Source organism: Propionispora sp. 2/2-37 (genome assembly GCF_001298735.1).
GTDB lineage: Bacteria > Bacillota > Negativicutes > Propionisporales > Propionisporaceae > Propionispora.
Genome location: NZ_CYSP01000003.1, coordinates 230,685 through 288,355, shown reverse-complemented (window position 1 = coordinate 288,355; position 57,671 = coordinate 230,685). Strand labels below are relative to the sequence as shown.

The following is a 57,671-nucleotide window of genomic DNA, read 5'->3' as shown; positions in this document are numbered from 1 at the left end:
CCGGTTTAAAGCCGTGTTTGGGAATAATGGCCGGCTTGTCTGGAATAGGGAGAATCTTTTTATTGCCAAAAACGCGAGTGCAGTAAAAAAGCTAAGCCATGAGGAAAGGTTTTGTCATGGCTTAGCCGGATGAATCTGACTGTCTAGAGCAGGAGGTTAGATTTTGAACTGGCGGATGACGTTTTGCAGATTTTCCGCCATGTTGGCCAGGTGTTGGCTGGAGGCTGCAATTTCTTCCATGGATGCCGATTGCTCCTCGGTGGCTGCTGATATGGTCTGAGTCTGTTCCGCAGTATTTTTAGCCGCATGATTGATTTCCTGTACGGCATTTACCATTTGTTCGCTGCCGCTGGAGATTTGCTGAATGGAAGAAGAAATTTCTGTCACCTGCTGCGATATGTTTTTAATCATTTGTAAGATTTCACGGAAGCTGGCGCCTGCACGGTCAACGGCCTGGGAACCGGCTTTTACTTCTTTGATACCGTCCTGCATATTGGTAACGGCGCTGCCGGTTTTCTGCTGGACTTCGGCAATCAGGTTAGCGATATTTTTGGCCGATTGCGCCGACTGTTCGGCTAATTTACGCACTTCATCAGCGACGACGGCAAATCCCCGGCCGGCTTCTCCGGCCCGGGCGGCTTCAATGGCCGCGTTCAGCGCGAGTAAGTTAGTCTGACCGGAAATAGCGGAGATAGTTTCAACAATTTGTTGTATTTCCGTGGATTTCTCCGCTAAATCAGTAATGACTGCGGCGGTTGCATTGGTTTTTTCCTCAATGACATTCATTTGTACGATTGCCTGATGGATAGCGTGGTCACCGTCGGTTGCTGTTTGCGAGGTTTTTTCTGCCGCTGCCGCGACATTGACTGCGTTATGTGCCGCTAGCTGCATTTCGTTGGCTATACCGTTGACAATACCGGTAGTGGAATTGACGGAATGAAGTTGCTGATTAGCGCCGGTGGCCACTTCGGTAATGGATTCAGCCACCTGGTTCGAGGCCTGCGCCGATTGTTCGGCACTGGCATTTAACTCTTCCGAAGAGGAGGCCAGTTGTTCGGAAGTATGGGAAATTTGTCTGATTAAAGCCCGGATATTTTGATTCATTTTATCAACCGCCTGCGACAAGGTGCCAAATTCGCTTTGGTCTTGTAAATTCTCTGCCTTGACGTTTTGAGAAAAATCGCCTGCAGCGATATCGCTTAAAAAGGTGACGGCATCATGCAGCCGTTTTAAAATCTGCTTAACGATTGTCCAGCTTAATAACAAGCCGATCGTGACGGAAAAAACAATAATGCCTGAGAAGAGGAAAACTGCCCTTAAAAATTCACTTTTGTTTTGAATATTCATCTGCTCGGCTGCGTTTTTTTCTAAATCGCCCATTTCAATCAAGGTTTTTTGAAAAGCTGCAGCCAGCGGTTCCGCCTGCTTTTCATATAGCATGTAAGCTTCGTCATTTTTTTGCTGCAAAGCGAGTTCCAGTACCGGTTTGCGTGCTTCGCGGTATTTGGTTAGTTGGTCACGCAGTTCTTTTATTTTATTTTGTTCTGTTGCATTTAGCGGCAGTTTTTCGTATTGACTAAGATTTTTGTCAAATAATTCTGCGCGTTTGTTAAGATCGGCTAAAAATTTTTCTTTTCCATTCTTTGCCAGTATCAGGGCCCGGATATCGGCTTCTATAGCCCGTGCATGAGCCCGGTTATCATTGATCCATTCGACCGCTAATAAACGTTCGGCATACATTGCATTCATGGCATTGCTGGTTTTTTGCAGATAATAATATCCTGTGCCGCCCACACTTAATAAAGCAAAAATAAACAGGGTAATTAATATTAATAATTTCTGTGCTACTTTTAAATGATTTAACCAGTTCATGATACTCCTCCTAGTAGTGATATATATGTTGCTGATTCTTGATTCAAATAGTAATGATGTTTATGAATTAAGCCAAGCAACCTATCTATAGATAATATTAATTAATAAATATTATCTATAGATAAATATTATACATAAAAATGGCGAATCCTGCAAGATTTTGTTATTTGTTTGATTTTTTTTTGTTTTTCAGAAAAGGTTCACTAAAACAATGCAGAGACTTATCCAGGGATAAGTCTCAAAATCTGCAAATGAATTATTTAGCGTTCACCTTACTGTTTTTTAGCTGTTAAAAGCAGTTCAATAAAAGATTTCAGTGGAAGGCAGAGGGGTGACTTATGCCGGAAAGTTTGCCCAATTATAAAGGGGAGAGAGGCGGGAAGACCTAAAGCCGGTCAAAATTTCACAATGGAAACTATGCCTAATAAAATGATAATGAGACCGGATATTCTGTTTATTGCCATGATGACGGTAACTGTTATTTTTGTGCGAAAATAACAGATAATACTTGTCAGGGTAATCCACCAAAGCAAGGAGCCTGCCCAAACCCCTAACGAAGCTAAAATAATTGGTGGCAAAGTGGTTATCAGCGTTGCGATGCCAAGTGAAGAAAATGCGGCAATAAAGGCAAAGACAGTGACGGGGTTTGCCAAAGTCAGGAGAAAAACTTCCGAGAAGAGTTTGGTTAAATTTTGTATGGACTGTTTTTCGTTAATGGAAATACAGGGAGCGGCATAAAGTGATCGAAAGCCAAGATAAATAATAAATATTCCTCCCAGCCAACGTAGAGCTGCATGGTTGTGCTGGATAAAATTGGTCAAAATACTTAGCCCTGCTGCTGCAGCATAGCCGTATAGCGCATCGGCCGCTGCCGCACCTGCGCCTGCGATTAAGCCGGACAGGCGTCCTTCAGTCAACGTGCGCCTGATGCATATCAGGTTGACCGGTCCAATTGGCACTGCCAGAAAAAAGCCGCTGAGGATGCATTTAAGGAGAAGAATACAATACATAAGCCGGCCTCCTGCGTGGTCTATTACCAGTGTCGGCTAAAAGCCTGCAAGATATACCGGAATGCATAAGGCCATATAACGAGGACGTAATGATAATAATGCCAAAAAAGATTAGTGCTTTGTAAGAGAATAGTATGATTGCCGAGGTTGTAGATAAGGGCGGCAAAAAACAGATTGCACGACTAAGACTTGCCGGTTAGGGCAAGTCTTTATTATTACGGCACCGGGTATTAAGTTATAAATGTTGCAATAAAACCTCCGGTTCTTGCTGCGCCAGAAGATCTTCGCCGATACATCCTTTGCCTACCGCTGTCACGGACCCGGTCATGTATACGTGACCGTCCGGTGCGATTTTAATGGCAATGGTTCCACCGGGCATATGGACATTTATATTTTCATCGGCTAAACCGAGCTTATAGGCGACGCTTGCCGCAGCACAGCTGCTGCTGCCGGAGGCTAACGTATACCCTGCTCCCCGTTCCCAAATTTCTATCCTTATATTATTCCGGTCAATTATTTTCATAAGTTGCACGTTGATTCGATTCGGGAAAAGTTTGTTATTTTCAATAACAGGGCCCAAGCGCTCTGCAAGTTCCCGGGAAATCTCATCTAAAAGGATGACACAATGCGGGTTGCCGATAGAAAGACAATTGATTTTTAATTGCTGTTCATGGATAATTAATTCTTCATTTCGTATTTCCCTTATCAGAAACTTTTCGTTAAGCACTTCACGAACCGGGCCGGCTACCGGTATTTCAGAGCTGCTAAAGGTAATCTTTCCCATATCCACTCTGATTAAACCGGCGTTAGTGTCAAGTAATTCAACCCCTACTTTCCCTCCGGCGGTAACTAAATCAAATGGGCTGGAGGTTATATAACCCGCGTCAAATAAATAGCGGGCAAAGATTCGGATACCGTTGCCGCTTTTTTCCGCTTCCCGGCCGTCCGGATTTAATATCCGCAAATGAATAGCGTTATCGCGAAAAAATGGGCCATATAAAATGCCGTCCGAACCAATGCCGAAATTCCGGTGGCAGAGCAGCCGGATATTTTTTTCGGACAGGTTCAGGTTAGTCTTATTGGGATCAATTACAATATAATCATTGCCCAATGCATGATATTTATAAAAATCAATATTCATTGTGAAGCCCTCCTTGGATAGGAAAAGCCAGTTGCTTTTGCCTATTGCTTTTAATGTCATTATATAGAGAAATAAACAGGCGGACATTGCTTAACCTGCTAAAAAAGGTGGTAAAAGATGCTATGGCGAATAATAAGGAAATAAATGATCTTTGGGAGTATGAGTATATGGAAACAGAGATGTGCCTTCCCCATAAAAAAAGAGGTTACCTTTCGCGAGATTTCAACTTTTTCAATTTATGTGATACTAAGCAACTGCAGATTGAAGCCCACTATCATGATTTTCATAAGGTTGTTATTTTCCTTTCCGGAAATGTAACGTACTGCATTGAAGGGGTTGCTTATCAACTAAAGCCATGGGATATTCTGCTGATTCATCATGCTGCCATTCATAAGCCGGTTATTGATATAACAGTTCCTTACAAGCGTATGATTTTATGGGTAAGTCCTTCTTTTCTCCGGAACTGCCATGCCGAAAGTGATAATCTATTGACTTGTTTTGAACTGGCCTATCAACAAAAGTCCAATTTACTTAGTATGTCACCGGACATGCTAAGAATTGTTAAAACCATTCTTGAGCAAATGGATGCAGCCTGCCGGAAGGAGAGTTTTGGTAATCAAATCCTGCTTAACTCGTTGCTTTTACAATTCATTGTATATTTAAACAGAATGGCTTTGAACAGGGAGACCGGGGTGTTGCCCGCCGGTATTATGCGGGATGAAACTATCTGTAATATATTGCAATATATAGACAGTCATCTTACACAGGATTTGTCCATTGAAAAATTAGCCGCAATTTTTTATCTCAGTAAATATCATCTGATGCGCAAATTCAAATATCATACCGGGTACAGCATCCATAATTATGTTTTGCAGAAAAGACTGATTAGGGCCAACCAAATGCTGCAAGCCGGTTATTCGGTCACTATGGCCTGGATGGAAAGCGGCTTTCATGACTATTCCAATTTTACCCGGTCTTTTAAAAAGATGTTTGGCGTTTCGCCGAAACAGCATCACAATCTAGGAAAAAGTGAATCAAGCCAATTATATAACGAGGTGCTACGGTAGCGGCAGGAAATTCCGTAACTCTTTATTGCAGGGAAAATTAAGGTTGTTATTATTGACAACCTGGCCGGGCTATTAAAAATCAATAAATAATATCCATTAGAACACTCTTAGGTTAGGTATGGGAAACCCTGTAAAACGTTAAGGGTGTTTTTTATTTTTACTGGAGCGGGTTGTTTCTGAAAGCAATAGCTGTTCATTTTTAAAGAATCATCTGTGGTACAGTTATATTGTTTGGACTGGAGCCAAAGCTTAAATAAGAGATTTTCAATTGAATTTTTTTATTATTGATAGACAGAAATGGAGGAAAGGAAATCATGAAACGACGCGTTGTGATAACGGGAATGGGAGCAGTTACGTCCCTGGGGTTAGGCGCAAAAAATCTTTGGCAGGCAGTCAAGAACGGCACATCCGGCATTAGCCGGATTGAACGGATTGATGTGGCCGATCTTCCTACCCAGGTTGCGGCTGAAATCAAGGATTTTGATCCCCACGCTTTTATGGGAGCGAAAGAGATAAAAAGAATGGACCGGTTTACGCAATATGCTATAGCGGCAACCCAGATGGCGCTGGAGGATTCGTGTATTTCCAGCGAACGGATAAAAGAAGGAAAGATAGGCATGATCATCGGTTCCGGTATCGGCGGACTGGAGACACTTGAAAGCCAGCATCACGTACTTCTGGAGAAGGGGGCAAACCGGGTCAGCCCGTTTCTGATACCCATGATGCTGCCTAACATGGCGGCCGGGATGGCGGCTATCCGCTATGGAATCAAGGGAATCGTAGAATGTGTGGTCACCGCTTGTGCCACATCGGCAAATGCTATCGGTGATGCTTATAAAATTATACAGAGAAATGCCGCTGATATTATGATTGCCGGTGGCACGGAAGCGCCCATTACCCGTCTGGCGATGGCCGGCTTTTGTGCCAATAAGGCGATGACGACCAATTCGGACCCGTCGACGGCCAGCAGGCCCTTCGATAAAGAACGGGATGGGTTTGTTATGGGAGAAGGAGCCGGCGTCCTGATTCTCGAAGAATTAAATCATGCGTTAAAACGGGGGGCAAACATTATCGCTGAAATTGTAGGTTATGGCTGTACAAATGATGCCTACCACATTACAGCGGTTACTCCTAATGGCGAAGGAGCGGCGGACTGTATAAGGCTGGCGCTGGCCGATGCCGGTTTACAGCCGAGTGATATTCAATATATCAATGCTCATGGGACGTCCACCGGGTTAAATGATAAAGCGGAAACTGCCGCGATCAAATCCGTATTTGGGGAACACGCCTATCAACTTGCCGTAAGTTCTACAAAATCTATGACGGGACATTTAATGGGGGCTGCAGGGGCCATTGAGTCCATTCTGACTGCTTATGCCATAAAAGACAGCTATTTGCCGCCTACTATTAATTATAGGACGGCCGATCCGGAATGTGATTTACAATATATTCCTAATTATGGCAAGCCTGGGGAAATTACGCACGCTTTAAGCAATTCCTTCGGATTCGGCGGGCATAATGCAGTTTTGATTTTTAAAGACTATCAATGAGACTGTCGACGCAGGGGGATTCCGGTGTCAGGTTCATGAGGAGTGAGTACATGATTGACGTAAAAGCGACAATTTCGGCATGCATCCATTATATAGAAGAGCATTTATATGCAAAAATTACGTTGGATCAGATTGCTGCGCACTGTGGCATCTCCAAATACCACCTGCACCGGATCTTTAAATCGTTAACCGGCGAACCCTTGATGGAGTATGTCCAATCGCGTAAACTATCCTCCAGCATCGGTGAATTGACAGGTACTAACATGCGGATTATTGATATCGCACTGGAATATGGTTTTGATTACGAGCAGTCCTATATCCGGGCGTTCCGGAAGAAATTCGGGTATACGCCCCTGAAGGTGCGTTCCGAGCAAATGTCGTTTGTTATTCAGGAGAAACTCAATATTGAGGATATTATGTCGGTAAATAACTCAATTATTTATAAACCTTTTTTTGTGTTTCGGCAGAAATTTAACCTTATGGGTGTCAAGCATAAAATTATGAGCAAATCGGGTGATAAAGTAGCCAACCATTTCGGCCGGGAATTTTTTTATAACCAACGGAATAAGATCGCCAATGCCGTCAATCCGCAGATATATTTCGGCTATACGGACTGGAGCGCTAACAATAACGGCTATATTTATTATATGCCTTCGGTGCAGGTGGACGATGTAGAGCCTGTTCCGGAGGGGATGGAGGTGGTTTCCATCCCGGCTCATAAATATGTAGTATTTCGTTTTGTCGGCTTTTTCCGGCCCGATGATCTTAATGGCCGCCAGGTTGGCCGGCTGCTGGTTCACATGTATTCCAAATGGATTTTTAACTCGGGCTTTACCTTTGCCGATACCTTCCGGTTTGAATATATTGACACGGCGTTGTCGAAAGACGACTATTGTGAATTAGATATTTATCAGCCTATTGTGGATGCGGATAAAGTATGAACCGTTCAACTTTTTTACGGTAATAACGGTTTTAACACAAAAGCGGCTTTCTTGCCTTAAGGCAAGAAAGCCGCTTTTGTGTTAAAACATCGGAAGCATTACCAAGAACTGTTGGCTATTAGTATATTAGTTTGATATTATGTTTTTTCAAAAAATTTATCCAGTTTATATCCGGTTTTTGATCGGTAACAATATAATCAACATCGGCAAAATCAAGCGTTTTTGTAAACGCGATTTTATCAAATTTTGAATGGTCTACCAAAAGAAGGGTTGACCTTGCCTGGTGGATCATTTGTTGTTTTATATCGCTTTCGGCTTCATTGGATTCCATAATCCCCTTTTCCCGGTCAATTCCCTTACAGCTAATGATGGCGAAATCGACGTAGTAACGACTGAGCGTCTTGCAGGCCGCTGTGCCGACCTGGGCGAAGGAATGGGCCCGTAAATCGCCGCCGCTGGAAATCATGGTGAAATTCGTATCGGCAAAATCGTTTAACAGCTTAATCGAATTGGTGATAATAGTAATATTTTTTTTGTTTGCCAAGAGGTGAATCAGCGCCAGGGCAGTTGTGCTGGAATCCACCATGATCGTATCGCCGTCATTGATTAACAGCCTGGCTTTATCGGCAATGATTTGTTTTGCAGGGGAATTTTCTACCGACCGTTTGGAAAAAGACAAATCTTCTATGATGGGTTCTTTTAATACGGCTCCGCCATGACTTCTATATAATAAGCCCTCATTTTCGAGTTTCTCTAAATCCCGCCTGATGGTTTCTTCGGTTACTTTAAACAACTTGCTTAACTCATTCACATAAACCTTGCTGTCTTGCTTTAAATACTCCATAATTTTTTGGCGTCTTTCTAGGCCTAAAATAAAAATCACCTCTGTCACTGTACTTTTGTAGCGAATGCAAGGGCGGTTCTTGTCCGGTGTATACGATTATTTGACTTTAGTATACAAGTTTTTAGCTTAAAAAACAACAAAGGCGACAAAAAAAGAAACAATAAATCATAAAGAAATAAATTAAACAAAGAAATTTCAACATAAACAAAGAAAATTACAGAATATTTATATTGTTTTTTATTTGTTTATGTGGTAATATACAAACGGAAAGATGATTTAAAAGATTCGGATAATTATTTCGGTTAGGATTTTATTAATGCAATGGAGGGGAAAGATGAAGAACTATTACTTGGCTGTTGACATCGGTGCATCCAGTGGGCGCCATGTGCTGGGCTGGATTGAGAATCAAAAAGTTTGTATTGAGGAAATTTATCGTTTCGAAAATAAACTCATTGAACAAAACGGCCATCTCTGTTGGGATGTAAAGCGTCTTTTTCAGGAAGTGGTGGAGGGGATTGCCTGTTGCAAACGTTATAACCGTATTCCCAAGAGCATTGGTATTGATACCTGGGGTGTAGATTTTGTCTTGCTTGATGACAATCATGAGGTGTTAGGTAATGCTGTAGCCTACCGTGACAGCCGGACTCATGGTATCGATAAAAAAGTCTATGAAATCATCAGTGAACCAGAATTGTATTACCGAAACGGAATTCAAAAATTGCCGTTTAATACGATTTATCAATTGTATGCTGTTAAGCTGCAGAATCCGAAAATATTGAAGCAGGCAAAAAACTTTTTAATGATACCCGAATATATAAATTTTTTATTGACAGGCGAAATAAAAAACGAGTATACAAATGCAACAACCACCCAGTTAGTCCATGCCGATACGCAGGAATGGGATTGGGAATTGCTGGAGAAGCTGGACCTGCCCAAGCAGATGTTTGGCATGATACATTTACCCAAAACGGTGGTGGGGTGTTTGACAGAAGAAGTACAGAAGCTGGTGGGATTTAATACGGAAGTGGTTCTGCCTGCGACGCATGACACCGGATCCGCCATTTTGGCCGTACCGGCCAATGATGATGACTATATCTACCTGAGTTCGGGAACCTGGTCGCTAATGGGAATTGAGCGCAGAATACCGGACTGCACGGAAGAAAGCAGGGTAAGAAATTTTACCAATGAGGGCGGATATCATTATCGTTACCGTTATCTGAAAAACATCATGGGACTTTGGCTGATACAATCCATCCGCCAAGAGTTTAAGCATCCTTATTCTTTTGATGAGCTGTGTACGTTGGCAAAATTGGGTAGTTATTTTTCTTCTGTTGTTGATGTCAATGATGCCTCCTTTTTGGCGCCTAAAAGCATGATTCGGGCTTTGCAGGACTACTGTGAACGAACAAATCAGGAAAAACCGGAAACCGAATGTGAGCTTTTAGCTTGTGCTTACCATAGCCTGGCCAAGAGTTATGCAGACACGGTGCGGGAAATTGAGGACATTACCGGTAAGAGCTATTCCCGAATCCACATTGTCGGCGGGGGCAGCAAGGATGACTATTTAAATAAGCTTACCGCCGACTATACAGGCAAGGAAATCTATGCGGGGCCTGTAGAGGCAACTGCTCTGGGGAATATCCTTGTCCAAATGCTAAAAACGAAAGACCTTAATGAGCTTAGAGAAGCCAGGGAGATCATTAAGAGGTCGTTCGAAATAAAAAAAGTGGGGAGTGAAGGCTGAATGACAAGATTTGAGGCTGCAAAGGATTTATACAAGAATGTGGGGGTAGATGTGGAGGCCGCCTTAAAAAAGCTGGAAAATGTAAAAATTTCTATGCACTGTTGGCAGGGGGATGATGTTTCCGGCTTTGAAAATGCTTCAGCATTATCCGGTGGTATTGCTGCTACGGGAAATTATCCCGGAAAAGCGAGAAATCCGGAAGAATTGATGGCTGATATGGATCAGGCGCTTAGCCTGGTACCGGGAAAACATAAGATTAATTTGCATGCTTCTTATGCTATTACCGGTGAGAAAGTAGAGCGTGACCAACTGGAGCCGAAGCATTTTGAAGCGTGGGTACAGTTCGCAAAAGAAAGGGGGTTAGGCTTAGATTTTAATCCCACTTTGTTTTCCCATCCTAAAGCCGCTGACGGCTTAACTTTATCCCATCCGGATAAGGAAATTCGCAGGTTTTGGATTGACCATTGCAAAGCTTCAAGGCGAATTGCGGAATATTTTGGGAAAGCGCTGGGAGGTGTCGCTTTAAACAACATTTGGATTCCGGACGGTTACAAAGATATTCCGGCAGACCGTTTGAGTCCAAGACAACGGCTGAAAGAATCCTTAGATGAAATTTTCGCTGAGAAGCTGGATTCCCGGTATCTTGCCGACAGTGTAGAGTCGAAAGTGTTTGGTATTGGCCTGGAGTCTTACACTGTTGGGTCACATGAATTTTATTTAAATTATGCCGCAAAAAATGATGTGCTGTGTTTGCTGGATAACGGCCATTATCATCCAACTGAAGTCGTTTCCGACAAAATACCTTCGATGCTCTTATTTTATGACCGGCTAGCACTGCATGTAACACGGGCTGTACGCTGGGATAGCGACCATGTAGTGTTATTTGATGATGAAACAAAAGAAATTGCGAAGGAAATTGTCCGTTGCGACGCGCTGGATAGGGTATTTATTGGTTTGGATTTTTTTGATGCGAGTATTAACCGCATCGCGGCCTGGGTGGTTGGTATGAGAAACATGCAAAAGGCCCTGCTGTACGCTTTATTGACACCGCATCAAAAACTGGCTGAATTGCAAAATACAGGGGAATTTTCCGAATTGATGGCGTTGCAGGAAGAATTGAAATTGTATCCGGTTGGCGATATTTGGGATTATTTTTGCGCAAAACACAATGTGCCGGTTAGGGAAAATTGGATAAAAGCCGTACAAGAGTATGAAAAAACGGTCTTGTCAAAAAGGGGATAAAAAATGAGGATTACAGAGATGGAATTTGTTGAGGGTTTTATCCGGGTTACGGAAGATGGTTTTAAGAAAGGCTGGCATGAACGGAACGGCGGAAATTTTAGTTATCGCATAAAACCGGAAGATGTCACTGCCATCCGGTCCGAATTGAAACCGTCTAGTCACTTTACGCCAATCGGTGTAAGCGTGCCCAATCTAGGCGGGGAGTATTTTCTGGTAACCGGCAGCGGTAAATTTATGCGTAATGTGAGTTTATGCCCCGAGGATAATATTGCAATAGTGTACATTGATGAAAAAGGAGAAAATTACAGTATTGTCTGGGGGCTAGAAAAGGGGGGGACCCCAACCAGCGAATTTCCGACCCATTTGATGAATCATAGTATTAAGAAAGAATTAACCAAGGGGAAATACCGGGTGATTTATCATTCGCATCCTGTCAACATCATTGCGCTTACTTTTGTACTCCCGCTGGAAGATAAAGTGTTTACGCGTGCCTTGTGGGAAATGATGACCGAATGTCCGGTTATTTTTCCGGATGGAGTGGGCGTTGTTCCCTGGATGGTTCCCGGTGGCAGGGATATTGCCATAGCAACAGGAAAGTTGATGAAAAAGTATGATGTGGCAATTTGGGCGCATCACGGCATTTTTTGCGCCGGCGAGGATTTTGACAACACCTTCGGTCTGATGGATACAGTGGAAAAATCGGCGGAGATTTGTGTAAAGGTACTGGCAATGGGCGGGAAACGACAAACCATTCCTGTACAGGGATTCAGGGATTTAGCAAAAGATTTTAATATTGACCTGGCAGAAGAATTTTTAGATTGAGAAAAATGGGAAGGAGATGAGGGGGTATCCCCTCTTTCCCGAACCTTTCTCTATGGCTGACATTGTAGCTTAAATTATCGGAACATACTGATTTTATTGGTAATTGAAATTATTCATAAAGAGAAAAGAGGTAAAGACAATGGTAAAACAAGAACCTTCGGCATGGAAAAAAACGATAATTGCCGCTATGACGAGTTATATTGATGCCGGCTCCATTGTAGCAGGGGCTGCGGGCTTAAGCTTGTGGCAATCCTATCTGGGGATGGACGGAGTCCAACTGGGGCTTTTGGGAGCTCTGAGCTCAAATGCCGGTTCTGCTGCTGTGGGGGCATTAATCGGTGGCCGCCTTTGTGATAAATATGGCCGCAAGTTTGTGTATACCTATGATCTGCTTGTGTATATTATCGGGATGCTCTTTATTGTTTTTGGTGTGAACTATCCGATGCTCTTATGCGGTTATATTATTGTAGGTTTGGGCGTAGGCGCTGATGTCGTGGCGTCGTGGACGATGATTGCGGAAGAGGCCCCGGCGGAAAACAGGGCCAGACATTGTGGCTCGGCGCAATTTGCCTGGGCGCTTGGACCGGCGGTTGTGCTGCTCTTATCTGTTTTTGTAAACAATTTGGGGTTATTAGGAAATAGGCTGGTATTCGGCCACTTGATCCTTATCGCAGGATGGGTTTGGTATCAACGGCTGCAGATGCCGGAATCTAAGGATTGGCAGGAAGCAAAGAAGAAGGAGAATGAATTGCTTGCCGAAGGGCGCATGCAGAAAATTTCCTATAGCGTGCTGTTTAGCGGAATTAATCTTAAAACCGTATTATTTCTTTGCGGAGTGTATGCTGTCTGGAATTTATGCGCAAGCACCTGGGGATTCTTTATGCCGTATATCTTTGAACATGTCGGCAATCTTTCCAATGCGATGAGTAATGCTTTGCAAGTCGGGTCTTTCGTAATATCCATTTTAGCGACATTTTTTATCTTTATGGGTTTGGGCGACCGTATAAACCGTAAGCTTTTGTATTTTGTCATCGGCGCTATTTACGTTGTAGGCTGGTCTATGTGGCTCTTGCCGCCGGAATCAATGACAATGGGGATGGTTTTTGCTTTTACGGCTTTTGCGGGGATTAATAATGGAGCAGGTCAGCAAGCCTTTTATCAGCTTTGGTGCAGTGAACTCTTTCCTTCTCGTTATCGTGCAACCGCACAAGGGTTTACTTTCTTTGTTACGCGCTTTGCCGCCGCGGTCTGGGCCTTTGCTTTTCCGATTATCATGGAAAGTTTAGGTTTCCGGTATGCTGTTGCGCTCATGGTTGCTTTTGCGGCCATCAGTTTGCTCATTGGGACAATCGGAGCACCGGATACGAGTGGCAAGACACTGGAGCAGATTGAGGAAGAACGTTATGGAACAAAATATTCGCAAGGATTGTCTGCCGATGTGAAATAAAAAGACTTCCTTTTAGCAGAAGTACAATCCAAGCAGGATGGAGAGTGTGCGCAGTATGGAAAGATATGCGTGGAAAGCCATGGTTCATGAGGGAAAGCTGGAAGAGTATAAGAAGCGGCACGATGAAATATGGCCGGAAATGAAAAGCGTCCTGAAAGAAGCAGGTATCTGCAATTACACAATTTGGAATGTGGGCAATGAATTGTTTGGGTATTACGAATGTGAGAAGGGGGCCGATTATGCGGCTGAAGTTCAGGGAAAAAGTCCGGTTGTTGCCAAATGGAATGAGTATATGAAAGACGTTATGACAATGGCCATGGATCCAAAGACCGGTGCCCAGCCCAAGTTGGAGCAGGTATTTTTCTTAGAATAATCATATACCGCAGACCGTTTAGGGGATAAATAAAATAAATACGGAGGGATTAGTAATGAGCAACAGAATCGTGTTGAACAACATTTCCCATCATGGCAAGGGAGCCGTCGCTGAAATTGCCAAAGAGGCCCAAGCCCGCGGTTTTAAGAAAGCGTTTTTGTGTTCCGATCCGGATTTGCTAAAGTTTGGCGTGACGAAAAGAGTCACCGCTGTGTTGGAGAAAAATAACCTAGCCTACGAAATTTTTTCTGATTTGAAAGCAAATCCAACCATTGCCAACGTCCAGAATGCAGTGGAAGCTTTCAAAAAATCCGGTGCCGATTACATTATCGCGGTAGGCGGCGGATCATCCATTGATACGTCCAAGGCCGTCAGCATTATTGCCAATAACCCTTCTTTTGCCGATGTGCGCAGCCTAGAAGGGCCGGTTCAAACTCCCCGTAAGTCCGTATTTACTATTGCTGTCCCTACCACTGCCGGTACCGCTGCCGAAACCACCATTAATTATGTGATTACCGATGTGGAAAAAAGCCGTAAATTTGTCTGTATGGACCCTAATGATATTCCGGATATCGCTATTATCGACCCGGACATGATGAGTAGCATGCCTAAAGGATTGACGGCGGCTACCGGCATGGACGCGCTGACCCATGCCATTGAAGGGTATATTACCAAGGGAGCCTGGAGATTGACTGACATGTTTCACCTGACAGCAATCGAGATTATCGCCAATAGCCTGCGCAAGGCGGTGGATAATATACCGGAAGGCAGGGAAGGAATGGCTTTGGGGCAATATATTGCAGGGATGGGTTACTCCAACGTCGGTCTCGGCATTGTGCACAGCATGTCCCATCCGCTGGGTGCTGTTTATGATACGCCGCATGGCATAGCCAACGCGATTATTCTGCCTACCGTTATGGAATATAATGCGGAAGCGACCGGTGATAAATATAAGTATATTGCCAAAGCGATGGGCGTAGAGGGAACGGAAAGCATGGCCGTTGCCGAGTACCGTAAAGCGGCAATTGAAGCAGTCAAGCAACTGGCAGTTGATGTTGGCATACCGGCCAATCTTAAGGGGATCGCAAAGCGTGAAGACCTGGACTTCTTAGCAGAATCCGCTTACGCCGATGCCTGTCGCCCCGGCAATCCCCGTGATACCAGCGTGGCTGATATTAAAGCCTTATTTGAATCCTTACTGTAAAAGGTGTTAGCGACTGATTTAGCGTTGATAGGAATGAACACCCTTGGCTGAAGTTCCGGGATAGCCGGCAGCATTAAGGGTGTTCTTATTATATAGGATATACGCGTCGATCACGGCGTTACTTTTTTTGTCTTCCGGCGTTATAATGTAGTGAGGATTGTTTTTGCGCAGAAAGTAGGTGGCAGTGGCAGTGGCCGGTGAAAAGGCATTAATAGAAAAAGCAAAAGACGGTGACCGCGAAGCGCTGAACAGTCTGATTTTGCAGTATTGGCAGCCTGTTTACAGGCTTATTTACAATAAGCTCGGTAATGAGGAGGACGCCAAGGAACTGACGCAGGATACCTTCATGAAAGCATTGCGGGCGCTGCCGCAGTATAAAGTCGGGGATACTGCTTTTAAAGCATATCTGGGGCGGGTCGCCTCGAATCTGGTTATTGATTTTTGGCGTAAACAGGGGCGGACTCCCGGAATTGCCGATATTGCCGATTATCAGGAAGTACTTTCTGATAGTGCCGAAAAGCCGGAAGATTATGCGCTGCGTTTTGAACGGCAGCAGGAAATCGCGGGTCTGGTTGACAGCTTGCCGGACGAGCAGCGGCAAACCATCCGGCTGCGGGTCATATTAGGTTTGTCGGTAAAAGATGCTGCGCTGATGATGGATAAAACGGAAGCGGCGGTCAAGATGCTGCAGCAGCGGGCGTTGAAAAACTTACGCAGGCTGTACCTGAATGTCAATTTAGCGGAATGAGGGGGTGGAGCGAGTGCTGCAGGACCAAGAAAGCCAACCGGCGGAGGAAGTGTCGCGAGGTATTGATATGTTGAATGCGGGGAAAGAAACTGCTTCTGATAATCAGGAAATTGCAGAAATGCTGGAAATGGCCGGTCTGGTGAAACAGTCATACAACCAGGGAGATATACCAAAAGCTTTAATTGCTGAAATGGCGGATACGCTGGCGGCGGAGTTGGCGGTCAGCAAGAAAAAACGGCGCCGCCAGTGGCTGTACGGCAGTCTTGCCGGTACGGCGGCGGCTTTGTTTATTGCAGTGTCTGCCCACATGTTCCTACCGGGGCCGTCAGGACAGCATTTGGTACAGCAGAATGATACGGAGCAACAAGAGCAGCAAATGGCGGTAAACTCCGGTCAATCCGGGACAACTGACGTTCCGGCAACCCGGAAAGAAGCGGTGCCGCAGCCGGAAGGTTCCGGCAGTCCTGTGCCGGAGAATGGCAAATCCGGCATTGCGGAAAGACAGAAAAAACTTGTTCCCGGGATTGTCCAGGACATAGTGGGGGAAAATGACGGGAAAACGCCGGATAAAGAAGCTGAATCTGGGCAGATGGCAATTTTACATGAAGAGCATTCCAAGGACATTCACAGCAGCAGTGCGCTGCTGGCCAAAAACAGACAAATTTCCGGCACAGAGGAAAAGAGTCTCCAGGATGCCTCTATGGAGGTTATGCTGGTATTGCCGGACCGGACAGCACAGTCTGTAACGGTGGACCACGAAAATAAAATAATCCGGCAGGTTTATATTCTGGAGGACAATGCTGAAATCGTTATTACCCAAAAAGCAACTGCGTCGTCCGGCGCAAGCCGTGCTGATGGAGAAACACGTGCTTTGAAACTGCCTGACGGCAGCAGCACCGGAAAATCTCCCGGTGAAGGTAAATTGAAAAATAGTCTAAAGATAAGCCGTGGTGCGTATGACATAACGATTGAAGGCGCAAAGACGGAGGAGGAGCTTCGGCTGTTAGGGGCATCACTGGTGGTTAAAAAAGTGAAAGAATAAATAAAAAACGCAATATGATCCGTTACTTTTGGGATCGTATTGCGTTTAACGTAGTGAGAGGCAAAATAAAAGGAGAACGTTGGAGGGTTATATAACAATGATGAAAAAAGTGATTTTGTTTTTAGTAATGAGTTTGCTGCTGACACTTCCTGCTTTTGCAAACGCGGCTTCCAAGACGGTGGTCCAGGTTACCGGCAGCAGTCAGAAAGAGGTGACTCCCGATATAGCAAGAATTAATCTGGGGATTAACGCCATTAACAGTGATTTAGAGAAAGCCAAGGCGGAAAACACCCGGACGGTGAACCGGGTATTGGCTGCGCTGCAAGCGGAAGGAATTACGGACGAACAGCTTAACACGGGTACATACCAGATTAGTCCGCTGTATAACTATGAAAATGACCGCCTTCCGGTGTTAAAGGGATACCGCGTAACAGAAGGACTGGATATTCGCACCTCGGTAGACAAAGTCGGTATTCTGGTTAATGCGTTAACCAAAGCAGGCGCTAATGAAATTAATTCTATCCGTTTTGAAACAGCGAATGAAACGGAAGTTAAAAATGAAGCGTTACAGGAAGCTGTCCGGGATGCTTTGCGAAAAGCGGAGGTGCTTGCCGCTGCGCTGAACAAAAGAGTGGCTAATGTGACCATGATCAATGAATCCGGTGTCTTTTATAATCCGGTTATGCTGGAAAGCAGGCTGCTGAAAAGCGCTTCCATGGACGGGGCCGCTCCGAATATTCCGGCAGGCAAGGTAACGGTCGGGGCTAATGTTCAAGTAACGGTTGAGCTGGAATAAACTTCAAATGAAAGCAAAGAACGCCAAACCTGTGGGAGTTTGGCGTTCTTTGCTTTCGCAAGATATATCTGAATGGTAGGAGGTTACGATTATTCTAAAAGGTCTTCCAACGAAGTGTATTCCATACCTAAAGCATCGGCTACTGCGCGGTAAGTCAGTTTTCCGTTAATTACATTGACACCTTTGGCCAAGCCGGGATTATCTTTTACTGCCTGTACATAGCCCTTGTCGGCAATCTGCAGTGCGTAATTCAGGGTAGCGTTGGTCAATGCCAGCGTGGAGGTGCGGGCAACGGCCCCCGGCATGTTGGCGACAGCGTAATGGACAACTCCATACTGGGTGTAGGTCGGATTGTCATGGGTGGTAATCCGGTCGCTGGTTTCCACGGAGCCGCCCTGGTCAATAGCAACGTCTACGATGACGGAACCGGGTTCCATAGTTTTTACCATGTCTTTGGTTACCAGTTTAGGAGTTTTAGCACCGGGCAGCAATACGGCACCTACCAGTAAATCGGCTTTGCGTACCCATTGCGCAATGTTGTAGCTGTTGGACATTACGGTGGTTACTCTGCCGCCAAAAATGTCGTCTAAATATACTAAACGTTCAGCGGAGCGGTCGATGACCGTGACTCTGGCACCCATTCCCGCCGCAACCTTTGCTGCATTAGTACCTACGATGCCGCCGCCGATAATCACCACCTGAGCCGGTTCTACACCAGGCACGCCGCCCAAAAGAACGCCCTTGCCGCCGTTGGGCTTTTCCAGAAACTGGGCGCCGATTTGCACTGCCATCCGGCCGGCAACCTCACTCATTGGCGATAGCAACGGTAAAGTACGGTTCGGGCCTTCGATGGTTTCATAAGCAATGCCGATTACTTTTTTGCTGAGCAGTGCCTTGGTTAATTCCGGCTCAGGAGCCAGATGCAAATAAGTAAATAAAATCTGGCCTTCGTGGAATAACTCATATTCAGGAGCTAAAGGTTCTTTGACTTTAATAATCATTTCGGATTTGTCAAATAAGCTTTTCTTATCGCTGACAATCACCCCGCCTGCTTTTTGATATTCTTCATCAGAAAAGCCGCTGCCTATTCCGGCATTTTTTTCGATCAGTACGGTGTGGCCGGCTTTATGAAGTGCTTCGGCTCCTGCGGGAGTCAAACCCACGCGGTTTTCATTATTTTTGATTTCTTTAACAACACCAATAATCATAAGTGATCTCCTCCATAAAATTAAGGTAGTGGAATATACATCTGTTTGATATGCAAAAACCGTGCCAAAATATAATGGGCATTAAAAAAATATGAAATATTTCATGCTATACATGTTAATCGGCTGCTGTCTATTAATTTTTCTTTTTTTGACAACAAATTTTGTATATAATGAGTTATGAGGGAAATTTGGAAACATTTTATTCCGGATGCCGGAACAGAAAGTTTCCATTCGGAAACATTTTATTCCAGAAGCGAATGAGAATAGGAGATAACCTGGAGGAAAGAAGATGCGCCTTAGAATCCCCAATGTCGACCGTGTCGGCTTAGTTTTGGATATTTCACGTATTTTAGCCGCACGTCAGATTAATATTATTTCCATGGAAGTGGAACTGAAAACCATTTATCTTGAAATTGAAGATGTCGCCGAACCAATTCGGACAGAAATTATCCGTGATTTTCAGCAGATTGCCGGGGTGCTGGGCGTGTTTGAAATTAATTTGATGCCGCATCAGGAAAAATCAGAACAACTGAAGGCCGTTCTGGCTTCTACCGGTGAAGGCATATTGGCTATCGACCTTCATTGCCGGATCACGCAATGTAATCCGGCGGCGGAGGCCATTCTGGGATTGACTGCCGGTGAAGCTATCGGCAAACCGGTTCAGGACATCCTCCCCAAGGCTACCGCGTTGCTGGATACATTACGGCTTGGTACGGCCTACGACAATAAGGAGACGGTCATTGGCAGAAATAACAGTCATTGTTTAAGCAGTGGACGACCGATAAAAGACCAGTCCGGATTGATTATCGGTGCCGTGGCTGTTTTAAAGGATATCCGCGATGTTCGTAAATTGATTCATAAAGTCACCGGTCAGTTGACTTTTACTTTCGAAGAAATTATATATACCAGCAAGATTATGCAACGTGTGGTAGATATGGCTAAAGTATACGCACGCGGAGATTCGACCGTGCTTATTCGCGGAGAAACAGGAACGGGGAAGGAACTGTTCGCACGGGCACTTCATGCCGCTTCACCGCGTAAGAATAATGTCTTTATTGCCTTAAATTGCGCCGCCATACCGGATACCCTGCTGGAAAGCGAATTGTTCGGCTATGAGGAGGGGGCTTTTACAGGGGCCGCCAAAGGCGGAAAGCAAGGACTGTTTGAACTGGCCAACGGCGGTACGATTTTTTTGGATGAAATCGGTGAAATATCGGCTTCCCTGCAAGCCAAGCTGTTGAGGGTATTGCAGGATAAGAAGGTGCGGCATATTGGCAACAGCCGCGAAATTACAATTGATGTCCGCATTTTAGCGGCAACCAACCGGAATCTGGAAGACATGATTGCCAAAGATCTTTTCCGGGAAGATTTGTATTACCGGTTAAATGTAATTCCGCTGTTTATTCCTTCCCTGCGTGAACGCAGTGAAGACATTCCGGTGCTTGCCCGTTTTTTTCTTGCCCGTTTTTCCAATAAGCTCAATAAGACGGTGGATGAAATTAGCGAGAAGGCTTTAAGAAAGCTGTGTTTCCATAACTGGCCGGGCAATATCCGGGAATTGGAAAATGTTATGGAGCGTGCCGTTACCATTGTCGAGGGAAACCGCATTTTATCGGAACATATCGTATTGCAATATGACAATGTCGGCAAATCCTATGATCACTTGGAAGAGCGCACTTTGGCGCAAATGATGGAGGAAGCGGAGTTCGAAATTTTGCAGGCGGCATTGCGTAAATACCACAGTTCGCGCCGGCTCGGAGCGGCGTTGGGCTTATCACATACCGCGATACTAAGGAAACTGCATAAACATGGTCTTGACGGCAGCCGGCGGAACGGAGAAAGGCGGTGATTTTACAGTAATTACTGATATACTGGAAGCATTGACAAAAAAAGAGAAATTATGTAAGATATAAATGTGATTATTGGGAATAGTCGGATAATTGAATAAAAGCAGGATAAACAGAAGAGAATCCTCTTTGTGGTCGTGTTAACGGGTGCAGAGAGGATTTTATATTTAGTAGAAACCTCCGCGGGAGTAGAGGAAATTGCTGCTAGTGCCACTGTAGTGGCAGATGCTTCGCAACAGGCGCTGGAGCAATGTCGAAAATCTTACCAAATAACGGTAAACAATCAGCAGGAAATCATAGAATCAGGCAGGGGGATGCTGGAAATTGCAGAGGTTTTTCATACTTCAATGGGGTCAATGGATGAACTGATTATTGCATCGAAAAAGATTGGTGAATTTGTCGGTAAGATTCAGGGGGTCGCCAGCCAAACGAATTTACTGGCATTAAATGCAGCTATTGAGGCTGCCCGTGCCGGTGATGCCGGGAAGGGGTTTGCGGTAGTAGCCGATGAAGTCAGGAAACTTTCGCATGAAAGTGAAGTGCTTAGCCGTGAGATAGAAGCTACGGTTAAAAACATTATGCAGAAAACCAAAAAGGCTACGGTAAGCATGCAAAACGGAAAAGATAAAATTCAAGTGATTAGCGAGATGGCTCAAAAGTCAGCGGAAGGTATGCAATTCATCGTAACCCGGATGCAGCAAATGGAACAGAATATTGATAAGTTATATCAACTGTCTGCTGACCAGCAAAGAACAACGGGGCAAATGGCTGTTGCCGTTGCGAGTATCGGCGGCGCTACTGCCGAAGTGGCCGGAGGAACACAACAAACCTTAAAGAGCATTGCTCAGCAGAAGAAAAGTATGGAAGACTTTTTAATCCATGCCAAGCACATGACAGCCGCAGTCGACAGGATACAGGAAGTCGCTGCGTATTTTAAAAAAACTGATGAAATTATTTTTGGCTTTAATCCCTTTACCAACCCGCAGCACATCAAAGAAAACTATACTCCTATATTAGAAGCAGTGGCAGAGAAAATAGGCGTTCAGCTTCGTGTTATTATTGTGTCTGATTATGATTCATTGGGAAAATCGCTGCTGAAAGGTACCATTGATTTGGGGTGGTTTTCGCCGTTCGCCTACGTTTCAACGCAAGACAAGGGGAATATTGTACCGCTGGTTACTCGGTAGTGAATGGTAATGCAGCTTATACAGGCTATATTATTGCCCGTAGCGACAGCGGTTTTCAGTCGTTAGAAGATTTGCGAGGGAAACGTTTTGCATTTGTAGACAGGCAGTCGGCTTCAGGCTATATATATCCCCGCGCCATATTGCTGCATGGAGGCAAAGACCCTGAGCATTTCTTTGGCGAAACGGCTTTTTTGGGTAACCATAACCGGGTAATTGAGGCTGTGGCAGACGGGAGCGTTGATGCCGGAGGAACCTATTCAGAGGCATTGGAGGACGCCAAAAGCCGCGGGTTACCAATAGAAAAGTTGAAGATTTTAGCTCAAAGCGAGCATATACCTAAAGATGTTATTGCGGCATGCAGTGATTTGGATCCTTGTTTGGCGGAAAACATAAAACGCGTATTTATGGAGATAACAACGGCGGACAGGAAGTTATATCCGGTAATGAGAAAGACCGGGCTGACCGGATTTATTGAAGCGCAGGATGAAGCGTATCATGTAATACGAAGGGTTGCCAATATAGTTAAAACCGGGGTGGTCAATACAAGGTCCAAAGCCGTTTCTCCCTAGAGAAATATATAGCGTATCTAAAAAACTCTTGAAGTTGCGGAATTAACTTCAGGAGTTTTTTATAGATGAAATACAGCTTCCTCCGTTACGATTCAATAAATGCAGACAATTCTTGGTTGAATTTATCGCGTTCATCATAAAACAAGCCGTGTCCACTATAGCAAAACGGTACAAGCCGGGAGTTTTTGATGCCTTTGTTCTGGGCTTCTGCCAAGGGGAAGTGGCACACCTGGTCATGAATGCCATGTAGAATCAGAGTTGGGACGGTTATTTTTCCCATATCGGAAAATAGACGTTCTTCATCCAGCCAGGAGTAGGCAATTTTAGCTGTTGCCCAGCCTGCGGCCTCCAATCCCAGTTGGAAGAACCAGTCGGAAAATGGCTGGGTTACATGCTGGAAGAAAAACATGTCGCCAAATCCCCGCAACATATGAGGGCGGTCCTTATATGTTTCCTCGATCAAATCGGTAACTGCTTTTTTGGTTAAGCCGTAAGGGAAATAGGGCCGTTGAATCAGACTGGGGGCGGCAGCGGCAAATAGTGCAAGTTTGGCAACTCCGCATTCTTTGTGGCGGGCCATGTAACGGATGGCAATGGCTCCGCCGGTGGAGTGGCCGCATAGGGTAATGTTTTGCAGGCCGAGTTCCTTTACAATACAGAAGATGTCATCCGCCAACCGGTCATAGGAATAGCCGTTAAACGGTTTATCTGAATCACCAAAGCCCCTCGTATCCACTCCGATGCAGCGATATCCCTGACAGGGCAGTTGATTGAACTGATACTCGAACAATTTATGGCTTCCCGGCCAGCCGTGAATAAACAGCAGGGTTTCCCGTCCCCCGGGGTTTATATCTTCCACGAATATTTTTACAGTTGGCTCTACTGTGATATAGTATCCCATGCAATATCCCCCCTTTAAATAATCCTTCATAATCAGATTATGCATTTTTTCACTAAATGTTACCTTTATATGTCAGCCGTTGCTGGTATGGAAAATGCAGCCGGCAATGCAGGTGTAAAATTTCTTCTTGTGAATTTTTTCTGCTATTTTTTTTAGCAAATGTAGTCGAATTTTGCTTTGGAATTATTGACATAAGAGGACTAGGACTGCTACAATAATCCACATGTGAAGATTCTCGTATAATTTTGGGGATAAGGCCCAGAAGTTTCTACCGGCAACCGTAAATTGCCTGTCTACGGGTGAAAGTGTACCTAGGGTTCCACACTATGAAATGTTTATAGTGGTTGTGACCGAGTGGTACAAGTGCTGTTAACACTACACCGAGGGGATAAAAGCCCTGACGGGGAAATTTCGCTCAGTCCGAAAAGCGAAGGTCCCCTGTCAGGGCTTTTTTGTTTTTCGCTGTACACCACAATACAGGAGGTTATGATGGAGTTATTGAAAACAAAAATTCAGACGGATGGACAGGTTTTGAATGATTCACTGCTTAAAGTGGATTCGTTTCTCAACCATCAACTTGACCCGCAGCTTATGTTTAAGATGGGGCAAGAGTTCGCCAAGCGGTTCCAGGGAGAAGCAATTACGAAAGTAGTAACGATTGAAGCTTCCGGTATCGCTGTGGCGGTAATGACCGGGCTGGCGCTCAACGTACCCGTTGTTTTTGCCCGGAAAAAGAAATCGGTAGTAACAACCGATGATTTGTATTGCACCAGAGTGTATTCCTTTACTAAAAAGGAAAGCAATGATATTATTGTTGACCGCCGTTTCCTTCATGCCAGTGACAAGGTACTTATTATTGATGATTTTTTGGCCAACGGAGAGGCCGCTTTAGGCTTGGCCAATATTGTTCACCAGGCCGGCGCCAGTGTAACGGGTATTGGCATTGTTATTGAAAAATCCTTTCAGCCGGGAGCCGGGAAATTAAAACAGGCCGGATACCGTGTTGAGTCTTTGGCAAAAATTGCGTCCTTTTCTAATGGCAAAGTTAACTTTTTATAAAAAAACACACAGGGGGTTATTATGGAAAGCTCTAAGGGAAAAACCTTGCTGCTTGGCGCTCAGCATGTGCTGGCAATGTATGCCGGCGCCATTATTGTGCCGCTTATTGTCGGCGGAGCGTTAAAGCTGAATGCTGCGCAAATGGGCTATATTATTGCAGCCGACTTATTGACATCCGGCATTGCCACATTATTGCAGGCATGGCGTAATCCTTTTTTCGGGATTGGCTTACCGGTTGTCCTTGGCTGTACGTTCACGGCCGTATTTCCGATGATCAGCATTGGTGGTCAATACGGTTTGCAGGCGATGTATGGCTCCATTATTTGTTCCGGCTTGTTTGTTGTTCTTATTGCTAATTATTTTTCTAAGCTTGTTAAATTTTTCCCGCCGGTAGTAACCGGTTCGGTAGTAACGATCATTGGCGTTACCTTGGTGCCGGTAGCCATTAATAATATGGCCGGCGGTATCGGCAGTCCTGATTTTGGCGCATTATCCAATTTCGGATTGGCTTTTGGGGTGTTATTATTTATTATTTTATTGAATCGCTTTACCCAGGGATTTATTCGTTCCATTTCCGTACTATTGGGATTAATTGCCGGGACACTGGCAGCCGGGCTGATGGGCACGGTTTCTTTGGAAAATGTTACGCAGGCTTCCTGGCTGCATCTAATTACTCCCCTGTATTTTGGAACGCCGGTTTTTGAACCAAGTGCCATTCTGACTATGATTATTGTTGCTATTGTCAGTATGATAGAGTCTGCCGGCGTATTTATGGCACTGGGGGAAATTTGTAAACAGGAAGTGGCGGAAGCCGATTTGACCCGTGGGTACCGGGCTGAAGGACTGGCTGTTATATTGGGCGGATTTTTTAATTCCTTTCCTTATACCACGTTTTCCCAGAATGTCGGACTGGTGCAGCTGTCCAATTCTAAAACGGCCAGGGTGACAATTGTTGCCGGTTTTATGCTGATTTTGCTTGGCTTTATCCCGAAGTTTGCTGCGTTGGCGATGATCATTCCCAATGCCGTTTTAGGCGGAGCCATGATTGCAATGTTTGGCATCGTGGTTGCCTCCGGCATTAAAATGCTCAGCAAGGTAGACTTTTCCAGTAATGAAAATTTGTTGGTTATCGCCTGTTCCGTTACGCTGGGGCTGGGGGTTACCGTTGTTCCCAATTTGTTTGCCCAGTTTCCGCCGTTGCTTAAGATGTTTTTTGAAAATGGCATTGTTACCGGTGCTTTGACTGCGGTAATTCTTAACGTCATTTTAAACATGACGGTTTCCGGAAGGCTAAAATCTAACAAGAATAGTTTCTGACGGCATCCTTAGTTGTATAAATTAAGCATTATAGACCGGTTATGATGGAGTTTTTTCACTCAACCGGTCTTTTTTTAGAAGCGACAGAACCGTCCCTGCGTGATAGGCATAAACGAATAGCTGCTCCGGTGCAGCCGAAAGTTATGTAGACATATTGACATCCGGATTTACTGCCGGTTGTTTGCTGGTTTTTGTTCTATATTCGCCCTGTGAAAAAGAGGATTTCTATTTTAGGACTAAAAAAAATCAAAAAAATTTATGTAAAACATAAAAATTATGGTTGACTGGGAAGGATTTTTGAAATTTGTGGCAGATATAAAAATAATTTATATTTTCTTTGATCTTTTTGTCCACCGGAGATTGCGACAGTTTTAGCTGCTGCGGGTAGCGGCGGAATTTTCGCGGCGGTGGCTGACAGCCGGGATTAAAAAGATTTGTACGGATTAATGCTGAAGTGGTGATGATATGAAAGATGCAGGTTTTTTGGTGCCCCAAAATGGTCGTTATGAAATTACCACCAATGACACGGGGGTTTATGTCAGTGTTTGGGGGCCGGCCAATGGCGGGATGCCGGTCAGTACGGCCAGTATTGTGCAGGATTTGCTGGGACGTAATTGTAAGGATTTTGACCGGGCTTTTATCGGCACGGTTATCCGGGAGGCCATTGGTAAACCGGTGCTAATTGTTAATTCACAAGATGCGGTGGATGGGCGTTATGAGATTACGGCCAACGATACCGGAATTTATGTCAGTGTATGGTCGCCAGCCAACGGAGGGGTACCGGTCCGTAAAAGCGATATTATTCAGAATTTGCTGGAGCGTCACTGCAGGGACTTTGACCGAGATTTTATTGGCAGGGTCATTCATGAAGCGATCGGTCAGCCGGTATTGGTCGCTTATTCGGTCCCGGAGGCCCCGGTGATGCCTCATATCCGGGTTAAGGTGCGTCCCGACCATATGGAGGCCAGGATTGATGTTGCCGTTCCCCCGGGGGCTTTGCCGGTGACACGGGAGATGCTTCTCAACCGCCTGAAAGAAGAAGGCGTTGTATATGGGATTGATGAATCAGTACTTGAGCATCTCGTGGTGACCGGTGCGGGGAAAAATATTCTTTGCGCCAGCGGCACATTTTCGGTCAGTGGTACGGATGCTTGCCTAGCGTATCATGTTGATCCCGACAGTCAGGGGAAACCGGTAGAACTGGAAGACGGCAGGGTTGATTTCAAGGATATTCACAGTTTTCTCTGCGTGGAGAGAGGGCAGGTGTTAGCTGAAAAAATTCCGGCTACTCCCGGCATACCGGGGACGGATGTGTTTGGTCTGCCGGTTCCGGCAAAACCGGGGCGTGACCTTCGCCTGCCCGCTGGTAAAAATGTAGTCGTTGCTGGAAACCGCCTGCTGGCGGCGATTGACGGCCATCTGCAGGCTCTCGCCGGCAGGCGGATGGAGGTGGTGCCGGTCATTAGGATCGACGGAGATGTTGACTATTCTACAGGTAATATTGATTTTAAAGGCAGCGTGATTATTAACGGTTCGATTCAGGAAGACTTCTCGGTAAAAGCAGGAGGGAATGTCGAAATATTCGGTTCCATTTGCGGCGGCATGGTGGAGGGACAGAGCATTTTAATCCATAAGGGGATTCAGGGGATGAAAAAGAGCATCATCAAAGCGCGGGAACGGCTGGTGGCTAACTTTATTGAGAATGCTACAGTATATGCCGACCGCGAGATATTCATCGGTGATGTGGTGCTAAATAGTTCGGTATTTGCCGGCAGCCGGGTTGTCATTGAGGGCAAACGCGGTCTTGTGCGCGGCGGGCGTATTTCTGCCGGTGAGGAAATCCGGGCTGTTACCGTTGGCAATCCATCGGGCGTTAATACCGAGGTGGAGGTGGCCCTTAACCCGTTTTTAAAGGATGAACTGCTTACACTGGAAATGGAGAGAAAAAAGACGGATGCGTTATATGAGACAATAAACTCTTCGCTTGCCTACATTCGTAATCAGGGTGCTCATACGGATGCAGGAAAAAAAGAGCGGTATGAAAAATACCAGAACGATTTTAATGATGTATCGGAACGTCTGGAAGCTATCAAGCAGCGGAAGGCCGGCATCGAACAATTACTTTATTCGCTTAAACCGGGAAGAGTACGCGTGTCCGGGTTTCTCCATCAAGGGACACGGGTGTCGATAGGGTCGGTCACTAAAAATGTTACTGATCCACAGCAGTTTGTTTCCCTTTATGTGCAGGACGGCGAAATCAAATTTGTTCCTTTACGATAGTGCAAGACCGGATAATTTGTAATATGTATGGTATCAGCTCCTGTAAACGTCCATTGGACTGTTGTCGGGAGTTTTTTATTGTATTCTTAAGGAGATCCGGTATAATTAAGACGGTAAGGGTTTGTGAGGTTTTTATAGGAGGAATTTTTCCATGGTTAATTCATTAAATCGCCGGGAAAGAAAAAAATTGAATTCCAAAAAAGCAATTATTGAAGCGGCTGTGACTTTGTTTATTCAAAAAGGGTATAGCGAAACTTCCATTGCCGAGATAATGAATGAAGCCGATCTGGGTCTGGGCACTTTTTATAATTATTTTCAATCAAAAGAAGATATTCTGGAGTTTTTTCTGGCCGAAATTACGTCAAAAATCAATCAGGAATATTTGAAGCTGGCACAGGAGCCAAAAAACGCATCGGAAATTTTGACGGAAGTATTTTTGCTTACCGGACGGATCCTCAGTGAACATCGTTTTGTATTGCCCCTGTTTTTAAGCGCCGGTCATAAAGGTGCCGGAAATAAAATGCCGGCAGCGCCGCACAGCCGGCTAACCTTCCGGAGCATCTTTTTAACGATTATCCGGAAGGGGCAGCGTAGCGGAGAATTTCGCCAGGATATCCCTGCGGAAATCGTTACCGAGATGTTTCACGCCATTTTTCAGACGGCTTCCTTCAGCAGCCTGCCAATGCCGTTTATGGAGAATGTGGAATATAAGCTGAAAATGGTATTAGCCGGGATTGTCGTTCAAAGCTCTTGACAGATACGGCGGGAGGCTGAAAGCTGGCAGAAGATTTTTAAAATTTACAGAATTATCGGGATGGATTGACCGGTCCGCATAAGCATGATACACTACAATTAATAATGAACGCGATTCACTTATGAATACGATTCTTAATTTTACATATGTTACGTGATAAGTGAAAACGATGTGTTAGTGGAGGATATAGAATGATAAGTGTAACCAAACTGCTTTTTGCGACTGATTATTTTGGTGATTCGCTGCGTTACAATCCGACTTCCCGGGGGACGCGTCATGGCGTTACCAGCGGTGCGGGGCCGGTTGTTGTATGGAATTCCACCAGAACCTGCAATCTTACCTGTCGCCACTGCTATATGGATTCGGATGCACAAAAATATCAGGGGGAATTGACTACCGGTGAAGCCAGGCAATTCATTGCGGATTTGGCTGAGTTTAAAGTGCCGGTCTTGCTGTTTTCCGGTGGAGAACCGCTGATCCGGCCGGATTTTTTTGAATTGGCGGCCTATGCGGCGGATAGAGGAATCCGGCCCACCCTGTCGACCAATGGCACCTTAATTACACCGGAAGTTGCCCGGCGTATCAAGGAGATTGGCGTGGGCTATGTTGGAATCTCGCTGGACGGTCTGCGGGAAGTGAACGATAAGTTTCGCGGCAAACCAGGCGCATTCGCCGCTGCCATGCAGGGAATACAAAACTGTGTTGCTGTCGGTCAGCGGGTGGGATTGCGGTTTACCATCAATCGTCATAACCTTCAGGAACTTGATCGGATTTTTGACTTTATTGAAGAAGAAAATATTGACCGTGTTTGTTTTTATCATTTGGTATACTCCGGACGGGGCAACCGGATGGTGGATGAGGATGTGACGCCTGCCGAGTCGCGTCAGGCAATGGATATCATTATCCGCCGGGCCCGCGATTTCGAAGCGCGCGGGCTGGTTAAGGAGATTTTGACGGTAGACAATCATTGTGACGGTATCTATTTGTATTTGAAAGCGCTTGAGGAAAAAAATTATGTCCTGGCCGAACGGATTAAAGGGCTGATTTCCTTAAACGGAGGCAATCGTTCGGGTATTGCTTTTGCCGAGGTTGATCCCTGGGGCTTTGTCCATCCGGACCAATTTACGCAGCATCATACTTTCGGCAATGTCCGGGAACGTAAATTCGGCGATATTTGGACGGATTTGAGTCATCCCGTTCTTGCCGGACTGAAAGACCGCAAACCGCTGTTGAAAGGGCGATGTTCTCTGTGCCGTTTTCTTCCAAATTGCAACGGTAATTTCCGTACCCGGGCTGAGGCCGTAACAGGCGACTTCTGGGAGTCTGATCCTGCCTGCTATTTTAGCGACGAGGAAATCGGCTTACTAAAGGAGAATGCCGGATGATTATTTCCTGGAATACGACAAATGCCTGCAATATGTATTGCGATCACTGTTATCGTGACGCCGGCTGCAGGGCAGATGAGGAGCTAAGCACCTCGGAAGCCAAAATTCTGCTGGGGCAGATTGCCCGGGCGGGTTTTAAAATCATGATTTTCAGTGGTGGCGAACCACTGACGCGTCCTGATATTGTCGAATTGGTCGCTCATGCGACTTCTTTAGGCTTACGCCCGGTGTTTGGCACTAACGGCACCCTGATCACGCCGGAAATGGCCAGAGCATTGAAACAGGCCGGGGCTATGGGGATGGGTATATCCCTTGATTCCCTTGATGTAAAAAAACATAACGAATTTCGCCGTTTCCCCGGAGCCTGGGAGGGGGCGGTGCAGGGCATGCGCAATTGCCGGGAAGCCGGTCTGGCTTTTCAAATTCATACTACGATTATGGATTGGAATGCCCATGAAATAGAAAGCATTACTGATTTTGCCGTCCAGGAAGGTGCGGTGGCCCATCATTTCTTTTTTTTAGTGCCGACGGGCAGGGCGGTTTCCATTGAGGCCGAGTCCTTACGGGCCCAGGCCTATGAGGATACACTGACCCGGATTTTGCAAAAACAGCAGCAGGTTGATATTGAGCTCAAACCCACCTGTGCGCCACAGTTTATGCGTATTGCCAGACAGATGGGCATGAAGCTGCGGTTTGGCCGCGGCTGTCTGGCCGGTACTTCCTACTGCATTATCAGCCCCAAGGGTAAAGTACAGCCTTGTGCTTACCTTAACATTCCCCTGGGAGATGTCAGAGAAACTCCTTTTGATGAGATCTGGCGCAACAACGAGGTATTTCAAAAACTTAGGACTTTAGAATATGAGGGCGGCTGTGGTTCCTGTGAGTATAAGCGGATTTGCGGCGGCTGCCGTGCACGGGCTGCTTATTATCATGAGGGGGATTATATGGCGGAAGAGCCGTGGTGTTTGTATCATGGCCGTATGGGGAAATAAGTTTTTTGCTGTAAACCATTGTATTTTGGAGTACAATGGTTTACATTTTTGTTGCATAATGGCATTCGAATGTTTTATACTATCAAAGAAGGGCGCGTTTTCAGTAAATCAAACTCATCGTTACCAGTAGTCACTGTACCGGCTGGCAAATACATATTGGCAAACTTATCGAAAGGTAAGGACGCAAAGCTATGGATCTAAAGATAAATTATCTATGATTGCCAGGTTGCTGTTATAATGAACTCATTCGTCAGAGTGGCAACACATACAATCTGGCGATTTTTTTGTGCTTTCTTGTCGCCGAAAAAGCCTTACTATACGCCCGGAGAAAGGGTAGAAATTTATGGATGCTAATTTTATCAATTCAGTGCTTTTAGCTTTTTCTAATGTTTTGCCGCAGATCGGCTTTCAGCAAATCCAGAAAGGAACTGTATCGCTTGCAGAGTCGATGGTCGTCAATAGTGGTGTTATGGTCAGCATTGGAATTGTAGGCGCAGTAAAGGGAACGGTTTTAGTCGGAATGGATGTTGATGGGGCTAAACGTTTTGCTTCCGCCATGATGATGGGTATGCCGGTAACCGAACTGGATGCTATGGCGCAAAGTACGATATCGGAAATGGGAAATATGGTTTGTGCCAATGCCTGTACCAGTTTTAGCCAGGCAGGGATGGCCGGCCTTGACATTTCACCGCCGGCTGTGCTGTTAGGCTCAGGTGGAGTAGTCAAACTGCCTGTTCCTCAAACTATTTTGGTGAAGTTTTCTGTTGACGATATTCCGGTGGATGTATATGTAGGGATGAATGAATAAGGGACTATAGCTTATGATACAAAATAACATGGAAAACCGCTATTTGCCAAGGAGCAGATAGCGGTTTTGGTTGATTTTCATATATAAAGCCAGTTGACCCAACTTGTCCGTTAGGTCTTTTACCAATACTTAAAAAGCTACCGTAAGCCGGATTCTGTTTTAGGAAACATTTATCTCGCAGTTTCATGCGCCCTAATCTGGTTTTATTCCCTTCCTAGGGTTCCTCTACCGTAATTTGAGTTTCAGGCTTGCGGGGTTTACCCTTGCATCGTTCCGTCGCCGGAACGTTTCGTTTCTGTGGCACTTTCAGGCTACCGCCAACTCAGACAGAGTCGGTTTTGCCGCCGTAAGGAATGAGCTTCCTTCCGTGACTTCTTAGGTCACGCGCAATCACTACGGGCATCGCAGCCCGTGCCTGTCCGGACTTTCCTCTGCACAATGTACAGCGTTCCCTCGTATACTCTTTAAGTTTGTTATCGGATATTTATTATAAACGATCACAGCTTATCTGGCAATGGTACTTATAGCCAACCATCCGATAGCTTGACGGACGGTTCATTGTACCGGATTTCTTTTAATCCCAAGGATATTTTCAATTTTTTGCGCGATAAATAAATGGCTGTCCTCCAAGGCCTGCGAATAGAGATAATATCCGGTTTCCTGCAGCATGAACCGAAGAAAATGGACCGCTTGATTTTCGTCAATTTCTTCGTTTTTTTCCTCTAAAAAGAATCTTTGAATCTTTTGCACTAATTCCGCCTGTTTTTCATTATCCAGTTTAATTTCCACAATATACCTCCGCAGATCATAATTCCTGAATCAGGATAATACACCGATCTTTGAACAAGCTTTGAAAATCGGGGACGGTTCGCCGTCTTCTTTTGGTGAAAAATGTTGGTGCCGCCATATCGTTACCTGAATTTTTGCAGGAGGTCCCGGCGTAAATCCAGAAATATAGCCAAAGCGAGTAGCACCCTGTTCGGACTTGTAAATAGTTCAGATTAGGTGTTGCTCGCTTTTACAGTATTTCTTATATGTTTGAAATCTGAGTAACGTTACTTAATTATATAAAATCAGAAACCTTGTGAAACTTTTGTGTACTATACAAAGCAAAATTTGTGGTTTTGGTATGCGCAGGATGTTTTTTTTGTTTAGTTGAAAAATGAATTTGTCTTGGATTTATCTGGTCCGGAGAAAGACAGGGAACAGAAAAATCATCATTTGGCATATAACTTGCTTTATGTAAGGGTGAGGGGAGAAGTTATGAAAGAAAAACTGCAAAAGTTGATCCGGAAAGAGGATAGCAGGAATCCGCTGACGGACACCGAAATTGCCGGAAGATTGGGTATCCGCCGGGAGGAAGCGACTATCCTGAGGAATCATCTGGGGATTGGTAATTCGCGGCAGCGGAGAAAGGAGGGGTTATTACAGGCAATTGTCAATTTGCTGAAAAAATATCCGAATGACAATATGATGGACTTGACCAGAAGAGTAAACCAAGCAGGCTATGAAGTTTCAAGGTGTACGGTAACAAAATATACTGAAGACATTCGAGCCGGTACAGTGAAAAGAGGTCTCTCTGAAGGCGTGGGGCAGCCCGGTGTGAATCCATGTGCTCCGCAGTCAGAGTACAGAGATGTTTTTTCGCGGCTAGTCGGTTACAACCGTAGTTTAAAAGCCATAATTCAATTGGCAAAGGCCGCCGTCCTTTATCCGCCGCATGGTTTACACACCATCATTACCGGGCCGACGGGAGTGGGAAAAAGTGAGTTGGCCGAATGTATGTATGAATTTGCCGTTGCTTCCGGTGTATTTGAGCAGGCATCTCCCTTCGTTGTCTTCAATGCGGCGGATTATGCGGAAAATCAGCAATTGTTGTTATCGCAGCTCTTTGGGCATATCAAAGGTGCATTTACTGGTGCCGATACGGACAAGGCAGGACTGGTGGAAAAAGCGAACGGTGGAATGCTCTTTATCGATGAAATACACAGGCTGCCGCACGAAGGACAGGAAATCTTATTTCAATTGATTGATAAGGGAAAAATCCGGCGGCTGGGGGAAACGAAACTGTCTACTCCTATCCGGGTGATGTTGATCAGTGCGACTTCAGAACCGTTGGACTCGTATCTGTTAACAACCTTTAAAAGGCGTGTGCCTATGGTGATTGAAATACCGGATTTGAATTCCCGGCCTTTGGTCGAAAGACATCATATCATTACTAATTTTTTAGTTGATGAGGCAAGGCGGATTGGGGCCCCCATTTATGTAAAAGCAGATGTGTATAAAGCGTTGTTGTTATATCAATGCCATGGCAATCTGGGACAATTACGCAGTGATATCCAAGTGGCTTGCGCCAGAGGTTTGTTAAACCGTCTGTCGAGTCAGAGCGAAAATGTGGTTATCAGCATGCTGGAAGTCCCGGACTATGTTATGCAAGGTCTGATTGATATCCGCAGTCACCGCGAAAAAATAGACAGATATGTGACCGGTGATGTGGAAGTATCACCGGATGCCAATGTCAATGAATTAAGAAGCAATGACAGTCTGTACCAATTTCCGGCGGGAATATACAAATATACGGAAGAAAGGTATGTAGCCCTGTTAGCCGAAGGAATTGAGGTTGAATCAATCAACCGGATTGTTGGCGGGGAAGTGGAAGTCAAAATACAGCAATATATCAGAACTGTGAAGAGCGGTGATATGGATATCCGGGAATTGCTTTCTGTTGTGGGCAAGCAAATTGTGTCATTAACAGAAGAAATACTGGCAATTGCTGCCCGGCGGTTAGGCGAGCTTGATGTTAACCTGAAATTCAGCCTGGCCATTCATCTAAAATCCACCCTTAGCCGCTTAAAAGACGGTAAAAAGATCCAGAACAATAACTTAGGTGAGATCATTAAGAACTATCCTCAGGAGTTCTCCGCAGCACGTGAAATTTCCGGTTATCTGGAGCAGTGCTATCATATCGCTTTACCGGAGGAGGAACTGGGCTTCATTGCCATCTACCTTAATTCCGGTTGGCGAAAAGACGTACATCATTTGCCTAAAGTCGGTGTTTTAATTATTGCCCATGGCAGAGTTGCCAGTGCGGTAGTGGAGGTTGTCAATAAACTATTGGGGATGATGAAGCATGTCAGGGCCCTGGATATGAATCTGGATAAAAGTCCGCAGGAAACCTTAAATGATGCTATAAAAACAGCAAAAGAAATCGATGAAGGGAAAGGTATTATCACTCTTGTTGATATGGGCTCGCTGGCTTATTTTGGTGAATTGATCACCAGAGAGACAGGAATTGAAACCAGGACTTATACACGGGTGGATACCGTATTGGCCATTGAAGTCATACGGCGCACCACTTTACCGGACATGAATATGGACAGCATCATGACGTCAATCCATAATGAGTTGTCTCCGGTTATTGAAAGCAGCCGGGCGGAGATGGATAAAACATATGACAATAAGCCGACGATACTGGCCATTTGCCTTACCGGGAGCGGCACGGCCCAAATGATAAAGGACAAAATAATCCGGGCCATACCTAATGTTGAAAGCCGGTTCCATATTGAAACCAAGGGGATCGTGGAATTTCCGCGCATTGATCTCGAAATCAACAGGATAAAAAGAAACAGAAAAATTATCGCCATTGTCGGAACCATTGACCCGGTGATTGCCGATATCCCTTTCTTTAATGCGCAAGAGCTTTTCCGGGGGAAAGGCATGAAACGGTTTCAAGGTTTTATCAGCTGTAAATCTATTAAAAAGCAAGAGCCTTTTAATCCGGTTATATCCCTTGAGAGATTGATTGACGAACAAAACATATATATCAATTTACCCTATAACAACAAGAAGGATGTTCTTACTTTTCTATGCAATGGCCTGATTCAGCATAAGGCGGTCACTGCGGAATATTTACTTGATGTATTCCAGAGAGAAGAGATTTTCACCACGGAATTAGACGGCGGAGTTGCCATACCCCATGCCGATGAGAGCCATGTTCTTGCATCTGCAATTTCCATAGCTACGTTAAAGGAACCAATACTCTGGGAATATAAACAGGTCAACATCGTTGTCATGCTGGCGGTAGATAAACATTGTTTTAGTGCATTAAGTTCCCTATTGGGATTTATTGTAAAGGCCGATTTTCAGAAGATCGTGCAATTACCATCAGGAAGAGCCATAAAGGAGGCCATTGTCAATGCCTGTCAGGAATACCTTTGACAAGAGATTGATTTTTCGGAATATTGAGATAGGTGGCAGGGATGAAATATTACAATATATTGCCGGTAAAATGTACGCACTGGGCTACGTTAAAGAAAGTTATGTCCAGGCTGTAATTGAACGGGAAAAAGTATTTCCAACCGGATTGCCGACAGAAGCCTTCGGCGTAGCCATACCTCATTCGGACGCAGTTCATGTCAATAAAGCTGTTATTGCCGTCTGTATCTTAAAAAATCCTGTTATGTTCCATGTGATGGGAGCGGCAGCAGAAGAAGTCCTGGTAAAGTTTATCTTTATGCTGGCCATTGATGATCCCGCAAAACATATCGAAATGCTGAACAAACTTTCCGTTATCTTTCAAGATAGATCGATCATGAACGAGATAGCGGGATTGGAACATGACACTGTTTATCAACGGCTTACTTACTATATGAATCAATAGGAGGAAGAAAATCATGATAAAAAAGAAAGCCCTGGTAGCTTGTGGCTGTGGGGTGGCATCATCGACTATTGTAGCCAAGAAAATTGAAGATTATTGTGCCGAACGTGATATAAAAGTGGAGTGGCGGATTTGTAAAGCGGCAGAAATTCCCTCGTTAGCCGATATGATGAAACCGGATGTGATCGTTTCCATAACCGCAGTTCCCGATTTAGGCAATGGAATTCCTGTTTTTGACGGGAAACCATTTTTAACAGGAATCGGGGTCGATAAACGTTTGGCGGAAATTTATCAGGTTATGCAAAAATAAATAAGGAGGGGAAGGGGAATGGAGTTTATTGCCAATATATTTGGGTTTTTCCTCAGTCTGGGGGCGGCTGTATTTTTACCGATTCTCATTAGTATTTTTGCCATTATTCTCGGGCAAAAGCCTGGCAGGGCCATACGCAGCGGCATTACTATCGGGATCGGGTTTATCGCCATCAATGCCATACTTGGGATATTTGTAGATAACCTGGGACCGGCGGCAGAGGCAATGGTAAAACGTTTCGGCGTGAATTTGACGGTATTGGATGCCGGCTGGCCCGCCACTGCCAGTATTGCTTTTGCTTCCAAAATCGGCGCCTTTATTATACCCTTGGGCATTACCATTAATGCCATTATGCTGGTAACCCAAATGACCAATGTGGTTGATGTTGATATTTTTAATTACTGGCATTTTACCTTTGTGGGGGCAATGGTTTACGGCAGTACCAATAGTCTGATGCTGGGGTATGCTGCGGCAGGAATCGCTTTGATTGTCGGATTAAAAAGCGGTGATTTTACAGCAAAGTATTTTCAAAAATATTATGGCTATGAAGGGGTGTCCATCCCTCATATTTTGTCCAATGGTTTTGCCATCATTGGCTGGCCGGTCAATAAGTTAATTGATATGATACCGGGTATCCGGGATATCAAGGCCGATCCGGGAACCATATCGACCAAGTTCGGTATTCTGGGAGAGCCAATGGTAATGGGAATTATTTTGGGATCGGGTATTGGTATTTTAGCCGGGTACGATATTGCTAAAATCCTGCATTTGGCGATTGTCATGTCGGCAGTCATGATGGTGCTGCCCAGAATGGTGGGGATTCTAATGGAGGGTTTACTTCCTGTCTCCGATGCCGCTAAAGAATTTTTCTCCAGAAAATATTCCGACAGGGAATTTACCATTGGCATGGATTCGGCGATTGCTGTCGGTGATCCTGCAGTAATTGCATCGTCACTCTTATTAGTTCCCATTTCTTTAGGTCTGGCGATTATCCTTCCCGGTAATAAGGTACTGCCCTTTGGCGATTTAGCGACTATTCCGTTTATGATCTGCATGGTGAATATTTTTACCAAAGGTAATGTTTTCCGGAATGTGCTGATTGGAGCTTTTCTTACGGTATTTGCCCTGTATAGTGGAACGCTTAATGCAGAAACGCATACCATTATGGCTGTTTCCTCAGGGTTTCAGATGCCGGAGGGAACGACAACCTTATCCAGTTTTGTCGGCTCTACTAATCCGATAACGTTTGTTATCTGGAAGTTATTTAGTTTATTTGGGTAATGGCTATCCGGACAGTGCGGTGGAGGGAACGAAAATGAAACTGCAACAGCATACCCCTTTAGGCATTTATGAAAAAGCCCTGCCGGAAGATATAAGCTGGCAGGAAAAGCTGAGCATAGTTGCGGAATGTGGCTATGACTTCCTGGAAATATCCATTGATGAAAGTGAAGAGCGGCTGGAGCGTCTATATTGGCCGCAAAGCAAGAAATATGAATTATTACAGGCTATTGCGGCAACCGGTATTCCCAGCCTGAGTATGTGCTTAAGCGGGCACCGGAAATATCCCATGGGCAGTGAATCGCCTGTCATCAGAAAAAAGAGTCTGGACATTATGGAAAGGGCTATTCAGTTTTCCGTGGATATAGGAGTCCGGGTTATTCAGCTTGCCGGCTACGATGTTTATTATGAGAACGGCAATCAAAAAACCCGGGAGCTGTACTGTAAAAGTATGAGTCAGGCAATTGAGATGGCCAGTAAAGCCAATGTTATGCTGGCAATTGAGACTATGGATCATCCATTTATGAACTCTGTTAGCAAAATCATGGATTTTATTGATGCCTATCCATCCCCATTGCTACAAATCTATCCTGATATTGGCAACCTGAGTGCGTGGGGGTTGAATGTGAAGGATGAATTGAAAAAAGGTTGTGGCAATATAGTCGGAATCCATGTTAAGGATACTGTAAGCCAAGTTTTCCGGCGCATAGATTTTGGTACGGGAACCGTGGACTTTTGTCAGGCCTTTAAGGATCTGTACGATTTTCACTATCAGGGACCTTTTGTAATAGAAATGTGGTCCGGTGACAAGCAGGATCACAAAGAAAAAATTACTTATGCCCGCAGGTGGATTCAAGCAAAGATGAAACAGGCAGGCTATTGCTTTGATCATTGAGGAGGCAGAAACTATGCTATTAGAAGGTTTACGCAAAGAAGTCCTGGAAGCATCCTGGGATTTACTAAAATATAGACTGGTTACACTAACCGGCGGAAATGTAAGTGGGCGCGATCCCAAGACCGGCTACATTGCGATTACGCCCAGCGGTATGGCCTATGAAAAACTGTCGCCGGAAGATATTGTGGTGATTGATATGGAAGGGAAGGCGGTGGAAGGAAAGTGGAAGCCGTCTGTTGATACACCGGATCATCTATACATTTATAAGAAGCGTGAGGATATATTCAGCATTATTCATACTCACTCTACCTTTGCCTGTTCCTTTGCCATGTTGCGTCAGGAAATTCCCTGTGCTACGACCACTTTGGCCAATGAAGTGGGCGGGACAGTTCCTGTCGCCGCTTATTCGCCGGTAGCCTCCGGGTTGATCGGTCCAAGTGTTATCGAGGCTATAGGTGATAAAAGCGCCTGCTTACTGGCCAATCATGGAGTGATGGCCGTTGGACCGTCGGTAAAGCATGCATTGACGGCGGCAGTTATGCTGGAAGATAATGCAAAATCCTATTTATTGGCCAAACATATTGGTGAACCGGTACTGCTGGAACAAACAGAAGTTAAAAAAGCAAGGGATGTTTTTACGTACTTGTATGGACAAAAATAGCCGGATGCCGGCTGGTCAACAATGATAAAGAACAAGATTGGCTTTCGGGCTGGAAAGTTGATCTTGTTCTTTTTTTGCGAAAACAACAGCGGCTGCAACCTGACTTTTGGCAGTATTTGGTGTAAGATTATGCCGTAAGCCGGAAAAAAAACTAAAGGTTTTATCATAGTTTTGTCGAATTTGTTTACATAAACTTTTAGCCGTTCGACGTTTTCTGCCGACTACTTTGAGAGGAATGAATGCTTGGTTATGGTGGGGAAAAAAGCCAATCCTAGGCTGGAAATTTTTACTTATTTTATTATATTTGTCATGGCAGTACTGATTGCAAGAATGGGTTATCTGCAAATCGCCCAGGGGGTGTATTTCCACCAGCAGGCGGAAGATAATCGTATCAGGCTGATGCCAATGATGGCGCCACGGGGCGTTATTTATGACCGGGACGGAACCCCGCTGGTTTCCAACCGCCCGGGATTTTCCGTATCGCTGGTTCCAATGACCGGACCGATTCCGGATACGGTACTGAATCGGCTGTCTACCATTGTCGGTATGAAGGTGGAGGATATCAAGGCTAAAATCAAACAGCAGGGCAGTCCCTTAGCGCCGGTTCGTATCAAGGATGATGTGGGTCAGGATATTGTCAGTAAAATTGAAGAACGGCGGGGTGAAATGCCGGGAGTCGTCATAGAAATTCAATCGGTCCGCAACTATGTGAATAAAGAGCTGGGAGTTCATTTGCTGGGCTATGTAGGAGAAATTAGTGAAAGCGAACTTGAGGATAGAAAAAATGATGGTTATCAAAGCGGTGATATTGTAGGCAAGTTTGGCCTGGAAAAAGTTTATGATAAAGAAATACGCGGTATTGACGGCGGAGCGCAGGTTGAGGTGGATGTGACCGGGCGGCCGGTAAGGATGATGGGAAAAAAAGAGCCGGTATTGGGGAATAGTCTGGTGTTGACGATTGACAGCAGGATTCAAAAAGCTGCGGAGCGGGCAATGGATAACCAGTTGAATTATTTGCAAAAAAGGCTTGGCAATGTAAATGCGAAAGCCGGTGCCGCGGTGGTTATGAATCCCCAAACAGGTGAAATATTGGCTATGGTCAGCCGTCCGGCTTTTAATCCGAACCTGTTTAATGGTGGAATATCCGTTAAAGACTGGCAGGCGATTAACGATAATCCGTTTAACCCGATGCAGAACAGAACCATCAATGCCGAATACCCGCCTGGTTCGGCTTTTAAAATAGTGACAGGAGCTGCGGCTCTGGAACTGGGGAAAGTTACTCCGGAAGAAAAGATTCTGGATACCGGCAGGCACTGGATTATTCCCAAGGGCAATTCTCATGGTGCGGCCCTTGGCTGGATTGACTTTAATGTTGCCCTGGCGAAATCGGATAATGTATATTTCTATGAAATGGGCAACCGGATAGGCATTGATAATCTCGAAAAATGGGCGCGTGCTTTTGGATTAGGTGCGCCTACCGGTATTAATTTGCCGCACGAAAGTGAAGGATTGGTTGCCAATCGCAAATACAAAGAAGAAGTGTATGGAGAAGACTGGTATTTATCAGAAACCTTTGATGCGGCTATCGGTCAGGGCTTTCAATTGGCAACACCGCTGCAAATGGCGTCTTTGATTAGTCAAGTGGCCAATGGAGGTCATCGTTACCGTCCTTATGTTGTAAGCAAAATCATTTCACCTAACGGAGATACAGTAAAGACCTTTGCTCCGGAGGTATTGGGAAATGTTAGAATTTCAGAGCGGAACCTCTCAGCCATTCGCAATGCGTTGAAGGATGTTACCTCTCCCTCCGGCACAGCGGGGTACATTTTTGAGGGATTTCCCGTTCCAATTGCCGGTAAGACAAGCACGGCGGAGAACCCTCATGGCGACGACCATGGCTGGTTTGTTGCTTACGGGCCGTTTGATAATCCGACAGTTGCCGTTGCCGTTGTTATTGAGCAGGGGGGCTACGGCTCCGATGCTGCGGCCCCTATTGCCAGAAAAATCATGGAAGCTGCTTTTAACCTTCCGCCTTTTAAGGATGCGGCAGACCGGCTGGCAGAAGAAGAGGCGGCAAAAAGCTTGCCTGCTGATCCGCAGAAACGGTAAATTTTATTAATAGAAACCGGGTTGTTTACTTGAGACTCTGTGTCCGGCTGGATGTCAATAAATAGGATGATAGCGGTACTGTATAATGATTTTATGGGAGATGACTTGATTGATTCCCGGCGACCAGGTTGAAAGCAGGCGCTCAAGGCCGGTAAAGCCCATGATTTGTCCAAGGGTATTAAAAACAGTGTTGCTGTTTTTTTTATAGAAGTGTTGCCACCAGTTCGGATAACTGATTTTTAACGCGTTAATTGCCGGTATGGAATTAAGGGCAGCCTGCCATCTTTGGACAATCACACTTTCCTTGCCGGTAATGCAATTTACTGTTGGTTGACCAGGTTGCAATGACCAGGCAATCGTGGGATCATGAACGGCCTGCAATAAATAGGAGGAATTTCCGATGGCAGTGGTTTTTCCTGTTATAGGGTTGACTGCCAGCCCGTGAATTTGATCCAATACTTGTTGGCCGTCATCAATCAAGGCCCAAAAATTGTGAGTGAAAGGTGTATAGCGGATATGGAAAGCACGAGCCTGGATACCGATTATTTTTTCTTTCGTTTCATTCATATGTCTCACCTTCATAATTTCCCCAAAAGTGCGATTTTTTTCAAACAGAAGTTCATTGGGGGATTAAAGAGCAACTAGGGGGAATAATAATGAAAAACTTAAGTGCAGGGGGAGTGACATGACTAAACTTGATGCGGCTGTGGAGAGGATAAAAATACTTGAATGTCCGACAGGAGAAGTCGAAGCGCGGGTGGCGGATATTCTTGTTGATTATGACGTCGCAAACAGACATGAAGTTACGGTTAGACGGGAGAATACCCTGGATAGGGATGGAGCACAAGGTTATAAGGCCAGACTATCTTCGGACAGCAGGGTCAGTTTGAGCCTGTGGGCAAAATCGGGTGCGGAGGATTATGTGGCAAAGGTAGTCGGTGTATCTATAGATAGTATATGATTTATTCACATATCGTACAGACCGAAAATGACAACGAAAAGTCAAAGATTGTTCCGGCACGGACAGTCTCTGGCTTTTCGTTGTTTTTAGCAATATGTCTTTTTTTAGTCACATTTTGGCTATATAGTAAATAAAGACTATGGAATGGGGTGACAGCGTGAAAAAAAAGGTGACCATCGTTATATTTATCTTACTAACTGTTTTCAGTACAAATGTATTGGCGGCAACATCATTACATAAGGAAATTGAAAATGATTTAAGGGGGTTCCAGGGGCGGGTCGGGGTATATGCAAAAAATTTAAAGACCGGAAAGACATTTCAATTTAATCAGAATACGGTCTTCCCCACGGCCTCAACCAGTAAGCTGGTTGTCGCTTTGGCGACGTATAAATATCTTTATCCTGCAGCCGGAGCGGATAAACGCGATCAATACGATCAGAAAATCCGTTTAATGATGACCATCAGTGATAACGATTCTTTTTATGACCTGTTAAACGAAATGGATAGCAGCCATCCGGATGTATTGGACAAAGTGGTTAAGGATTTCCGTTTGCGGCAGACCAGAATACATAATGAAGATGCCTATAACAAATATCAATATCATAGTGTAACTACTCCTTATGAAATGGGGAAGGTGTTTGAAAAGATATATCTAAACGCCTATCTAGATAAGGGGAAAAGCGAAAAACTTAAAGCTGAACTGGCTAATACTATTTTTCACGATGAGATTCCCCGTTATATGATGACCCCGGTTTATCACAAGGTTGGCGAGTTGGATCAAATCTTATGCGATGTGGGTGTAGTGCAGGATGGGCATGATCCGATTTTGATTAGTTTTTATACGGATACTCCGGATCATACTTATTCCAGTAATTTTATTGCTGCAGAGTCTGCAAAACTTTATAATGCGCTGAGAAGAAAATAAACCGTTGTATACATAAAATCTGCCGGATTTTTGATTACCGGCATTTATAAGGACGTTTGTTTTGAATTTACAATAACGGGATTAAGTCAAATCCGGCAGAGCCAGTAACAGCCAACAGGGCGGAAGGGAGCCGGGGGAATGCCTTCGGGAGGAAGTACGGCTGTCTACTTTGTAAATTTTTTATATAAAGGTAAAAATATTCTTTACATTTTCTGAATTTTAGCGTATCATTAAATAGCCCTTAAAAATAGGTTCAGTGAATTAGTCATTAGTCCTTCTCAGTGTTTATCCGAGAAAGCCAGATGAGGAATCATGTAAAACTATTAGGGTACAACACTTTGAGGAGGCTATTATATATGGCGCAAGACAAAACTTTAACTTGCCGTGATTGCGGGGCAGACTTCGTATTCTCGGCATCGGAACAGGAGTTCTTTGCAGAAAAGGGGTTTACCAATGAACCAGGCCGCTGTCCTGATTGCCGGGCAGCCCGAAAACAGCAAAATCGCGGCGGCTTCGGTGGTCGCCAGCAGCGTGAAATGCATGACGCAACTTGTGCTGCCTGTGGCGCTCAAACTCAAGTTCCTTTCCGTCCCAGCAATGACCGCCCTGTTTATTGCAGAGATTGCTTTACCCAACAGAACCCGCGTTACTAAAACACGAACTCTCCTGCGTAGCAGGAGAGTTTTTTTTATAGGAAAGGCTTATGTGTCAAAAAAGAGCTGATTTTGCCGGATTTTAGTCTTTTTGTATTTACATTTTTAAAAATTAATACTAAACTTTATTCAAGAAACCAATGGGGTCATCGTAGAGACGATGATTTCTTTTTGTGTCGGGTGGGCAGTACTGCATAAGGAGATAGAACCGTGAAATGGAGTATTGTTAAAAAATTACTGTTTTTTTCCATTATGATTATAACGATTCCGGTACTTGCCCTAGGTATACTATCTTATCAGGCATCAGAAAAAATGCTGATAGACCGGCTAAAAGATAATAGTCTGCAGACTATGGAATTTGCCGCCGACTACTTTATTCAAAAATATGTGAGTGAGACTGAGGCCACTGTGAATTTGTTGACGAATAGTCCGGAGTTTATGGCTTCGGTGAGAAGCGGGAAAATAGATTCACAGGTAATCAAAGAATGGGAAAATCAGCGGCGCTTCAATGATCATATTTATTATATCTATTTTGGCAGTGAAAACGGTCAGCTTGCTATCACGCCTGCTTGGAAGCCGTATTCAGGATATGACCTGCGCGAACGTCCTTGGTACAAGGCCGCCTGTAACAATCCGGGAGCTATTGTCTGGAGCAGCCCGTATGTTGAACCCGCGTCGTCACGGACAGTCATTTCAGCAGTGAAATGTATAGAGGAGCAGGACCGGCTGCTGGGTGTGTTCGCTATGGATACCTCTTTATACAGACTTTCGGAAATTGTCAGGAATATGAATCTGGGAACAGGCGCTTATGCCATGCTCGTGAACAGGGATGCCAACGTCATAGCGCATGACGATATTCGGCAACTGGGTAGAAATATTGCTCAGGAAGACTGGTTTACCGGTTTGTTTCAGCAGGACAAAAGGTCGATTTATTATCATGAGGCAGATCGAAATTTCATCGTCAGTGCCGTAAATATCCCCCGGACAGGCTGGACCCTTATAGGCTTTATTCCGGAAGAAGCCTTTACCAATGAGGTATTGCCAATCAGAAACCGGACGATTGAGGTTGGTCTGTGGAGCATTGTCAGTGCAATTATTGTTAGCATGCTGGCAGCAAGAAAGTTTGTAAGGAGAATCGAAAAGCTGATTCTCGATGTTAAACGGGTGGAAAAAGGTGATTTTAGTATTCCTTTTGCCGATCCTTCTTCTGACGAACTGGCCGAATTAAACCGGAGATTCCGTAATATGGTCAGTCGTCTCCAGTCCTTCCTGTTGCAGCGGGACCAAACAGAAGCCGAATTGCAGCGTCAAAAGGTTTACTTTTCACAGCTTTTTGAAAATTCGCCCGAGAGTATTGCTATATTGGATTCGCACAAAAAAATCATCGATTTAAATAAAGAGTTTGAAGTATTTTTTCAGTACCGGCTGGATGAGGTTCATGGAAAAGATATCGACGAGGTCATCGTTCCGGAAAGCCTATATGAAGAAGGTATAGCCGTTTCAAGAGCAATACTAAACATGGAAAAATGCCAGATTGATACGGTTCGCAAACGTAAAGACGGAAGCCTTGTTGAGGTCCAGGTTATTGCCTATCCGATTATGATAGATGAAAAAATTATGGGCATCTATTGCATTTACCGGGATATTTCGGAACGCAGGAAAGCCGAAAAACAACTGCAGTATATCAGCTTCTGCGATGTGCTGACAGAGGTTTACAACCGTAATTATTTTGAGCGGGAAGTACAGCGCCTGGAAAGTGAAAAACAAAGTACCGGTTATGGTGTTTTGGTGTGTGATGTCGATGGGCTAAAGCTGATTAATGACACACTAGGTCATGAAAAAGGCGATGAATTGTTAAAAATAACAGCCGGTATTTTAAAAGCCTCTTTGCCCCGGGAAGCTATTCTGGCCCGTACCGGCGGCGATGAATTCGCTGTATTGCTGGCAGCAACCGGCGGATTGGAAGCGGAGGCAATCTACCACCGGATTCATAACAAGCTGCAGGTATATAATAAAAACCGGACCGATTTTGCCGTGAGTCTGTCCCTGGGCTATGCCACGGTAACCGGAGGAGTCACTTTAAAGGAGGCTCTGAAAACTGCAGACAATAGAATGTACAAAGAAAAACTGCATCGCAGCCAAAGTGCCCGCAGTGCTCTGGTAAAAACACTTATCCGCGCACTGCATGCCCGTGATTTTATTACGGAAGGGCATGGGGAGCGTATGCAGGAACTGGTTGAACGTTTTGCCCGGTTGCTACGTATTCATGAATACAGCATTAGAGACATGCGTCTGCTGGCACAGTTTCACGATATCGGAAAAGTGGCAATTTCCGACACTATACTGTTTAAAACCGGATTACTTACTGCGGAAGAGAAGCTGGAAATGCGCCGTCATAGTGAAATTGGCTACCGTATTGCCATTGCTTCACCGGAGCTAAACCACATTGCTGATTGGATTTTAAAGCATCATGAATGGTGGGATGGGAACGGCTATCCCATCGGACTCAAAGGGAAGGAAATACCCCTGGAATGCCGGCTGTTAGCTATTGTAGATGCCTATGATGCCATGACCAGTGACCGGCCTTACCGTAAGAGACTGACACAGCAGCAAGCTTTGGCGGAGTTGCTGCGTTGTTCCGGGAGTATGTTCGATCCTGAATTAACTCCTAAATTTGTTGGACTCATAATGGGAAATATTGAAAACTGTTAGGTTGAAAAAGCTACCTTTTCTCTCCCTTGGGGAGTAAAAAGTAAGCTGTACCGATGATAAACAGGATAATGCCTCCGGCATATAAACCGGGAAGCTGGTCCGGGTACAGCGCGGCGGACAAAACTGTCAGCAGGATCATAAAAAAGCAAATCCAGGAAAGATAAGGATAAAAAGGGGCTTTATATGTTATCTTCTCCGGCGCAATGGACTGGATTTTTTTCCGGTAGAAATAATGAGTGGCGGAAACGCTCATCCAGTTGACTAGGGCTAAGAAGCCGCTGGCACTTACGGTATAAATAAAAATGGTTTCCGGGAGGACATAGGATAATAGTGCTGTGAATAAAAGAAAACTGCCACTTAACCAAACGGCTGATACAGGCACTCCTTTTTGGTTTTGATAGGCGGTAATTTTGGGTGCCTGACCATTTCTGGCGAGTGAAAAAAGCATGCGGGAAGAAGAGTAAACCTGAGAATTTAATGCCGATAGTGTAGCAGTTAACAAGATGAAATTAACCACATCACCTGAATAGGGAATGTTGGCCAGCCGGAATAAGGTCACAAAAGGGCTGGTGTTTACGTCCAGCGCACTGGAAGGCAGGAGAACAACAATAAAAAATGCCGACAGGGTATACAAGAAAACAATGGATATGGTAACAATCCGGGTTGCCGGCGGGACAACCTCTGCCGCCCGTTCGGTTTCCGTTGCCGCAATGCCGATAATACCGGTGCCGGTATAAGCAAACAAGATGAGCAGCATGGAAGCAAGCAGGCCGAATATTCCCTGGACGGGAGATTGTAAAGCTTCGGCAAAGGGGGTAAAATTATGTACTGTTTCACCAACCGGAAAACCAAGGGTGGCAATCATTCCGGCAATAACAAAGAACACCAGTGCAATCACTTTGGTTACAGCGAGCACCAGTTCAAATTTACTTAACCCTTTTAGGTCGTTAAGATTAATCAGGGTAATGACAAAGGCAAAAAACAGACTGAAGAGCCATAGGGGGATTTCCGGCAGCCATAGACGGGCAAAGATGGCGCAGGCGGTTACTTCACTGGCCATACCCAGGATGCCGCTCGTCCAGAACATCCAGCCGATGACAAAACCCCACCATTCACCAAACACTTCCTGGGCATGGACCTTAAAAGCGCCCGGGACAGGGTCGATAATGGACATTTCGATCAGAAAGGCTACTTCCATCATCATGATTAATCCGCCAAAAAGATAAGCCAGTGGCGCCCAGGCACCGGCAATGCTGATCACCATACCGCTGGCCAAAAAAATACCCGAGCCGATAATATTGCCCAGCGCCATAACGATATACTCGGATTTATTGAAAGTATGCAAAGAACACCATCCTTTATGACCTGTTATACAATAGGATGAGCAACTATGCTTCATATTATGCCGGGAATTGCCGGAAGCGAAAGAACCGTCCCTTATCGTGAGCGATTTTTTGCTTCTTGCCACGGCAGGGGAGTGACGTCTGGACGCTTCAGTGATCTAGACAGAAGCCATTGGTTTTATGAGCCGGTACTGTCAAATTCGAACTTCAAAATTACTTTTTATTTCTTTTTTCTGTTTAGCGGGAGCGATTGTCACATTAGTACCGTGTTCCCCGGCCACGGGGCGGGAACTGGAAGCGTCATCCGGCCGGGCTTGGGAAGAAGGGGCAATATGAGGCAACCGTTGCTCAATGTAACGAACGGCCAGTATAGCTACGATCACCAGCAGTACAGTGCAGGCAGGCCAAAAATAGGAAACGATTGCTACCGGAGCAGCCGGCTGATTTTTATCAGGGCTAAGCGTTTGAGCAGTGGTGGTGCCGGCGGGAAGGTCCGCTGTCGCCGCAACTGCAGGAGCGGAGGCTACGGCAGGTTTTTCTGCAACCGCTGATTGCGTTTTGGGTGGACTTGCCTTTCCCTGAAAGGCATTTTCCAGTTCGGTCGCTTTTTTTACCGTAGTGGGCAATTGGGGATTGGCGGGACTCGTGCCAGCCGGGGCAGCGGAATGAGAATCTGCCGCCGGGGATTTTACTGAAGGCAAAGCAGGGGCAGTCGGTGGTATAGGTTTGACCGGGCGTTCCGGCGCTGTTGCCATAAAAAGACTCCTTTCGTATCAGCTAATCATCATCAGCTATATTCACTGCAACGACTTACTCATCCTTTATTTAGTTCCCCGGCCATCAAGCTTTTCAATTCTTCAAAGCAGGCGAGCTGCGTTTGAACTGGAATACGATTAAGACCGCTGGGAGAGGAAACTACAAAATCCAGCATACCGGGGATCGCCGGTTCAGGTTGCAGGCCGCAGGCAATTTTACTTTTTCCGGTAAACTGCCGGTAGACGCCGATACCAACATAGCAGGCAATTTGCGGCTTGTAGGTTTGTAATTTTAATTTTAGCTCAGCCCGGCCGGTTGCATATTCCTGACGGGTTATTTCCGCCGCTGACCGGGTAGGGCGGGAGACAATATTGGTAATGCCATACCCCCAGGTAAGCAAAAGCCGGTCTTCTGCCGGAGCCAGTTTTCGCGGCGTTAGCCCGGAATCAGCCAGGAGCCGCCAGAAACGATTGGAAGGTCCGGCAAAGTGGCAGCCGGTTTCGCCTGATTTCAGTCCGGGATTGAAGCCGATAAATAGTATGGACAGGTTATAAGCAATAACATCTTTTACATACATCTACATTCGTCCTTTAAAAGTGTCAAGTATAAGATTATCTTAATCCGATTATAAACTTTTGGCAAGAAATGTTTAAAAAGCGGTAGAAGAAGAAAGAAGGCATGGTAAAGCCGCAGAGGATGAACGGCTGTCACGGCAATGCAAGGGAGGATTTGATAGCTTGGCGATAAAAGGATATACTATGACTCGTACGGTTTTTTTAGGCAGCTGGCGTTGGAACGGCTCAAAGAGGAGTGTCTATGGATAGAAAACAGCGGGAATATGAGCTCGCCAGATTACGGTATATTGTTGCGCAGATTGAAAGCCAACTGAATGTAAGCGGGACGAAATGCGGTGCATCGCAGCAACAATTGCACGGTACTTTACAGGACTACTGGGAAAATAAGGGCGGCAGTGCCGTGGATGAAGCCCAGATAATTGAAGAAGTGGGGCGGCAAAAACAACTGTCGACAATGATGCAGCAAGAATATAAGCGCTTGCAGCGAATGGCTGATTCACCGTATTTTGGCCGGATTGATTTTTTAGAGAGCGGGACAACTACGGACGAAGCGGACCGGATTTATATCGGGATAGCCACCTTGGCGGAAATGGCAACCGGGGAAATATTGATATACGACTGGCGGTCACCGGTTGCCGGTATGTTTTACGATTTTGAAAGAGGAAAAGCCTGGTACGAATGCCCAGCCGGAAAAATCCAGGGGATGATTTTACTTAAACGCCAGTTTAAAATAGTAAATGGAAAAATGAAGTATATGTTTGATGCGGATATTAAAATTGAAGACGAATTGTTGCAGCAGGTACTGAGTAAAAGCGCCGATAATAAAATGCATACCATTGTGACCAGTATTCAGCGGGAACAGAACCGGATTGTGCGTGACGAAGGGCACCGGGTGCTTGTTGTCCAGGGGCCGGCAGGCTGCGGTAAAACTTCAATTGCATTGCACCGGATCGCTTATCTGCTGTACCGGGAACGCGGAATCATTTCGGCGAAAAATGTGGTCATTTTTTCTCCCAGCCATATTTTTAGTGACTACATCTCTCAGGTATTGCCGGAGACCGGTGAAGAAAATGTTTTGCAAACGACCTTTCAGGACTATATGCGGACTTCGGCAGCTGAAGGCGGGTATGAGGTGGAAGAACGGTCCGAGCAGCTGGAATATCTTCTGCGTGGACCTAAAGATGAGGAATATCAAGCGAAAATTCAGGGTATCCAATATAAATCATCGGCAGAGTTTGTGAAACTTTTAGATCTGTACATAGAATATTTACAGCAAAGTCTGGTGGATGATTACCCCGCCATCCAATTCCGGGGGCGTACGATTTTTAGCCGGTACGACTGGAAAAGGCAATATTGTGACCAGTTAACTTATTTGCCGATGAGGCGCCGCCTGCAGAAGATACGGAAAATAATCCAAAAACGAATGAAGACGGTTGTTCAACAGCTGCGGGAGGAGAAAGTTAAGGAAATTACGGCGGCAGGAAATGAAGTCAATGCTCGGAATATTGAGGCGCTGGCACGTATTGCAGCCAGGAAGGAACTGGTTTCAATAACGGAAAAAATTGAAAAGCTGACGGAATGTAATGTGTTTCATCTGTACCAGCGGATTTTTACTGAGAATGATTTTTTTGCGCTGTATGGTAAGGGGCTTAACGAACCGGAAGGATGGGACCGCATACGACGGCAAACAAAACGATGGCTGGCAAAGGGCCGTATACCTTATGAGGATTCCTTTGGATTTTTATATCTTTTAGGTTTGGCCGAAGGCTTTAAGACCAACCCGGACATTAAACATGTAGTTGTTGACGAAGCCCAGGATTATACCGTGATACAATATAAAATTATGAAAGCTATTTTCCCAAATTGCTCATGGACGATTCTGGGTGATCCGGCGCAATGCGTTCATCCTTATTTACAGACGGCTACGTTTCAGGCCGCTGCTCAACTCCTGCGTTTTGAAGAAGAACCGGTGTTTTTTTCTTTGACACGCAGTTATCGTTCCACCTGCCAGATCCAAAAATTTTGTCAGGCTTTACTAGGCCTGGAAGAGGCGGAAACGGTCAACCGTGCCGGACCTAAACCGGTCGTAGTACACCTGCCGGCCGGACAGGACGATATGGAGGAAATGCTTGCGGCCGTTCGTTCTTATCAACGGGAAGGATGGCAGTCCATTGCGCTGATTTGCAAGACAGCAGAGCAAGCCGGGGCTTTGTACGAGAAAGTTAGCGGAAAATGCAAGGCCAGTGTTATTCTGACGGAGGAGGATAAGTTTTACCGAGGAGTCGTCATTATCCCTGCTTATTTAGCCAAGGGATTGGAATTTGACGCGGTAGTAGTGGTTGGCGCAATCCGGCAAAATTTTCATTTTACTGAGGAAAAAGGCTTGTTTTACACCATCTGTACGCGGGCGTTGCACCGTTTATGCCTGCTAGTGCAAGGGCAGATGACACCATATATCAAAGACCTGGATCATTCCTTATATACATATTTCCAACGGGCCGTGGCAGCAAAGGATTCCGGGCAAGCAAAAGGGAGGAAGTAGTTCATGATTAAACGGATTTTATTCGCATATTTGCTTATTGCCGGCCTGAGTATCCAGGCGGTTTTGGCGGACACACCGCCGGCAGTGTCCGCCGAAGCGGCGATACTTATGATCGCCGGCGATCATACAGTACTTTTCGATAAACAAGCCAATGCCATTATGTATCCGGCCAGCACTACCAAAATTACCACCTTGATTACAGCCTTGGAGAAGGGGGATTTAAACAGCGTTGTGACGGTAAGCCCGCAGGCGGCCCAATGCGAGGGCTCCAGCCTGGAGTTGCGGGCAGGCGACAAGTTAACGCTGAAGGAGGCATTATATGGCATGATGCTGGTTTCCGGCAACGATGCGGCTGAAGCGGTGGCGCAATCTGTGGGGGGATCAATTCCCGCTTTTGTGGCGATGATGAACGACAAGGCTGCTGAAATAGGCGCAACCCGCACACATTATACCAATCCGCACGGGTTGCCGGATCCAATTAATCATTATACGACAGCTTATGATTTGGCACTGATCACTTCTTATGCCATGAAAAACCCGATTTTTGCCGATATTGTTTCCCGGCGTGTTTATGATGTGCATTTTATCAACCGGGAAACCGTTTATGTGACAACTACCAATAAATTTCTTTCCCGTTACCCAGGGGCTAACGGTGTGAAAACGGGTTTTACCAATGATGCCGGTGATTGTTTGGTAGCTGCGGCCAAACGGGGTAATGTGGAACTAATTGCCGTTCTCCTTAATGACGATTACCGGTGGGACGATGCCGTCAAGCTGCTGGACTATGGCTTTGAACAGTTGAATGTGAGCAAATGATTATTTGGCAGGTTCGGGGGAATTTTCTTGAGCCTGTTTTTTCTTTTATGGTACAATAAGGTCAGGCAAGAGACTTGTGGCAGAGGTCTGGAGGGCATGATATGTTTAAAACTATGAGACGGCAGGACCGGCAGCTTTCCACTCAGGAGGCAGAACGGATACTGTCTGAGGGAGAATATGGCATCCTTTCCACGGTAGGCGCCAATGGTTATGCCTATGGTGTGCCGTTAAGCTATGCTTATCAAAACGGAGCCATCTATTTCCATGCGGCAACGGAAGGACAAAAGCTGGATAATTTGCGATACTGTAACAAAGTATCGTTCTGTGTTGTAGGGAAGACGCAAGTCCTTCCGGAAAAGTTCAGCACCCGTTTTGAAAGTGTAGTCGCATACGGGACTGCGGCAGAGATTGAGGAAAATGAGAAACAACAGGCACTTTTGGCACTGGTGGAAAAATATTCGCCGGAATATAGGCAAAAGGGACAGATGTATATTGACAGTGCTCAGCATGAGACCGTTGTGTGCAAAATCATAATCGAGCACATAACCGGTAAGGGCAGAAAATGAACTAAACAAAATAAAAAAATTTGTTAACAGGAATTTTAACATTGTTGACGAATATGCTTCTTAGAGACATAAGATATTAACTTGAAATGCTAATCCTATTTTTGTTAGAAAGAAATGAATACGGCGGTTACGGGGCAGAGTTAAGGTGAACCCCCTAAAGTAGAGACGGTTATTTGTTGACCGTTTATCTATTTTAGGGGGTTTTTGTTTTGAGAATGGGAGGTTCAGAAAAGCCATGAAACAGCAAAAAGTCACACGCAGAAGTTTTCTGAAAATGATGGGCAGCGCAGGTATTGTAGCTGCCGGTGCAACGATAGCCGGATGCGGCAGCGAAGCGGTAGGGGGAAAAGGGTGGCTGCCCACTCAGTATAATGTCCCGGCAAGCTGGCCGGTACAGGTCAAAGGGCGCGTGCCGCTGGATATGGCCAATTTGTCGATTGAGCGTGATGATACCAAATGTATTCTTTGCGGACAATGTTTGGAAGTGTGCCGTAATGTCATGGGTGTATACGGGTACTATGATTTGCCGGTAAAGCGGGAGATTGTCTGCGTTAACTGCGGGCAATGCACCATGTGGTGTCCAACGGGAGCGTTAACCGAAAGGTATGATATCGACAGGGTGCTGGCAGCGCTGGAAGACGGCAATACTCATGTAGTTGTACAGACGGCACCGGCGACCAAGGTTTCGCTGGGCGAGGAGTTTGGCTTGCCGCCGGGCAGCATGATTCAGGAACAACAAGTGGCGGCGCTTAAGGCTGTGGGGTTTGATGCCGTATTTGACACCAGTTTTGCCGCCGACCTGACTATTATGGAGGAGGCATCGGAATTGCTGGAAAGAATGCAGAACAAAGCAACCTTACCGCAATTTACCTCCTGTTGTCCGGGGTGGGTGAAATTCCTTGAGTATTTTTATCCTGATCTGATGCCCCACTTGTCGAGTTGTAAATCGCCGCAGCAAATGCTGGGGGCGGTAGTAAAAACCTACTATGCGCAAAAAAAACATATTGATCCGCAGCAGATTGTCTCTGTTGCAATTATGCCCTGCACTGCCAAAAAGTTTGAATGCCGGCGCCAGGAAATGAATACCGCCGGCAGGGTGACAGGTCAGCCGGTACTAAGTGACGTCGATATCGTGCTGACAACCCGTGAATTTAGTTATATTCTCAAGAAAAAGGGAATCGATATGACCCAGCTTGCCGGCAGCGGTTATGATTCTATTCTTGGTGAAAGCAGCGGAGCCGGTGTTATTTTCGGCGCAACCGGCGGAGTTACGGAAGCTGCCGTACGCACAGCCTATTATATGGCTACAGGGCAGGAACCACCGGCCAGCCTGCTAAACTGGAACGAAGTGCGGGGGCTTAAGGGGGGGAAAGAAGGCAGCGCTGATATTCCCGGCCTTGGCATGCTGCGGGTGGCAATTTGCCACGGCCTTAGCAATGCCAGGGAACTGTTGCCGGTTGTGCGGGAAAGAAAAGATTCCTGGCAGTTTATTGAATTTATGGCCTGTCCCGGTGGTTGTATCGGTGGCGGCGGTCAGCCACGTACATCGCTGCCGCCAAGCGATGATGTCCGCAGGGCGAGAATTTCCAGTCTTTACAAGCTGGATAGTGCAGTACCGGCGAAAAGGTGCAGCTATCAGAATCAGGAAATTCAGCAGCTATACAAAGCCTGGCTGGGAAAACCACTGAGTGGAGAAGCCGAGAAGGTACTGCACACCCGTTTTGTCGACCGCAGCAGTCAATTAACGGTGAAAACATGAACTGCAGTGAATTGGGGAGGTGAAAAAAATGTCCAAAGGCGTACTGACTGATATTACGAAATGCATTGGCTGCGGCAGTTGTGTGGTAGCCTGCAAAATGTGGAATCATCTGGAGTATGATCACAAGCAGCCGGCCTCCGGCCCGGCGGCAAAATTAAACGATAAAAACTGGACAGTCGTTAATACCTGTGAGGTGCAGGATACCCGGAGTGAACCGGTTTGGCGTTTTGCTAAGCGCCAATGTATGCACTGTGAAGAACCGGCCTGTGCTTCGGCCTGCTTTTCGCGGGCGTTACAAAAAAATGCCGACGGGCCGGTGGTATATTATCCTGAGCTATGCGTCGGCTGTCGCTACTGTATGATCGCCTGTCCCTTCGATATCCCGAAGTATGAATGGAGTAAAGCCGCTCCACAAATCGCTAAATGCCAGCTGTGTTCGTCACGTCTGGCAAAGGGGGAAGCCCCGGCCTGTGTTGTTGTTTGCCCTACCGGAGTAATGCAGTTCGGAACACGGTCAGAGCTCTTGCAGCGGGCGCGGAATATTATCCAGTCTGATCCGCAGTATATACCGAGTATCTATGGCCAAGATGAGGTCGGCGGTACGTGCTGGCTATATATATCAGATGTTCCGTTTGCGCAGCTTGGCTTCAGAACCAATCTGGGAACTGTTCCGCTACCCTGGTATACCCACCGTTTTTTGAAAAATACACCGTTTATTGCATTAGGGTGGGGCGCCTTGCTTACGGCTATGTCTTTTTATATCAGGCGCCGCAAGGAAATGGCGGAAAACAAGCAGGAGACGGAGAAAGAGCTGGGGGATAAGCATGAAGATTAACATACTTGGCTGGAATTTTACAGTGACACCGGCACGCATAATGCTTAGCGCAATTGCAGTTTGCAGTGTCATAGCCATGCTTGTCCGTTTCGTTACGGGTTTTGGCCTGTTAACCAATTTAAATGATGACTGGCCGTGGGGGTTATGGATCGCTTTTGACGTGTTAACCGGAGTGGCTTTAGCCGGCGGTGGCTATTCTACCGCTTTGATTGTTCACATTTTACATAAAGACAAGTACCATCCGATAGCCAGAGGGGCGCTCCTGACTTCACTATTGGGCTATGTGCTGGTTATGCTGGGATTGTTTTTGGATATCGGACAGTGGTTTAATTTCTGGCGCCCGTTTGTTTCCTGGGGCCATGCATCGGTATTGTTCGAGGTCTTCTGGTGTGTTTCTATGTATACAACGATTCAGGTTCTGGAGTTCGGCGAAATTGTTACCGAAAAAATCGGCGTCCGCCTGCACCGGGTTTTTAAGAAAATGCTTCCGGTTCTTATCATCATCGGTGTTATATTCCCCACGCTGCATCAATCCTCTTTAGGCGCGTTGTTTTTAATAGCCGCGCACAAAGTATATCCGTTATGGTGGACCGAGTTTTTGCCGATATTCTTTCTACTGTCTTCCTTTTTTATTGGTCCGGCTATGGTCTGTGTGGAATCGGCCCTGGCGGGAAAGATCTTCGGGCATAAAATACCACTGCCGGTACTTACCGGCCTGGCCCGGATCAGCGGGCGGGTCATGGTATTGTACCTGGTCCTTAAACTATACGATCTTGTTGCCCGCGATGTGACCGGGCTGATGCTTAGGGGAAATTTAGAGGGTAATATGTTTTTACTGGAACTGGTAGTAGGGGTGGTGTTGCCGGTTGTGATTGTTTTCAGCGATTGGGCAAAAACGCAGCGCGGTTTGCTCCTTTACGGTTTACTTACCACAGCGGGGGTAATCATGAACCGGATGAATACCGTATTTACTTCCATGGTGAGTTATTCGGGCGGCGCTTATTTCCCGTCGATTTGGGAGTTTATCATCAGTCTGGGCCTGGTTTCCATCGGCTGTTTAGTCTATTGCTTTATTGTGGAGAATTTTAATATTTTTCCCCATCCGCAGCGGGAGGAAGGGCAACAAACCGGAAAGTAAGTCGGAAAAGGCGAGCAGCATAGCGCTGCT

Annotated in this window: 51 protein-coding genes, 1 other RNA gene and 2 riboswitches (1 of these 54 only partly in view); of the genes, 40 read left to right on the top strand and 12 right to left on the bottom strand. The window is 45.5% G+C overall.

All coding sequences use genetic code 11. The annotated features are described in order from the left end of the window. Positions 1-9, top strand: the end of a protein-coding gene (locus P22_RS04705; protein WP_054259050.1) for an ATP-binding cassette domain-containing protein. Its footprint begins 1,026 nt before the window's first position; the window shows 9 of its 1,035 coding nt (coding positions 1,027-1,035); its start codon lies beyond the left edge, outside the window; the stop codon is at positions 7-9. A gap of 147 nt (positions 10-156) precedes the next feature. Here the strand turns inward: P22_RS04705 and P22_RS04700 are convergent, their stop codons facing one another. The 3 genes from P22_RS04700 to dapF all read right to left on the bottom strand — a co-directional run bounded on the left by P22_RS04700 (position 157) and on the right by dapF (position 4,023). Continuing rightward, the gene (locus tag P22_RS04700; RefSeq protein WP_054259049.1) at positions 157-1,872 is read right to left on the bottom strand and encodes a methyl-accepting chemotaxis protein; all 1,716 of its coding nucleotides are present in this window, start codon (positions 1,870-1,872) and stop codon (positions 157-159) included. A 395-nt stretch (positions 1,873-2,267) separates the two neighbouring features. After that, positions 2,268-2,882 (bottom strand): LysE family translocator, encoded by a 615-nt coding sequence (locus tag P22_RS04695; protein WP_054259048.1) that lies wholly within the window; start codon positions 2,880-2,882, stop codon positions 2,268-2,270. 235 nt (positions 2,883-3,117) lie between these two features. Next, positions 3,118-4,023, bottom strand: coding sequence for a diaminopimelate epimerase (gene dapF / locus P22_RS04690; protein WP_054259047.1), 906 nt, complete (start codon positions 4,021-4,023; stop codon positions 3,118-3,120). Between the two features lie 122 nt (positions 4,024-4,145). On the opposite strand from dapF, the gene P22_RS04685 reads away from it, so the two are divergent. The 3 genes from P22_RS04685 to P22_RS04675 all read left to right on the top strand — a co-directional run bounded on the left by P22_RS04685 (position 4,146) and on the right by P22_RS04675 (position 7,581). Beyond that, positions 4,146-5,090 carry an AraC family transcriptional regulator gene (locus P22_RS04685; protein ID WP_235814552.1) on the top strand — a complete coding sequence of 315 codons (945 nt, stop codon included), beginning with the start codon at positions 4,146-4,148 and terminating at the stop codon, positions 5,088-5,090. A gap of 314 nt (positions 5,091-5,404) precedes the next feature. After that, positions 5,405-6,640 (top strand): beta-ketoacyl-ACP synthase II, encoded by a 1,236-nt coding sequence (gene fabF, locus P22_RS04680; RefSeq protein ID WP_054259046.1) that lies wholly within the window; start codon positions 5,405-5,407, stop codon positions 6,638-6,640. A gap of 50 nt (positions 6,641-6,690) precedes the next feature. After that, positions 6,691-7,581: a helix-turn-helix domain-containing protein gene (locus tag P22_RS04675; protein WP_054259045.1), complete on the top strand. Its 891-nt coding sequence runs from the start codon at positions 6,691-6,693 to the stop codon at positions 7,579-7,581. Positions 7,582-7,699: 118 nt separating this feature from the next. On the opposite strand, the gene P22_RS04670 is transcribed toward P22_RS04675, so the two are convergent. Beyond that, positions 7,700-8,455: a DeoR/GlpR family DNA-binding transcription regulator gene (locus tag P22_RS04670; RefSeq protein WP_054259098.1), complete on the bottom strand. Its 756-nt coding sequence runs from the start codon at positions 8,453-8,455 to the stop codon at positions 7,700-7,702. A 304-nt stretch (positions 8,456-8,759) separates the two neighbouring features. Between P22_RS04670 and rhaB the strand changes: the two genes are divergently transcribed. From rhaB to P22_RS04625, 9 genes are all read left to right on the top strand, one after another. Continuing rightward, complete coding sequence (gene rhaB / locus P22_RS04665) at positions 8,760-10,169, top strand: rhamnulokinase (RefSeq protein ID WP_054259044.1); 1,410 nt, start codon at positions 8,760-8,762, stop codon at positions 10,167-10,169. Continuing rightward, on the top strand, positions 10,170-11,411 hold the full coding sequence (locus P22_RS04660) for an L-rhamnose isomerase (RefSeq protein ID WP_054259043.1): 1,242 nt from the start codon (positions 10,170-10,172) through the stop codon (positions 11,409-11,411). A 3-nt stretch (positions 11,412-11,414) separates the two neighbouring features. Beyond that, entirely contained in the window at positions 11,415-12,233 is an 819-nt protein-coding gene (rhaD, locus tag P22_RS04655; RefSeq protein WP_054259042.1) for a rhamnulose-1-phosphate aldolase, read from the top strand. A 139-nt stretch (positions 12,234-12,372) separates the two neighbouring features. After that, complete coding sequence (locus P22_RS04650) at positions 12,373-13,680, top strand: MFS transporter (RefSeq protein WP_054259041.1); 1,308 nt, start codon at positions 12,373-12,375, stop codon at positions 13,678-13,680. Positions 13,681-13,735: 55 nt separating this feature from the next. Next, positions 13,736-14,053: an L-rhamnose mutarotase gene (locus P22_RS04645; RefSeq protein WP_054259097.1), complete on the top strand. Its 318-nt coding sequence runs from the start codon at positions 13,736-13,738 to the stop codon at positions 14,051-14,053. Between the two features lie 55 nt (positions 14,054-14,108). Continuing rightward, positions 14,109-15,257: a lactaldehyde reductase gene (gene fucO / locus P22_RS04640; RefSeq protein WP_054259040.1), complete on the top strand. Its 1,149-nt coding sequence runs from the start codon at positions 14,109-14,111 to the stop codon at positions 15,255-15,257. Positions 15,258-15,447: 190 nt separating this feature from the next. Next, entirely contained in the window at positions 15,448-16,005 is a 558-nt protein-coding gene (locus P22_RS04635; protein WP_054259039.1) for an RNA polymerase sigma factor, read from the top strand. Between the two features lie 13 nt (positions 16,006-16,018). After that, positions 16,019-17,047: a hypothetical protein gene (locus P22_RS04630; RefSeq protein ID WP_054259038.1), complete on the top strand. Its 1,029-nt coding sequence runs from the start codon at positions 16,019-16,021 to the stop codon at positions 17,045-17,047. Between the two features lie 97 nt (positions 17,048-17,144). Then, positions 17,145-17,843: an SIMPL domain-containing protein gene (locus tag P22_RS04625; RefSeq protein ID WP_054259037.1), complete on the top strand. Its 699-nt coding sequence runs from the start codon at positions 17,145-17,147 to the stop codon at positions 17,841-17,843. Between the two features lie 89 nt (positions 17,844-17,932). Here P22_RS04625 and ald read toward each other — a convergent pair whose 3' ends face one another. Beyond that, positions 17,933-19,051, bottom strand: a complete 1,119-nt coding sequence (gene ald / locus P22_RS04620; protein WP_054259036.1) for an alanine dehydrogenase — start codon at positions 19,049-19,051, stop codon at positions 17,933-17,935. A 289-nt stretch (positions 19,052-19,340) separates the two neighbouring features. On the opposite strand from ald, the gene P22_RS04615 reads away from it, so the two are divergent. The 3 genes from P22_RS04615 to P22_RS21340 all read left to right on the top strand — a co-directional run bounded on the left by P22_RS04615 (position 19,341) and on the right by P22_RS21340 (position 22,654). After that, a complete protein-coding gene (locus P22_RS04615; protein ID WP_054259035.1) occupies positions 19,341-20,900 on the top strand; it encodes a sigma 54-interacting transcriptional regulator in 1,560 nt (519 codons plus the stop codon). A 129-nt stretch (positions 20,901-21,029) separates the two neighbouring features. Beyond that, on the top strand, positions 21,030-22,085 hold the full coding sequence (locus P22_RS21345; protein WP_054259034.1) for a methyl-accepting chemotaxis protein: 1,056 nt from the start codon (positions 21,030-21,032) through the stop codon (positions 22,083-22,085). Next, the gene (locus P22_RS21340) at positions 22,085-22,654 is read left to right on the top strand and encodes a phosphate/phosphite/phosphonate ABC transporter substrate-binding protein (protein ID WP_054259033.1); all 570 of its coding nucleotides are present in this window, start codon (positions 22,085-22,087) and stop codon (positions 22,652-22,654) included. Before P22_RS21345 ends, P22_RS21340 begins: the two co-directional genes overlap by 1 nt. An 85-nt stretch (positions 22,655-22,739) precedes the next feature. Here the strand turns inward: P22_RS21340 and P22_RS04600 are convergent, their stop codons facing one another. Further along, on the bottom strand, positions 22,740-23,555 hold the full coding sequence (locus P22_RS04600; RefSeq protein WP_054259032.1) for an alpha/beta fold hydrolase: 816 nt from the start codon (positions 23,553-23,555) through the stop codon (positions 22,740-22,742). Positions 23,556-23,770: 215 nt separating this feature from the next. Further along, a riboswitch (purine riboswitch) is annotated at positions 23,771-23,871 on the top strand. Between the two features lie 173 nt (positions 23,872-24,044). On the opposite strand from P22_RS04600, the gene P22_RS04595 reads away from it, so the two are divergent. The 7 genes from P22_RS04595 (at position 24,045) to P22_RS04565 (ending at position 32,150) form a co-directional block, all read left to right on the top strand. Then, on the top strand, positions 24,045-24,614 hold the full coding sequence (locus P22_RS04595; RefSeq protein ID WP_054259031.1) for a xanthine phosphoribosyltransferase: 570 nt from the start codon (positions 24,045-24,047) through the stop codon (positions 24,612-24,614). A 21-nt stretch (positions 24,615-24,635) separates the two neighbouring features. Continuing rightward, positions 24,636-25,931, top strand: coding sequence for a nucleobase:cation symporter-2 family protein (locus P22_RS04590; protein ID WP_054259030.1), 1,296 nt, complete (start codon positions 24,636-24,638; stop codon positions 25,929-25,931). A 465-nt stretch (positions 25,932-26,396) separates the two neighbouring features. Further along, complete coding sequence (locus P22_RS04585; RefSeq protein WP_054259029.1) at positions 26,397-28,211, top strand: DUF342 domain-containing protein; 1,815 nt, start codon at positions 26,397-26,399, stop codon at positions 28,209-28,211. 151 nt (positions 28,212-28,362) lie between these two features. Next, positions 28,363-28,965: a TetR/AcrR family transcriptional regulator gene (locus P22_RS04580; RefSeq protein WP_054259028.1), complete on the top strand. Its 603-nt coding sequence runs from the start codon at positions 28,363-28,365 to the stop codon at positions 28,963-28,965. Positions 28,966-29,156: 191 nt separating this feature from the next. Further along, positions 29,157-30,350 (top strand): putative heme d1 biosynthesis radical SAM protein NirJ1, encoded by a 1,194-nt coding sequence (gene nirJ1 / locus P22_RS04575; protein WP_054259027.1) that lies wholly within the window; start codon positions 29,157-29,159, stop codon positions 30,348-30,350. Next, positions 30,347-31,342 carry a putative heme d1 biosynthesis radical SAM protein NirJ2 gene (nirJ2, locus tag P22_RS04570; RefSeq protein WP_054259026.1) on the top strand — a complete coding sequence of 332 codons (996 nt, stop codon included), beginning with the start codon at positions 30,347-30,349 and terminating at the stop codon, positions 31,340-31,342. Before nirJ1 ends, nirJ2 begins: the two co-directional genes overlap by 4 nt. Positions 31,343-31,490: 148 nt before the next feature. After that, a riboswitch (cyclic di-GMP riboswitch) is annotated at positions 31,491-31,576 on the top strand. A gap of 109 nt (positions 31,577-31,685) precedes the next feature. Further along, positions 31,686-32,150 carry a chemotaxis protein CheX gene (locus P22_RS04565; RefSeq protein WP_054259025.1) on the top strand — a complete coding sequence of 155 codons (465 nt, stop codon included), beginning with the start codon at positions 31,686-31,688 and terminating at the stop codon, positions 32,148-32,150. A 138-nt stretch (positions 32,151-32,288) separates the two neighbouring features. Here the strand turns inward: P22_RS04565 and rnpB are convergent. Further along, an RNA gene (rnpB, locus tag P22_RS19895) (RNase P RNA component class B) lies at positions 32,289-32,611 on the bottom strand. Positions 32,612-32,705: 94 nt separating this feature from the next. Continuing rightward, positions 32,706-32,939: a DUF2164 family protein gene (locus P22_RS04560; protein ID WP_054259024.1), complete on the bottom strand. Its 234-nt coding sequence runs from the start codon at positions 32,937-32,939 to the stop codon at positions 32,706-32,708. Between the two features lie 474 nt (positions 32,940-33,413). Between P22_RS04560 and P22_RS04555 the strand changes: the two genes are divergently transcribed. The 7 genes from P22_RS04555 (at position 33,414) to mrdA (ending at position 42,060) form a co-directional block, all read left to right on the top strand. Continuing rightward, positions 33,414-36,368: a sigma 54-interacting transcriptional regulator gene (locus P22_RS04555; RefSeq protein ID WP_054259096.1), complete on the top strand. Its 2,955-nt coding sequence runs from the start codon at positions 33,414-33,416 to the stop codon at positions 36,366-36,368. Continuing rightward, positions 36,346-36,810 (top strand): PTS sugar transporter subunit IIA, encoded by a 465-nt coding sequence (locus tag P22_RS04550; protein WP_054259023.1) that lies wholly within the window; start codon positions 36,346-36,348, stop codon positions 36,808-36,810. Before P22_RS04555 ends, P22_RS04550 begins: the two co-directional genes overlap by 23 nt. Positions 36,811-36,823: 13 nt before the next feature. Next, complete coding sequence (locus P22_RS04545; RefSeq protein WP_054259022.1) at positions 36,824-37,117, top strand: PTS sugar transporter subunit IIB; 294 nt, start codon at positions 36,824-36,826, stop codon at positions 37,115-37,117. A gap of 18 nt (positions 37,118-37,135) precedes the next feature. Beyond that, a complete protein-coding gene (locus P22_RS04540; protein ID WP_054259021.1) occupies positions 37,136-38,398 on the top strand; it encodes a PTS galactitol transporter subunit IIC in 1,263 nt (420 codons plus the stop codon). 34 nt (positions 38,399-38,432) lie between these two features. Further along, positions 38,433-39,290: an L-ribulose-5-phosphate 3-epimerase gene (locus P22_RS04535; RefSeq protein WP_054259020.1), complete on the top strand. Its 858-nt coding sequence runs from the start codon at positions 38,433-38,435 to the stop codon at positions 39,288-39,290. A gap of 13 nt (positions 39,291-39,303) precedes the next feature. Beyond that, entirely contained in the window at positions 39,304-39,951 is a 648-nt protein-coding gene (locus P22_RS04530) for a class II aldolase/adducin family protein (RefSeq protein WP_054259019.1), read from the top strand. A 249-nt stretch (positions 39,952-40,200) separates the two neighbouring features. Then, entirely contained in the window at positions 40,201-42,060 is a 1,860-nt protein-coding gene (gene mrdA, locus P22_RS04525; RefSeq protein ID WP_054259095.1) for a penicillin-binding protein 2, read from the top strand. Between the two features lie 54 nt (positions 42,061-42,114). Here mrdA and P22_RS04520 read toward each other — a convergent pair whose 3' ends face one another. Beyond that, positions 42,115-42,627 carry a hypothetical protein gene (locus P22_RS04520; RefSeq protein WP_054259018.1) on the bottom strand — a complete coding sequence of 171 codons (513 nt, stop codon included), beginning with the start codon at positions 42,625-42,627 and terminating at the stop codon, positions 42,115-42,117. Between the two features lie 118 nt (positions 42,628-42,745). Between P22_RS04520 and P22_RS04515 the strand changes: the two genes are divergently transcribed. The 4 genes from P22_RS04515 to P22_RS04500 all read left to right on the top strand — a co-directional run bounded on the left by P22_RS04515 (position 42,746) and on the right by P22_RS04500 (position 47,311). Further along, on the top strand, positions 42,746-43,021 hold the full coding sequence (locus P22_RS04515; protein WP_054259017.1) for a hypothetical protein: 276 nt from the start codon (positions 42,746-42,748) through the stop codon (positions 43,019-43,021). Between the two features lie 157 nt (positions 43,022-43,178). After that, on the top strand, positions 43,179-43,946 hold the full coding sequence (locus P22_RS04510; RefSeq protein ID WP_054259016.1) for a serine hydrolase: 768 nt from the start codon (positions 43,179-43,181) through the stop codon (positions 43,944-43,946). A gap of 356 nt (positions 43,947-44,302) precedes the next feature. Beyond that, entirely contained in the window at positions 44,303-44,599 is a 297-nt protein-coding gene (locus P22_RS04505; RefSeq protein ID WP_072169775.1) for a zinc-ribbon domain containing protein, read from the top strand. A 210-nt stretch (positions 44,600-44,809) separates the two neighbouring features. Continuing rightward, complete coding sequence (locus tag P22_RS04500) at positions 44,810-47,311, top strand: diguanylate cyclase domain-containing protein (protein WP_054259014.1); 2,502 nt, start codon at positions 44,810-44,812, stop codon at positions 47,309-47,311. 10 nt (positions 47,312-47,321) lie between these two features. Here the strand turns inward: P22_RS04500 and P22_RS04495 are convergent, their stop codons facing one another. The 3 genes from P22_RS04495 to P22_RS04485 form a co-directional block, all read right to left on the bottom strand. After that, positions 47,322-48,656 (bottom strand): amino acid permease, encoded by a 1,335-nt coding sequence (locus P22_RS04495; protein ID WP_156318852.1) that lies wholly within the window; start codon positions 48,654-48,656, stop codon positions 47,322-47,324. 192 nt (positions 48,657-48,848) lie between these two features. Next, complete coding sequence (locus tag P22_RS04490; protein WP_054259013.1) at positions 48,849-49,409, bottom strand: hypothetical protein; 561 nt, start codon at positions 49,407-49,409, stop codon at positions 48,849-48,851. A 59-nt stretch (positions 49,410-49,468) separates the two neighbouring features. Further along, complete coding sequence (locus P22_RS04485) at positions 49,469-49,987, bottom strand: mismatch-specific DNA-glycosylase (protein WP_054259012.1); 519 nt, start codon at positions 49,985-49,987, stop codon at positions 49,469-49,471. A 239-nt stretch (positions 49,988-50,226) separates the two neighbouring features. Here P22_RS04485 and P22_RS04480 point away from each other — a divergent pair, with 239 nt between their 5' ends. From P22_RS04480 to nrfD, 6 genes are all read left to right on the top strand, one after another. Continuing rightward, complete coding sequence (locus P22_RS04480) at positions 50,227-52,527, top strand: HelD family protein (RefSeq protein WP_054259011.1); 2,301 nt, start codon at positions 50,227-50,229, stop codon at positions 52,525-52,527. 3 nt (positions 52,528-52,530) lie between these two features. Continuing rightward, the gene (locus P22_RS04475) at positions 52,531-53,343 is read left to right on the top strand and encodes a D-alanyl-D-alanine carboxypeptidase family protein (RefSeq protein WP_054259010.1); all 813 of its coding nucleotides are present in this window, start codon (positions 52,531-52,533) and stop codon (positions 53,341-53,343) included. Positions 53,344-53,444: 101 nt separating this feature from the next. After that, on the top strand, positions 53,445-53,909 hold the full coding sequence (locus tag P22_RS04470; RefSeq protein ID WP_054259009.1) for a pyridoxamine 5'-phosphate oxidase family protein: 465 nt from the start codon (positions 53,445-53,447) through the stop codon (positions 53,907-53,909). 235 nt (positions 53,910-54,144) lie between these two features. Then, entirely contained in the window at positions 54,145-55,668 is a 1,524-nt protein-coding gene (locus tag P22_RS04465; protein ID WP_054259008.1) for a [FeFe] hydrogenase, group A, read from the top strand. Positions 55,669-55,696: 28 nt separating this feature from the next. Then, positions 55,697-56,503, top strand: a complete 807-nt coding sequence (locus P22_RS04460; protein WP_054259007.1) for a 4Fe-4S dicluster domain-containing protein — start codon at positions 55,697-55,699, stop codon at positions 56,501-56,503. Then, on the top strand, positions 56,493-57,641 hold the full coding sequence (gene nrfD, locus P22_RS04455; RefSeq protein ID WP_054259006.1) for an NrfD/PsrC family molybdoenzyme membrane anchor subunit: 1,149 nt from the start codon (positions 56,493-56,495) through the stop codon (positions 57,639-57,641). Before P22_RS04460 ends, nrfD begins: the two co-directional genes overlap by 11 nt. Positions 57,642-57,671: the final 30 nt, after the last annotated feature.

Excerpts from the sequence above, each read along its gene's own strand:
- P22_RS04700 (WP_054259049.1), bottom strand. The coding sequence starts at position 1,872 with ATGAACTGGTTAAATCATTTAAAAGTAGCACAGAAATTATTAATATTA.
- P22_RS04695 (WP_054259048.1), bottom strand. The coding sequence starts at position 2,882 with ATGTATTGTATTCTTCTCCTTAAATGCATCCTCAGCGGCTTTTTTCTG.
- dapF (WP_054259047.1), bottom strand. The coding sequence starts at position 4,023 with ATGAATATTGATTTTTATAAATATCATGCATTGGGCAATGATTATATT.
- P22_RS04685 (WP_235814552.1), top strand. The coding sequence starts at position 4,146 with ATGGCGAATAATAAGGAAATAAATGATCTTTGGGAGTATGAGTATATG.
- fabF (WP_054259046.1), top strand. The coding sequence starts at position 5,405 with ATGAAACGACGCGTTGTGATAACGGGAATGGGAGCAGTTACGTCCCTG.
- P22_RS04675 (WP_054259045.1), top strand. The coding sequence starts at position 6,691 with ATGATTGACGTAAAAGCGACAATTTCGGCATGCATCCATTATATAGAA.
- rhaB (WP_054259044.1), top strand. The coding sequence starts at position 8,760 with ATGAAGAACTATTACTTGGCTGTTGACATCGGTGCATCCAGTGGGCGC.
- P22_RS04660 (WP_054259043.1), top strand. The coding sequence starts at position 10,170 with ATGACAAGATTTGAGGCTGCAAAGGATTTATACAAGAATGTGGGGGTA.
- rhaD (WP_054259042.1), top strand. The coding sequence starts at position 11,415 with ATGAGGATTACAGAGATGGAATTTGTTGAGGGTTTTATCCGGGTTACG.
- P22_RS04650 (WP_054259041.1), top strand. The coding sequence starts at position 12,373 with ATGGTAAAACAAGAACCTTCGGCATGGAAAAAAACGATAATTGCCGCT.
- P22_RS04645 (WP_054259097.1), top strand. The coding sequence starts at position 13,736 with ATGGAAAGATATGCGTGGAAAGCCATGGTTCATGAGGGAAAGCTGGAA.
- fucO (WP_054259040.1), top strand. The coding sequence starts at position 14,109 with ATGAGCAACAGAATCGTGTTGAACAACATTTCCCATCATGGCAAGGGA.
- P22_RS04625 (WP_054259037.1), top strand. The coding sequence starts at position 17,145 with ATGATGAAAAAAGTGATTTTGTTTTTAGTAATGAGTTTGCTGCTGACA.
- ald (WP_054259036.1), bottom strand. The coding sequence starts at position 19,051 with ATGATTATTGGTGTTGTTAAAGAAATCAAAAATAATGAAAACCGCGTG.
- P22_RS04615 (WP_054259035.1), top strand. The coding sequence starts at position 19,341 with ATGCGCCTTAGAATCCCCAATGTCGACCGTGTCGGCTTAGTTTTGGAT.
- P22_RS04600 (WP_054259032.1), bottom strand. The coding sequence starts at position 23,555 with ATGGGATACTATATCACAGTAGAGCCAACTGTAAAAATATTCGTGGAA.
- P22_RS04595 (WP_054259031.1), top strand. The coding sequence starts at position 24,045 with ATGGAGTTATTGAAAACAAAAATTCAGACGGATGGACAGGTTTTGAAT.
- P22_RS04590 (WP_054259030.1), top strand. The coding sequence starts at position 24,636 with ATGGAAAGCTCTAAGGGAAAAACCTTGCTGCTTGGCGCTCAGCATGTG.
- P22_RS04585 (WP_054259029.1), top strand. The coding sequence starts at position 26,397 with ATGAAAGATGCAGGTTTTTTGGTGCCCCAAAATGGTCGTTATGAAATT.
- P22_RS04580 (WP_054259028.1), top strand. The coding sequence starts at position 28,363 with ATGGTTAATTCATTAAATCGCCGGGAAAGAAAAAAATTGAATTCCAAA.
- nirJ1 (WP_054259027.1), top strand. The coding sequence starts at position 29,157 with ATGATAAGTGTAACCAAACTGCTTTTTGCGACTGATTATTTTGGTGAT.
- nirJ2 (WP_054259026.1), top strand. The coding sequence starts at position 30,347 with ATGATTATTTCCTGGAATACGACAAATGCCTGCAATATGTATTGCGAT.
- P22_RS04565 (WP_054259025.1), top strand. The coding sequence starts at position 31,686 with ATGGATGCTAATTTTATCAATTCAGTGCTTTTAGCTTTTTCTAATGTT.
- P22_RS04555 (WP_054259096.1), top strand. The coding sequence starts at position 33,414 with ATGAAAGAAAAACTGCAAAAGTTGATCCGGAAAGAGGATAGCAGGAAT.
- P22_RS04550 (WP_054259023.1), top strand. The coding sequence starts at position 36,346 with ATGCCTGTCAGGAATACCTTTGACAAGAGATTGATTTTTCGGAATATT.
- P22_RS04545 (WP_054259022.1), top strand. The coding sequence starts at position 36,824 with ATGATAAAAAAGAAAGCCCTGGTAGCTTGTGGCTGTGGGGTGGCATCA.
- P22_RS04540 (WP_054259021.1), top strand. The coding sequence starts at position 37,136 with ATGGAGTTTATTGCCAATATATTTGGGTTTTTCCTCAGTCTGGGGGCG.
- P22_RS04535 (WP_054259020.1), top strand. The coding sequence starts at position 38,433 with ATGAAACTGCAACAGCATACCCCTTTAGGCATTTATGAAAAAGCCCTG.
- P22_RS04530 (WP_054259019.1), top strand. The coding sequence starts at position 39,304 with ATGCTATTAGAAGGTTTACGCAAAGAAGTCCTGGAAGCATCCTGGGAT.
- mrdA (WP_054259095.1), top strand. The coding sequence starts at position 40,201 with ATGGTGGGGAAAAAAGCCAATCCTAGGCTGGAAATTTTTACTTATTTT.
- P22_RS04520 (WP_054259018.1), bottom strand. The coding sequence starts at position 42,627 with ATGAATGAAACGAAAGAAAAAATAATCGGTATCCAGGCTCGTGCTTTC.
- P22_RS04515 (WP_054259017.1), top strand. The coding sequence starts at position 42,746 with ATGACTAAACTTGATGCGGCTGTGGAGAGGATAAAAATACTTGAATGT.
- P22_RS04505 (WP_072169775.1), top strand. The coding sequence starts at position 44,303 with ATGGCGCAAGACAAAACTTTAACTTGCCGTGATTGCGGGGCAGACTTC.
- P22_RS04490 (WP_054259013.1), bottom strand. The coding sequence starts at position 49,409 with ATGGCAACAGCGCCGGAACGCCCGGTCAAACCTATACCACCGACTGCC.
- P22_RS04485 (WP_054259012.1), bottom strand. The coding sequence starts at position 49,987 with ATGTATGTAAAAGATGTTATTGCTTATAACCTGTCCATACTATTTATC.
- P22_RS04480 (WP_054259011.1), top strand. The coding sequence starts at position 50,227 with ATGGATAGAAAACAGCGGGAATATGAGCTCGCCAGATTACGGTATATT.
- P22_RS04475 (WP_054259010.1), top strand. The coding sequence starts at position 52,531 with ATGATTAAACGGATTTTATTCGCATATTTGCTTATTGCCGGCCTGAGT.
- P22_RS04470 (WP_054259009.1), top strand. The coding sequence starts at position 53,445 with ATGTTTAAAACTATGAGACGGCAGGACCGGCAGCTTTCCACTCAGGAG.
- P22_RS04465 (WP_054259008.1), top strand. The coding sequence starts at position 54,145 with ATGAAACAGCAAAAAGTCACACGCAGAAGTTTTCTGAAAATGATGGGC.
- P22_RS04460 (WP_054259007.1), top strand. The coding sequence starts at position 55,697 with ATGTCCAAAGGCGTACTGACTGATATTACGAAATGCATTGGCTGCGGC.
- nrfD (WP_054259006.1), top strand. The coding sequence starts at position 56,493 with ATGAAGATTAACATACTTGGCTGGAATTTTACAGTGACACCGGCACGC.